Consider the following 56,828-nt stretch of genomic DNA (forward strand, 5'->3'; position numbering starts at 1 on the left):
CACCCAGTGGTACTTCCAGCGCTACGTCTCGCACCTGCCCGCCGCCGGTGAGCTGGTCCTGTTCGACCGCAGTTGGTACAACCGTGCCGGTGTCGAGCGGGTCATGGGGTTCTGCAGCGACAGCGCGCACGAGCGATTCATCCGCCAGGTCCCGCTCTTCGAGCAGATGCTCATCGACGACGGCATCCACCTCGTCAAGTTCTGGTTCTCGGTGACGGCACTCGAGCAGCGCACGCGTTTCGCGATCCGCCAGGTCGACCCGGTGCGGCAGTGGAAGCTGTCCCCGATGGATCTCGCCTCACTCGACAAGTGGGATCGCTACACCGCGGCGAAGGAGGAGATGTTCGCCGCCACCGACACCGACCTCGCGCCGTGGACCGTCGTGAAGAGCAACGACAAGAAGCGCGCCCGGGTCAACGCCATGCGGCACGTCCTCAGCCTCTTCGACTACGACGGCAAGGACGCCGAGATCGTCGGCGCCCCCGACCCGCTCGTCGTCGGACGCGCCCGCGACCTGCTGGGGGAGTAGCGCGTGAGCGTTCCGCGGAGCGCTCGCCTACCGTGGGCGCAGTGCGCACGCTCGTAGCCGGACTGGCCACCCTCGTCGCGATCGTCGCCATGGTGGTCGCGTTGCCCGCCCTCTGGACCCACGAGCGCATCGTGGACCGCAGCGGATTCGTGTCGTTCGTGGAGCCGATGGCCCGGGACCGGCAGATCCAGGACCTCATCGCCGACGAGCTGACCCGGCAGATCACCGACCAGACGCCTGCGCCCGAGATCCTCGTCGCGCCGGCCACCCGTCGGTACACGCAGAGCGACCTGTTCCCGCCGGACTTCGCCGACGTCCTGGGGCAACAGCACGACTTCCTCTTCACCGAGCCCACCACCGAGGCGGACCGGTCGAACGTGCTCGAACTCGACCTCACCGCGATGGTGAACCGTGTCGTCCAGCGTTTCGGGCTGCCGTCGTCGATCCGCGTCGACGGCCCGATCCGCATCCCGCTCGGGGAGTCGCAGCGCAGCGGGCTCGAGGCCGGTCGGTACGCGACCACCGGCGACCAGGTCACCCGGGCCGCCTGGCTCGCACTGGCTGTCGCGGTGATCGCCGGCCTGCTGGCGCTCGTCACCGCGCGTCGGCGAGGGTTCACCCTGGCGGTGCTGGGTGTGGGCGCGGTCGTCGCCGGTGCGATCAGTTGGGCGGCGACCGGCATCCTGCGTGACCGGGCGCTCGACGAGTTCTCCGGCGCGGACTCCTCACCCCGTCAGGTGGCCCGGATCATCCTCGATCGCGCCGGCGACGACCTCCAGCACACGGCGCTGATCACCGGTGGTGTCGGTGTCGCGGTGATCGCGGTGGGAGTCCTCGGCTCACTCGTGTTCGAACGCCGCCGCTAGACCGACCCGACGGTCTGCCACAGGAACTCGTACGCCAGGGCCGACTTGAACGCGGCCTGACGGTTGTCCGCGGCGCCGCCGTGGCCGCCCTCGATGTTCTCGTAGTACCGCACGGGATGACCGAGCTTTTCGAGGCGGGCCGTGAACTTGCGGGCATGGCCGGGGTGCACGCGGTCGTCGCGGGTCGACGTCGTCACCAGCAGCGCCGGGTAGTCGACGTCGGCCCTGACCCGCTGGTACGGCGAGTACTCGCGGATGAACGCCCACTCCTCGGGATCGTCGGGGTCGCCGTACTCGGCCACCCACGACGCGCCCGCCAGCAGCAGGTGGAAGCGGCGCATGTCGAGCAGCGGGACCTGACACACGATGGCGCCGAACAGCTCCGGGTAGCTCGTGGTCATGACACCCATCAGCAGTCCACCGTTCGACCCGCCCTGCGCGGCGACGCGTTCGTGGGTCGTGATGCCGCGGGCGACGAGATCGCGGGCGACGGCCGCGAAGTCCTCGAACGCGAGGTGGCGACCGGCCTTGAGTGCCTGTGTGTGCCACTCCGGCCCGTACTCGCCGCCGCCACGGATGTTGGCGACGACGTACACGCCTCCGCGGGTCACCCAGCTCCGGGCGGCGATGGCCGCGTACCCGGGGGTCTGCGAGATCTCGAAACCGCCGTAGCCGTACAGCAGCGCGGGACCCTGCTCGACGTCGTCGCGGCGGACGACGAAGTAGGGGATCGCGGTGCCGTCGTCCGACGGCGCGAAGAACTGGGAGGCCGAGATGCCGTCGGCGTCGAAGAACGCCGGTGTCTGCTTGAGCACCGACACCGGACCGTGGCTCGTCCCGTGCAGGAGGCTGGGCGGCGTTGTGTAGCTGCTCGCCGACAGGAAGATCTCGTCGGTCTCGTCGGGGTCGGTGTCGATCACTGAGATGGTCGCCAGCTCGGGCAGGCCGGCGATCTCGCCACGCTCCCACCTGCCGATGGTGAGCGTGTGCACCTCGGTCTGCACGTCGCGCAGTGCGACCAGCACGAGATGGGTTGTGGTGCAGCGCACGTCCTGCAGGCTCGTGTGCGGATCCGGCGCGAACAGCACGGTTCCGGTCGCGGTGCCGGCGAGGAACTCCTCGTAGTCGAAGGCGACCAGTGTCCCCGCAGGGTAGGAGGCATCCTCGCGCTCCCAGACCGAGCGGGTCAGGACCAGCAGCCAGTCCTTGCGGATGAGGGTGTGGCTGTCGTCGGGGACGTCGACGACCACCGGGCCGTCCGGGCGCAGCTCCACCGTCTCCTGGTGGAAGAAGTCCACGGCACGCACGGCGAAATCACGTTCGTGGCCGGGGGTGTGGTCATGACTGACCTGCACGGCGACGTCGGAGGTCTCGCCCGAGTAGACGACCTCGGCCTCGGCGAGCGGTGTCCCGCGGCGCCACCGCTTGACCACCCGCGGGTACCCGGAGTCGGTGAGCGACGAGGCGCCGTCGGTGTGGACGCCGAAGTCGGTCCCGACGAACACGGTGTCCCGGTCGACCCATCCGATGTCCGACTTCGCCTCGGACAGTGTGAAACCCGCGTCCGGCCCCTCGGGGTCGACCCACGTGCGGGACACGAGGTCGAACTCACGGACCACCGCGGCGTCGGCACCGCCGCGGGACAGCGAGATGAGCGCGCGGTCCCAGCTGTGCGGCAGCACGGCCGCGCTCTGCCACACCCAGTTCTCGCCGTCGCCGCGCGCGACCTCGTCGAGGTCGACCAGGACGTCCCACTCCGGGCTGTCGGTGCGGTAGGAGTCCATCGTCGTCCGGCGCCAGAGACCACGGACGTTCGTCGCATCGCGCCAGAAGTTGTAGAGGAACTCGCCGCGTCGCCGGACGTAGGGGATCCGCTCGTCGGTGTCGAGCACCTCCAACGCCCCCGCCTCCAGCTCGGCGAAGCGGTCGGAGCCGGTGAGCGCGTCGACCGTCGGCTGGTTGTGTCGACGGACCCAGTCGAGGGCGTCATCACCGGTCACGTCCTCCAGCCAGAGGTACGGGTCGTCCCCGTCGTCGCGGCCTGCGGTGTCGGTGGAGGAGGTGGTCGTCGCGTCGGTCACCTCGTCGATTGTGCTCGGTGCGCCGATCAGCGGCCGAAGCGACGCCGCAGTTCGGGGTCCGCCTCCCACCACAGGCCGCCGGCGGGAGCCGGGTCGGGGCCGTCGTCGCCGGACGGCGCGACTGCCGCACCGCGGTCACGGGCATCGCGGTCGGCGGCGTCGAGGGCCGCGTCGACCTCGACGGCGACCGACTCCTGTTCGGCACGGAACCTCCCGAACAGCGCGAGCAGGAACGGTAGGCCCACCACGTCACCGAGGACCCACAGCACGCCGGCGCCGATGATCTGGTCCGTGCGCAGCGACGGGCCCCAGCTGCGGCCGAGTGCGGCGTAATAGGCGTGGGCGATGTCGGGTCCCTGCCACAGCACCACGCCCAGCAGTCCGTCGCCGATCGTCTCGACCAGGGTGATCAGCAGCGACAACGACTGCGGCCGACGGTGCGGCACCGGGTCGACCTGAAGGCGGGTGACGAAGTAGCCGAGCCCGACGACGACGAACAGCAGCCGGGTGACGACGTCGAGGGCGTCGCCGCGCAGCACCGCGGTGTACCAGGGCGTCAGGTAGAACAGCCACGGCGTCACCAGGATGACGCCCGACGTGACCGCGGGGTGTGTCAGCGCGCGGGCGACCCGCGAGCCGAGGGCGCTGTCGAAGCGGGCGCGACCGCGCGCCGAACACGCTTCCCGCAGGACCGTCAGCGGCATGCCCAGCGCCAGCCCGAACGGCGCGACGAGCAGCAGCAGGACCACCTGGAGCGCGCGCACCCAGAACAGCGTGTCGGCGTAGGCGCCGACCGAACTCGCGGTCGCGACGAGCCACACCCCGACGCCGAGCAGGCTGAAGACGACCCCGCGGCCGAGAGTCACGTCGGACCGTCGCCATCCCCACCAGTACGCGGCGAGCGTGACGACGGCGACCACCGTGGTGACGAGGTCGAGATGGCCTGTCGTGAGGGCGGTCTCGACGGTCAGCGGGCGGATCACGGTCCCGAGTGTGCGCCGGGTCCGCGCGCCGTCGCCAACCGCGCGGGGCTTACGCGGTGATTGTCGCGTTCTCCTCCACGAGCGGCCCCGTCTCGGGCCGCAGCGGGCAGCGGGTGCGCGTGTAGATGGTCGGCATGCAGCGGTTGCAGTGGATGCATCTCGACGTCGTCGACGGGTCGGCTTCGATGCGCAGCGGCAGGTCCGGCTCGCGGAGCAGCGCGCGACCCATCGCGACGAAGTCGAAACCCTCCGCCAGGGCGAGGTCCATCGAGGCGCGGTCGGTGACGCCGCCGAGCAGGATCAGCGGCATCGACACCGCCTCGCGGAGCTGCTGCGCGAGCGGCAGCAGATAGGCGGGGCGGTAGGGGTACTTCTTGAGGAAGAACGGACCCGCGGCCGTGAGGCCCCAGCGCAGCACGCCGTGGAAGGTGGCGGCGAACTCGGCGCGGGGCGCATCGCCGTGGAACAGGTACATCGGGTTCAGCAGCGAACTGCCGGCCGTCGGCTCGATCGCGTCGAGATGCCCGTCGCGTTCGAGCAATTGCGCGACGGTGCAGGCGTCGTCGGGCATGAAGCCGCCCGGCACCCCGTCGTACATGTTCAGTTTCGCGAGGACCGCGACGGAGTCGCCGACCTCCTCGCGGACGGCCTGCGCCATCTCGCGTGCGAAGCGTGCCCGGGCGACCACGGATCCGCCGTAGGCGTCTTTCCGGCGGTTGAGCAGCGGGCTGAGGAAGCTGCTCGCGAGGTAGTTGTGGCCGAAGTGGATCTCGAGCGCGTCGAAGCCGCTGTCGACGGCGATGCGTGCCCCGTGCCTCGCGGTGCGCATCAGACCGGCGATCTCCTCGGTCGACGGGCGACGACACACCGCCATCGACGAGGGTGCGACGCCCATCGGGGCCGGGATGCGCGACGGCGCCAGAGCCCGCGCGCGGTTCGAGAGCGGGTTCGCGACCGGCCCGGCATGACCGATCTGCGCGGAGGCCAGGGCGCCCTCGGCGTGGATCGCGTCGGTGAGACGCCGCAGGCCCGGCGCGGCGTCCTGGCGCAGCCAGATCTGGTGGCGGTCGGTGCGGCCCTCGGGGCTGATCGCGAGGTAGGCGACCGTCGTCATCGCGACCCCGCCCGCTGCGATCTCCCGGTGGAACTCGACGAGATCGTCGGTGACGAGCGCGTCGGGGGTGCGACCCTCGAAGGTCGCGCACTTGATGAGGCGATTGCGCAGCGTCAGAGGTCCGAGCCGCGCCGGGCTGAAGGGGGAGACGGCCATCCCTGACGGTAACCCCAGAAACGAGAACATGTTCTAGAAACGCTCGTCGGGAGGCTGTTCGCCGTGCGCGATCCCGACTGCGTGTGGCAGGCGTCGCAACGTAGGCTGAGCGCGTGGCAGAACACTTCGACACAGTTGTCCTCGGCGCAGGTCCGGGTGGGTACGTCGCCGCGATCCGGTGCGCCCAGCTCGGCCAGAAGGTCGCCGTCATCGAGGAGAAGTACTGGGGAGGTGTCTGCCTGAACGTCGGGTGCATCCCGTCGAAGGCGCTGCTGCGCAACGCCGAGCTCGCGCACATCTTCCACACCCAGGCCAAGACCTTCGGGATGTCCGGTGAGGTCTCCTTCGACTTCGGCGCGGCCTTCGACCGCAGCCGCAAGGTGTCGGAGGGGATCGTCAAAGGCGTCCACTTCCTGATGAAGAAGAACAAGATCACCGAGATCGACGGGTACGGCGTGTTCACCGGCCCGAAGGCCATCACGGTCGGCGACGACCGTGAGCTCACGTTCGACAACGTCATCATCGACACCGGCTCGTACGTGAAGCTGCTGCCGGGGGTGGAGCTGTCGGACAACGTCGTAACCTACGAATCGCAGATCCTGACCCGCGAGCTGCCGAAGTCCATCGTGATCGTCGGTGCGGGCGCGATCGGCATGGAGTTCGGGTATGTGCTGGCCAACTACGGCGTCGACGTCACGATCATCGAGTTCCTCGACCGCGTCCTGCCCAACGAGGACGCGGACTCGTCGAAGGAGCTCGCCAAGCAGTACAAGAAGCTCGGCGTGAAGATCCTGACCTCGACCAAGGTGAACAAGGTCGACGACCAGGGGTCGCAGGTCGAGGTGTCCTACACCGACGCCAAGGGCAACGACGACTCGGTCACCGTCGACAAGGTGATGATGAGCGTCGGGTTCGCCCCGCGTGTGGAGGGCTTCGGTCTCGACAAGGCCGGCGTCGAGCTGACCGAGCGCGGCGCCATCGCGATCGACGAGTTCATGCGCACCAACGTCGACGGCATCTACGCGATCGGTGACGTCACCGCGAAGCTGATGCTCGCCCACGTCGCCGAGGCGCAGGGCGTCGTCGCCGCGGAGACCATCGCCGGCGTCGAGACGATGCCGCTCGGCGACTACCGGATGATGCCGCGCGCCACGTTCTGCCAGCCGCAGGTCGCCTCGTTCGGACTGACCGAGCAGCAGGCGAAGGACGAGGGTCACGAGGTCAAGGCGACCCAGTTCCCGTTCACCGCGAACGGCAAGGCGCAGGGCCTCGGTGAGCCCGGCGGGTTCGTCAAGCTCATCACCGACACGAAGAACGACGAGCTGCTCGGCGCGCACCTGGTGGGCGACAACGTCTCCGAGATGCTGCCGCAGCTGACGCTCGCGCAGAAGTGGGACCTGACGGCCAAGGAACTGGCGCGGAACGTGCACACGCACCCGACCATGTCCGAGGCCATGCAGGAGACCTTCCACGGCGCGATCGGCCACATGATCAACCTCTGACGCCGGTGATCGACGGGGCCGACCGCGTCCGCGAGTGGACGCCGTCGTTCCCGCTCGACATCCGTCGGACCCTCGCGCTGCACAAGCGCGGTGGGTCGGACCCGACGCACCGGATCCGCCCCGACGGTTCCGTGTGGCGGACCAGCCACACCCCCGACGGGCCGGGCACCCTCGCCATCACGCGCCACTCGGGTGTCGTCACCGGCCACGGCTGGGGTCCGGGCGCGGACTGGCTGCTCGACCACCTGCCGTCACTGCTCGGTGCCGACGACGACCCGTCGGCGCTCGTCGCGCGCGACCCCGTCGTGGCGGAACTGATGCGCCGCGGTGAGCACTCCGGCATCCGGCTCGGTCGCACCGACCGCGTCTGGGAGGCGTTCGTCCCGGCCGTGCTCGAACAGAAGGTGGTCGGCAAGGAGGCGTGGCGTGCCTGGCGACATCTGCTGCGGCGCTTCGGCGTACCGGCTCCCGGCGCCCCTGACATGCACGTGTGCCCGCCGCAGCGCGAGTGGGCGTCGATCCCATCGTGGGAATGGCATCTCGCCGGTGCGGAACCCGTCCGCATGCGAACCGTCCGCCGCGGCGTCGCGTTCGACGTCGAACGCCACCACGAACACCTGCGCACGCTGCACGGGGTCGGTCGCTGGACGGAGTCCGAGGTGCGGTGTCGCGCCCTCGGCGACCCCGATGTCGTGCCCGTCGGCGACTACCACGTCTGCAAGACGGTGGGGCAGACGCTGATCGGACGGCCCGTCGACGACGCGGGCATGTTGGAGCTCCTCGAGCCGTACCGCGGCCAGCGGTACCGCGTGGTCCGCCTCATCGAGCTCTACGGCACCCGGCCCGAACGCCACGGTGCCCGGATGTCGATGCGCGACTACCGCGGGTTCTGAGCCCGGCCGATCGGCGAGGCGCGGTGGTCGATTGCCCGATCGATGATCCTCGCGACCGAGAACCGCCGGGCGGCGGGATCCCAGGCTCGGTTGACAGGCAGCTTGGCCATCGTGAGTACGAAGGTCGCCGTGTCCATCAGCAATGACACGGCGAACATCCGCCACTGGTGGTGCAGCGCGTACGTGCGCGGCCCGCAGGCCGCGTACCGCACAAAGCTCCGCGGACCGGTCAGCAGACGACGTCCCGACACGACCGCCGACATCCCGGGGACCACGATCGCCGCGTGACCGTGCGCCCGGAGCAGCAACCACCGGTCGAGGTCCTCGAAGACGTCGCCGCGCACGCTCACCTCGTCGGCGATCTCCGTCCAGGCCGAACGGCGGATCACCGAGTTGGCCCCGCTCAGCCCGGGTGCGAGGACGGGACGGCCGGTGCCGAGACCGCGGCGAGCGGCCCTGTCGAGGCGCGCGTTGCGCCGGCGGTACCGCCCTTGGAACGGCAGGTCCCACAGGGGGATCGGCGCGGTGCCCGCCATGACCGACGGATGATCGCCGAATGTCTCGGCGATCGCCGACGCCCATCCGGTCCCGACGAGGGTGTCGCTGTCGACGCTGGCGATGAGGTCGCCGCGGGCCTCGGCGAAACCGCGATAGCGCGCGTGCGCGACACCCGGGGTGGGCTCGTGCAACAGCCGGATGCGGGGATCGTCGACCGCCGCGGCGCGGACGCGGTCCGCCGTGTCGTCGGTGCTGGCGTTGTCGACGACGACGATCTCGAGGACCTCGTCACCCTGACGGGACAGGTGCCGAAGGCACTCATCGATGCCCGACCCCTCGTCGAACGCCGGTATCACGACCGATATCGACACCCGCCCAGGATAGGGGCCGCAAGGTCGCGTCCGTGTCGGGTCAGGCCCGCGCGGCCACCGCGTCGTAGGCGAGGATCGCCGAGCGTGCCTGGGTGATGGCACGGGGCTGACTGAGGTCGAGGCCGATCGCCGCCGCCACCCGGGACATCCGGTTGTCAACGGTGTTCGGGTGGACCTCGAGGCGGCGGGCGGTCTCGCGGCGGTTCATCCCGCATGACATGTGGACCCGCAATGTCTCCAGCAGATCGGCGTGTGAGGTCAGCGGCGCGATGAGCGCGGCCAGTGCGTCGCGGGCCGGTCCCGGGCGGGTGATCTGGTACTCGATGACCAGGTCCTCCATCGAGTAGAGGCCGGGTTCACGGTCGATGGACCGGGCGAGGTCGAGCAGCTCGTCGGCCCGTGCCACGAGTTCCGGGAGGTTCTCGGCGTCGCCGACGACCGTCGTGCACAGCAGCGCCGACCCGATGGCGCGGGTGAGGGCGTCCGTCACCGAGGTGTCGAGCCGGTCGGCGTCGTCGGTGACCGGGAGGACGACGGTGCCGCCGGCCTCGCTGAGGATCGTCAGCGCCGAGGGACCGAGGACGTCGGCGACACCCCGCGACACGGTGGTCGCGGCCGGGCCCGCGCCGGCCTCGGCGTCGAGGACGGCGATGGACAACACCTGCCACCGATCGGAGACGGGCAGCCCGAAGTCACCGGCCCGACGGACGTCGACCTCCCCGCGGATGGCGGCGGTGACGAACTGTTCCCACGGCGAGGGGTCCGGTGCGGAGCGCTCCAGCGCGGACGCCTCGGCGAAGATGGCAGACGCGTCGGCGAGCAGCGACCTGCGGACGGCGACGATCGACGACATGGTCGCGACCACGAGAGCTGTGTCGTCGACGGAACGGGTCGCCGCGTCGGCCGCGGCGTCCACGGCGGCTCCGATGACCTGGATCGTCGCGGCGAGGGGGACGCCGGCCCGTGACCACTCGACGACGGCCGCACGGATGCGACGACACGACGAGGTGTCCACGAGGTGCGGTCGGCGGATCGAGACGTCGTCAAGGGTGCGCCGCACCGCGCCGTCGAACGTCGTCCGCGCCTGTCGTGTCTGGGCGAGCGCGGTGTCGCCGGAGCGGGGCGGCCCGCCCGCGACGGCTGCGGCGACGACCGACCGGATGACGGTGGCCAGCACCTCATCCCAGTCACCACGGTCACGACATGCGCGCGCGAGGGCGGTGAACTGCGACGAACCGCCTACGGCGGCCGCCGAAGTCTTGTCGAGCTGCATCGTGTGGACCCCCAACTGGACACACCCTCCCCGGTGTGTCCGACCAGGGCCCACGGTACATCTGTTGAGTGCCCGAATGGAAGGGCCGTTCTCGCCGATTCGTCTCAGGGCACGTCGGGGGCGGTCGCGATCACGTACTGACCCTGCCCGGTGATCTGCTGCCGGATGTCGCGCATCCCGGCGGCGCTGAGCCGGCCGGTGATCTCGTCCCGTCCGAAGATGCGGAAACCGCTGAGCCCGAGCGCCGGTCGGGCGCCCGGCAGCGACGACAACGTCGTCTGGACCGAGGTGAAGATCGCGATCTCGCCACCCGGCGCGACGACGCGGACCATCTCGTCGACCACCGTCAGCGGATCGCCGATCAGGTAGAGCGCGGCCAGGCAGCAGACGCTGTCGAAGGTGCCGTCGGGGAAAGGGATGTGGTGGGCGTCCCCGCGGACGTAGACCGCGCGGGGCGCGGCGTTGTCGACGACGGCGCGGGCGAGCATCGGTGTGGAGAAGTCGAGTCCGACGCAGAACCCGTCGCCGGTGAGGTCACGCGCGAATCGGTCGGTGTAGTTGCCCGGTCCACACGCCACGTCGAGGATCCGGCGGTCGCCGCGGCGGGCGAGGCGTTCGGTCAACCGCTCGCCGGCCACCAGCGTGGACGTCCCGCCCAGCGAGAACAGGCGGGTGAAGACGGGCCGCCACGCACGTTCGTACACCGCCGCGAACACCGGGTTCTCCATCAGCCGTTGGCTCGGCGATCGCCCCGACCGTTCCGGTTCCAGCAGGTCGAGGTAGCCGGCGGACTCGTCGCGGACGGGAACCGTCAAGAGGTCCCGCACGGCGGCGCGGGCGTCGGCGTCGGTCACCGGTCGCGGTCGATCCGCAGGGTGGAGATGGTCGTGGCGAGTGAGTCGTAGTTGCCCACGAGCAGCAGCAGCCCGATGCGTTCCCGCTCGGTGAGGTGGCGACTGAGCGCCTCCCACGTCGGGTCGGAGATGTCGCGGTCGGCGACGAGCTCGTCGACGGCGGTGAGCAGGACCCGGGACCGCTCGACGTGCAGGGCGGAGGGGTCGAGGGCGTCGGGGCCCCTCTGGATCTGCGCGGCGAGGGTGTCGTCGATACCGACCCGGCGCCCGATGCGCAGGTGGTGGTCGAGTTCGTAGTCGCACGCGCGCAGGGTCGCGACGCGGATGATCACCATCTCGGTGTCGACCCGGCTGAGCGGGCCGAACGGCATGAGCCGCGCGGACTGGTGCAGCCATCCGCGGAAGAGACCGCCGGTCCGACCGAGCGTCGAGAAGATGTGCATGTCGGGGACACCGACCACACGCGAGGCGATGCGGCAGAAGGCCCAGTTCACCGGGCCGAGCTCGCGGAGGTGACCGGGCGGTATGCGGGGGGTCATCGATGCCTTTCGGGCTCGCGGGAGCCGATCGGTGCTGCCGGGGTGGTGATCAGTCGACCAGATAGGGGGAGATGGTGCTGCGGTGCTCGGAGATCTGCAGGGGCGCCCCCAGCGCGGGGAATGCGCGCTGGGCACAGTTCGACCGCTCGCACACGCGGCAGCCGGCACCGATCGGCGTCACCCGCGCCTGGGGCCCGATCTCGAGGCCGTCGGCGTAGACGAGCCGACCGGCGTGCCGGAGCTCGCATCCGAGACCGATCGCGAAGGTCTTGCCGGGCTGCCCGTACCGCGCGGCGCGACGCTCGACGGTCCGCGCGACCCAGAGGTAGTCGCGTCCGTCCGGCATCTGGGCGATCTGCGTGAGGATCTTGCCCGGTGAGGCGAACGTCTCGTACACGTTCCACAGCGGGCACGTGCCGCCGGAGGACGAGAAGTGGAACCCGGTCGCGGACTGGCGCTTGGACATGTTCCCCGCGCGGTCGACGCGGACGAACGAGAACGGGACGCCGCGCAGGTCCGGACGCTGCAGCGTCGACAGCCGGTGGCAGATGGTCTCGTAGGAGACCTGATAGAACGCCGAGAGCCGCTCGATGTCGTACCGGAAGTCCTCGGCCGCGCCGTGGAACTGGCCGTAGGGCAGCACCATGGCGGCGGCGGCGTAGTTGGCGAGGCCGAGGCGCGCCAGACTGCGCGCCTCGTCGCTGGTGAAGTTGCCCTCGTCGGCGAGGCGGTCCATGAGGTCGCCGAACTCGAGATAGGCGAGTTCGGTGGCGAGTTTGAAGGTGCGCTGGCCCGCGGAGAGGTGACGCGAGATCTCGAGGCGTCGTCCCTCGGGGTCGTAACGGTGCAGCAGCGTGTCGCCCATGTCGACGCGGCGGACGATGTTGATGCCGTGCACCGTCTCGATGCGGTCGAAGATCTCTCGGCGGACGTCACCGGAGTGCATCCGCATGCGGGTGGTCATGTCCTCGGCCGCGGTGTCGAGCTCGTGGAGGTAGTTGTGGCGGCGGTAGAAGAAGTCGCGGACCTCCTCGTGCGGTGCGGTGATCGATCCCCGCATCGAGCCGTCGCCGCGGTCGTCGGTGACCGCGGCGAGCTGGTCGGTGGTCGTCCGGTACCGCCGGTGCAGGCTGACCATCGCCCGCGCGATCTCGGGATGGGTCCGCACCACGTCGGCGGCCGTCGCCCCGAGGTCCCCGGACGCCTCGACGTCGGGGTCCATGAGGACCTCACGCACCTCGGCCACCAGACGAACGTCGTCCTGGGAGTCGAAGAACTCGGCGTCGAGACCGAACGCCTCGCTGATCTTCACCAGCACCGGATCGGTCAGCGGGCGGGCGTCGTGCTCGATCTGGTTCAGGTACGAGGGCGAGATCCCGAGTGTCTGCGCCAGCGACACCTGCGAGAGCCCGCGGTCGGAGCGGAGCGCCCGTACCCGCGATCCGACATAGGTCCTGCCCACGGGAGCCAGGCTACGTCGCGCCGACCGCCCGGTTCGCCCGCTGTCCGACCGAGGGCGGATGTGACTGTGGCCACTTTCCGATGCGGCAGGAATGGACCTGGGGCCCCGACGACCGCCCGGGGTGTCTGCCGTGGGGTGCGCCGCGTCCGTGGGCATCGACGCAGTACGCGCGTACTTTTTGGCCCCTGGGCATGGATCTTTCACACGCCCATGTTCGCAAACTTTGCAAATGCGCGTCGGGATGTGGCCGAATGTGGCACCTGCAAGCAGTGGACCAGCACGTTTGGGGTGTGGCACTCTTTGTGCAGGCGCCGCGGACCCGACGTCGGACGGTTGCGAAACCACCGAACCGTTCACCGGGTCCGGGCACCGGGGACATCACCCGGGACCCGACCCGACGAGCCGCGGCCGCGCCTGTGAGAAGCCGCCGACACCGCGTCGGCAACGAGAAAACTGGAGTGCAGATGAGCAACGTCGGCAAGCCGAGGACGGCTGCGGAGATCCAGCAGGACTGGGACACCAACCCGCGCTGGAAGAACGTGACGCGTGACTACACCGCCGAGCAGGTCGCCGAGCTCCAGGGCTCGGTCGTCGAGGAGCACACCCTCGCCCGCCGCGGCGCGGAGATCCTGTGGGACGGCGTCACCCAGGGTGACGGCAGCTACATCAACGCCCTCGGCGCCCTCACCGGCAACCAGGCCGTGCAGCAGGTGCGCGCCGGCCTCAAGGCCGTCTACCTCTCGGGCTGGCAGGTCGCCGGTGACGCGAACCTGTCGGGGCACACCTACCCCGACCAGTCGCTCTACCCGGCCAACTCGGTGCCCAACGTGGTCCGTCGCATCAACAACGCTCTCCTGCGTGCCGACGAGATCTCGCGCGTCGAGGGTGACGACTCCATCGACAACTGGCTCGTGCCGATCGTCGCCGACGGCGAGGCCGGCTTCGGTGGCGCGCTGAACGTCTACGAGCTGCAGAAGGCCATGATCGCCGCGGGTGCCGCCGGTACCCACTGGGAGGACCAGCTCGCCTCGGAGAAGAAGTGCGGCCACCTCGGTGGCAAGGTGCTCATCCCGACCCAGCAGCACATCCGCACCCTGAACTCGGCCCGCCTGGCCGCCGACGTCGCCGGTGTCCCCACCGTCGTCATCGCGCGGACCGACGCCGAGGCCGCGACGCTGATCACCTCCGACGTCGACGACCGCGACAAGCAGTTCGTCACCGGTGATCGCACCGCCGAGGGCTACTACCACGTGAAGAACGGCATCGAGCCGTGCATCGAGCGTGCGAAGTCCTACGCGCCCTACGCCGACCTCATCTGGATGGAGACCGGCACCCCCGACCTGGAGCTCGCGCGCAAGTTCGCCGAGGCCGTCAAGGCGGAGTACCCGGACCAGCTGCTGTCCTACAACTGCAGCCCGTCCTTCAACTGGAGCAAGCACCTCGACGACTCGACGATCGCGAAGTTCCAGAACGAGCTCGGCGCGATGGGCTTCACCTTCCAGTTCATCACCCTGGCGGGCTTCCACTCGCTCAACTACGGCATGTTCGACCTGGCGTACGGCTACGCCCGCGAGCAGATGACCGCCTTCGTCGACCTGCAGAACCGCGAGTTCAAGGCCGCCGAGGAGCGTGGCTTCACCGCCGTGAAGCACCAGCGCGAGGTCGGTGCGGGCTACTTCGACTCGATCGCCACCACGGTCGACCCGACCAGCTCCACCACCGCCCTCAAGGGCTCCACCGAAGAGGGTCAGTTCCACTGATCCGGCGGTGACCTGAGACGGACCAGGGGTGGGTACGACACTCGTCGTGCCCACCCCGATCCGTATCGGGGTCTGATGTGACAGTCTTGTGTCGCGGCATGTCGCGGCACGGGTAAACCCCAGCAACACAACGATTCTTCGAGTCGAGGAGCCATCCATGGCAAGCGATAAGATCTCGCGGGTCGGCGTCATCGGTGCCGGTCAGATGGGGGCCGGGATCGCCGAGGTGTGCGCCCGTGCCCACACCGACGTCCTGGTCTACGAGTCCACCCGCGAGCTGGCCGCCGCCGGCCGGTCGCGCATCCTGCGGTCCCTCGACCGCGGCGTCAGCAGCGGCAAGCTGACCGAACGCGAGCGTGAGCAGGCGTCGTGGCGTCTGCGGTTCACCTCCGACCTGGGTGACTTCGCCGACCGCCAGATGGTGTGCGAGGCCGTCGTGGAGGACGAGGCGGTCAAGACCGGCATCTTCACCGAGCTCGACAAGGTCGTCACCGACCCGACCGCCGTGCTCGCGTCGAACACGTCGTCCATCCCGATCATGAAGCTGGGCATGGCGACGCAGAACGCGCACCGCGTGGTCGGCATGCACTTCTTCAACCCGGTCCCCGTGCTGCCGCTGGTCGAGCTCATCACCACCCTGATGACCTCGTCCGACGTCACCGCGCGCGCCGAGCAGTTCGCCGCCGACGTCCTGGGCAAGCAGGTGGTCCGCTCCACCGACCGCTCGGGCTTCGTCGTCAACGCGCTGCTGGTCCCGTACCTGCTCTCGGCGATCCGCATGGTCGAGAGCGGCTTCGCGACCGTCGAGGACATCGACAAGGCCATGGTGCTCGGCTGTGCCCACCCGATGGGCCCGCTGAAGCTGACCGACCTCGTCGGACTCGACACGGTGAAGGCGATCGCGGACAAGATGTACGAGGAGTTCAAGGAGCCGCTGTACTCGCCGCCGCCGCTGCTGCTGCGCATGGTCGAGGCCGGTCGCCTGGGCAAGAAGGCCGGACACGGGTTCTACCCCTACGCCGACGCCGCCGCGGCCGCACGCTGAGGTGACGGTGGCGGGTGTGAACCCGCCACCGTGCTCGGGCGGCCGTCGGGTGGAGCGAGAGCAGTTCGCGAGGAAGGTGTGTCGATGACCAGCGCGTCGGATGCGGTCGAGTACGGGTCGTCGATCCTGGGTTATCCCCGGATCGGTGCCCGACGGGAACTGAAGCGGGCGCTGGAGGACCACTGGCACCGCGGCGCCACCCTGGCCGAACTCGAGGCGGCCGGCCGTGAGCTGCAGGAGGACACCTGGCGCGAACTCGCGGCCATGGGGCTCGAGCAGGTGCCCGGCAACATCTTCTCGTTCTACGACCACGTGCTCGACGACGCGCTGCTCTTCGGGGCGTTCCCGGAGCGCTTCCGTCCGCTGCAGGACCAGTTGGAGCCGCTGGAGTTCTACTTCGCGATGGCGCGCGGCAAGCCCGACTTCCCGCCGCTGGAGCTGATCAAGTACTTCGGCACCAACTACCACTACCGCCAGCCCGAGATCAGTCCCGCGACGACGTTCACCCTGAACGCCGACGACCTGCTCGCCGAGCACGCCCGGGCGAAGGCGGAGGGCATCGAACTGCGTCCCGTCGTGCACGGACCACTGAGCCTGCTGATGCTGTCGAAGGCGGGACCCGACGCGCCCGAGGGGTTCGCCCCGCTCGATCGCATCGACGACCTCGTCGAGGTCTACCTGCAGCTCTTCGACGCGCTGTACAAGCAGGGCGCGAAGTGCGTCCAGCTCGACGAGCCCGCGTACACCCTCGACCGCACGGTCGAGGAGATCGAACTGCTCGCCCGCGTCTACGACCGCCTGTCCGGGGTGGGGACGCGTCCGCGTCTGCTCGTGACGGGCCAGTACGGCGATCTCGGTCCCGCATTGGCCGCGCTCGCCGCGACGAAGGTCGAGGCCATCGCGCTCGACCTGATCAGCGCCCCGATGAGCGCGGCGCAACTCGCCGCCATCCCCGGTCTCAAGCGCAAGCGTCTCTACGCGGGCGTCATCGACGGCCGGAACGTGTGGAAGGCCGCCAAGGGCGGCAAGCTCGACTACCTGCTCGAGATCAAGAAGGAGATCCCCGACGTCGTCGTCTCGACGTCGTGCTCCCTGATGCACGTGCCCGTCGACAAGCTCATCGAGCCCGACATCCCCGGTGACGTCGCCGACCGCCTCTCCTTCGCCAAGCAGAAGGTGGGCGAGGTGGTTGCGCTCGCGAAGGCCGTCACCCACGGCGCGCCCGAGCACTGGTACACACGTCCCACCTCGGTGCACTTCAAGCTCAAACACGATGTGCGACAGCGTGTCGCGGCGATCCGTCCGGATCAGCGCGAGCGCGCTCCCTATGCCGATCGCAAGGCGGCGCAGGACGCGGTGCTCGGGCTGCCGCCGGTGCCGACCTGCACGCTCGGCTCGTTCCCGCAGACCGCCGAGATGCGCAAGGCGCGCTACGACTACGGCCAGGGCCGGCTGTCGTGGGACGAGTACTCCGACCGGATCAAGGACGAGATCGCGTCGGTGATCGCGCTGCAGGAGGACATCGGCCTCGACGTCCTGGTGCACGGCGAGCCCGAGCGCAACGACATGATCCAGTACTTCGCCGAGCTGATGGACGGCTACGTGGCCACGCAGATGGGGTGGGTGCAGGTCTACGGATCCCGGTGTGTGCGACCACCGATCATGTACGGCGACATCAAGCGCACCGGCCCGATGACGGTCGAGTGGATCACGTACGCGCAGTCGCTCACCGACAAGCCGGTCAAGGGCATCCTCACCGGGCCGGTGACGATGCTGGCGCGGTCGTTCGTGCGCCAGGACCAGCCCCTGTACGAGTCGGCCGAGCAGCTCGCGCTGGCCATCCGCGACGAGGTCGCCGACCTCGAGCGTGCCGGGATCAGGATCATCCAGGTCGACGAGCCGTCGATCCGTGAGCTGCTGCCGCTCCGCGAGCGGCACCGCGAGGGCTACCTCGACTGGGCGGTCTCGGCGTTCAAGCTCGCCGTCGGCGGTGCCAAGCCGGAGACGCAGATCCACACGCATCTGGGCTACTCGAGCATCGGACAGGTCGTCGAGGCGTTCGACGCCCTCGACGCCGACGTCACCTCGATCGTCGCGACGCGCTCGATCGACTGGGTGCTCGACCAGCTGGTGAACGCGGGTACGCCGATCCAGCGCGGCGTGGGGCCCGGTGTCTACGAGAGCCGCAGTGCGGCCATCCCCGACATCGACGAGATCGACGAGCGGATCCAGCGCGCCGTACAGGCGATCGACCCGGAGCGCCTGTGGGTCAATCCCGACGGCGGCCTGAAGACACGCCACTACTGGCAGCTCGAGCCGTCCCTGCGCAACATGGTCGCCGCCGCCCGTCGTCAGCGCCGTCGCCTCGTGGCCGCCGCGGACGAGAACTGATCCGTAGTGATCCTTCCCGCTCAGCGGGAACAATCGCTACGGATCGCCTGAACAGGGCTCAGCTCTCGGCGAGGCGTTTCTTCTCCACCTCGACGTCGAAATCGGGTGCGGGCCAGCGCAGGTCGAGGTGGGACAGCGCCTCGATGAGGATCTCGGTGACGGCCAGCCGCGCGAACCACTTGTGGTCGGCGGGGACCACGTACCAGGGCGCCTCGTCGATGTCGGTGCGGTCGAGGACGGCCTGATACGCCTCCTGGTAGGCCGACCAGTACCGACGTTCGTCGACGTCGCCGGGGTTGTACTTCCAGTACTTGTCGGGCCGGTCGAGCCGGCGCGCGAGCCGGTCACGCTGCTCGTCGTGCGAGATGTGCAGGAACACCTTGACGACGGTGGTCTCGGTCCCGACCAACTCGTGTTCGAAGTCGGTGATCGTCTCGTACCGCGATCCCCACACGTCGGACGGGACGAGGTCGTGCACACGCACTACGAGGACGTCCTCGTAGTGGGAGCGGTCGAAGACGCCGATCTGCCCGGCCGGGGGCAGCTTCTTCCGGATGCGCCACAGGAAGTGGTGCGCGAGCTCCTCGTCGGTCGGTGTGCCGAACGTCGCGTGGCTGACGCCCTGCGGGTCGACCATCCCCATCACGTGCCGGACGATCCCGCCCTTGCCGGAGGTGTCCATCCCCTGCAGCACGAGCAGCACCGATCGCGGGTCGCCGCTGCGTCCGTGGGCGTAGAGCCGCTCCTGCAGGTCGGCGAGGATCTCGCCGCGCGCCTTGCGGATCTTCTTGCCCGCGGACTTGCCCCCGTCGAAACCCGGGGTGTCACCGGGGTCGACGTCGGCGATGGGACCGATCGCGGACGCGCGCAGGATGTCGACGGACAGGGGCGCGTCGTCGCTGGATGCCATCGGGTCACCCTACTGACGTGGCTGCTCCACCGGGCCCGAACAGCCCGCCGCCGCCGAACGCGTTGCGATGGGAGTCGGGCTGTGTCCCATCGTCGTTGGTGACGCCCCGCGCCCGACCCTCTTCGGCGCTGATCAGCGTCGCCCCGTTCGAGGCCGCGACGTCCGGGTCACGAGCGAGGGCGTCGATCACCCGCCCGACGAATGTCGGGTCCTCGGCGCGGTCGAGCGAGAACCCCGCGAACTCCGTCAGCCCCGACGCGAGCAGCATCCGGGTGCGGATGAGGCCGAGCCACAGGCTGATCGCGGTCACCCCGGTGCCGGCCAGTTCGACCGCCATGTCCGCGGCCATCTTGTCCAGACCGGTCTTGGCGACGCCGTAGAGCACGGAGTGCAGATGTCCCCGCGACCCGAAGGACGACACGTGCACGATCAGTCCGCTGCCGGCGTCCACCATCAGTCCCGCGGCGTGGACCGAGGCGACGTAGTGGGCGCGCAGACCGACGTCGACGAGCGGTCGCCAGTCGGACACCGGGCGTCGCCAGAACGGTTCGGCGAACCCGCCGAACCCCTCCGGCGCGGCCCACACCGCGTTGACGAGGAGATCCAGTCGGCCGCTCTCGACGGCGATCCGGCCGTACAGCGCGGCGACGGCGGCGTCGTCGGTGTGGTCACAGGTGACGGGGCGGGCGTCTCCACCGTCGGCGGCCACCCGCGCCGCGAGCCGCCCGAGGCGCTCGTCGGGGGAGGTGCCGCCGCGCCCGGTGAACCACACCGTCCACCCCGCGGCGGCGAGCGCGGTGACCACGCCGCGACCCACCCCGCCCGCACCTCCGGTCACCAGCGCGACCCGATGGTCGTCGTCGGCCACGGGCTCAGCGGTCCGCGTCGTCGGGCAGCTGGGCGAACGGTGGTGCCGACACCCCGGTGACGACGTGGCCGCCGAAGACGTCCTGCGCCGACAGCGTCCCGGTCCCGGTCCCGTGCGGGGTCGCGACGGACACCGGGGTGCCCGCGGTGATCGGGGGGTCGTCACCGATGGCGTCGACGAGGCCGCGGATGCGGCCCTGCCAGGTGAAGCGACCCGCGATCGGGTCGAACCGACCGACCAGCTGGACCGTCACCTGCACCGGTGACCGCCCCTCGACGGTCAGCGTTGCCGGACCCGTGTAACCGCCGTCGTCGTCACCGTCGCCCATCGCTGCACTGTAGCGACGTCGACAGGTCAGTCGGTCGGCGTCGTGACGTCGGACGGGAACAGCGGCAGCGGGTGCTCGCGGCGGGCGAACTCCGCGGCGGAACCGCCCACCTCCACGATGCCGACGAACGCCGTCCACACCAGCATCGTGAGCTGGTCGACCAGGGCCGCGCGGGGCAGCGCCTGATCCTGCATCCACCAGTGCGTGGCCAACTGCACCCCGCCGACGAGGGCGTACGCCCACGTCTGGAACCCGTCGGTGTCGAGGCCGCGGTCACCGAGGCGGGCGTGCATGGCGAACGCGACGACCTCGGCGACGAGCTTCTCCGAGTCGGCCAGGACGCTGGGGCTCGCCGACTTCGAACTGGTGACGAACTGGTAGATCTCGGGCTCGTCGGAGATGGTCTCGACGTACACCCAGATCACCGTGCGGGTGAGCGTGTACTCGTCGACGTCGTCGACGAGTACCTCGGTCAACCGCGGCAGCAGCACCGTCTCGATGAACCGCACCATCGCCGCGGTGTTCAGATCGTTCTTGTCGGTGAAGTAGCGGTACAGGACCGTCTTGGAGACACCGATGTGCGCGGCGATCTCGTCCATGCCGACGTCGGCGCCGTGCTCGCGGACGGCGGCGAGGGTCCCGTCCACCAACTCCGTGCGACGCTCCTCCTTGTGGCGCTGCCACCGCTGCTTGCGTCCGTCGACGAGCGCACCCTCGGCGGGATCGGCGGTGGCGCGGAGTGCGGCCTCGAGCCCCTTGGTCGCTGCGGCCGCCGCGGTGATCGCGGCACGGGCCGCCGCGGCGGTGGACTGGCGGCTCGGCATCACCTCAGCGTATCCGTCCTGCGCGGCGGCACCGGTGTGCGCCGTGGCGCCCGGCACACGGGGGAGTCCGTTCGCCGGATTCGGGTAAGACTGTGCGGGTGAACACGACCTCCCTGCAGGAGCGGCAGGCCACCCCGTCGGGGATCTCCGGATTGGGCGGCGATCCCTCCGGGGACGAGCAGCGGCGTCGCGACCTGCGGAAGATGAAGGTCGTGGCGACGGGCTTCCTGGCCTTCGCCGCGATCGTCTACCTGATCACCCGCTACCTCGAATCGCGCGACGGCACCGAGGTCGCCGGCTGGGTCGGCTACGTCCGTGCCGCCTCGGAGGCGGGGATGGTGGGTGCGCTCGCCGACTGGTTCGCCGTGACGGCGCTGTTCAAGCAGCCGCTCGGCCTGCCCATCCCGCACACCGCGCTGATCCGTCGGAAGAAGGACCAGATCGGCGATCAACTCGGTGACTTCATCGAGGAGAACTTCATGACCCCCTCGGTGATCGAGGGACAGGTCGAGAAACTGCAGCTGCCGCATCGTGTCTCGCGGTGGCTGGCCGACCCCGCCAACGCATCGCGCATCAGCGACGAGGCGTCGCGGGCGATCGGGCTCGCCGGGGAGATGCTCGCCGACGAGGACGTCGAGGCGTTCATCGTCGCCGGCATGCGCTGGATGGCCGAACCGCAGTGGGGTCCGCCCGCCGGCCGGGTGCTCGAACAGCTCATCTCCGAGGACCGTCTCGAACCGCTCATCCAGATGCTGTGCGAACGCGCCCGCGGGTGGGCCGAGGAGAGCCAGCCGCTCATCGACCGCGTCATCGACAAGGACGGCCCGGCCTGGGCGCCGAAGTTCGTCAACCTGCTCGTCGGGGAGCGCATCCACCGTGAGCTGGTGGAGTACACCGCCAAGATCGCCGCCGACCCCGAGCACGACATCCGCCGCGCGTTGCGCGAGCTCGCGGTCAACTTCGCCCACGACCTGCAGCACGACCCCGCGACGATGGCCAAGGTCGAGGAGATCAAGGACGAGTTCATCGGCCGCGACGAGGTCGCGGGCGCGGCGTCGACGGCGTGGAAGGCGGCGAAGGCCGTCCTCGAGCAGGCCCTCGACGACCCCGACAGCCGACTGCGCGCCGCGCTCGCCGACGGCGTCATCCGGGTGGCCACACGTATCAGCGGCGACGACGTCCTGCAGGACAAGATGAACATGTGGACGGTGCGGGTGGCCCGTCACGTGTCGCAGAACTACTCCCGCGAGATCATCTCGGTCATCACCGAGACCGTCCGCGGGTGGGACGCCGACGACACCAGCCGGAAGATCGAACTGCAGGTCGGCCGCGACCTGCAGTTCATCCGCATCAACGGCACCGTGGTCGGCTCACTCGCCGGGTTGGCGATCTACACCGTCTCGGTGCTGCTCTTCAGCTGACCCGTCAGCCGGGCGAGGTCGTCGAAGAGGCCGCGGCACACCGCGTCCGGTGCGCGGGTGCCGTCGGCGACCCACAGCGCGAACGCCGTCGTGAACACGGTGACGCCGCTGTGGGCGGCGAGTTCTGCGTCGGTCGGATCGACACCCCGCGCCGTGAGTCTGTCGGCGATGATCGTCGCCAGCCGCGCCATCTTGTCCCGTTCGCGTTCCCGCAGTTGCGGTGTCGCGTCGACGATCCGGTGACGGAGTGCGGCGAACTCCCGTCGCTCGGGCGTGAAGCCGGACGCACCGCCTTCGACCGCGGCCGCGACCACGGCCATCGCCGGCGCGTCGGAGGGCATCGCGTCCACGGCGTCGAGGAACGACTCCTCGAACTCGACGGATCCCCAGAAGAGGACCTCCCGCTTGTCGGCGAAGTACCGGTAGAAGGTGCGCTCGGTGAGGCCCACGGCGGCGGCGATGTCGGCGGCGGTGGTCGCGTCGTATCCGTGCTCGGCGAACAGGTGCAGCGCGGCGCCGCGCATCCGTTCCCCCGCGCCGGGTTGCCACCGTGCCATGCGCCCGAGTCTAGGTCGTCCGAGACAGTGATGACAGAAGCTGACATCGCGGCGTACGCTCAGTGATGTCAGGAACAGACATCACAAAGGGGTTCGTCATGAAGGTGCTCGTCACGGGGGCGTCGGGGTGGATCGGGTCGGCGGTCACGCGCGAGTTGGTCGCGACGGGGCACGAGGTGCTGGGACTCGCCCGGTCCGACGCGTCGATGCAGGCGGTACAAGGGAACGGCGCGACGCCCCTGCGCGGCGATCTCGACGACCTGTCGTCGCTGCGCACGGGTGCCGAGTCCGCCGACGCCGTCGTCCACCTCGGCATGAAGCACGACTGGGCGCACGTGGAGCGTGCGTTCGCGACGGAACGCGCCGCGGTCGATTGCTTCGGCGACGTGCTCGCGGGCTCCGGCCGGCGGCTGATCATCGCGGGCGGTCTGGCGGCACTCGCGGAGGGTCGGCCCGCCACCGAGGACGATCGGTCACCGTTCCACGGTGCGGACTCGCCGCGGGGCGGTGCGGAGAACTTCGTGCTCGACCTCGTCGACCGTGACGTGGCGGGCATCGTCGTGCGCTTCGCGCCCACCGTCCACGGGGTCGGCGACCACGGTTTCATCGCGACGATCACCGCCGCGGCGCGGCGGCACGGGGTCTCGGGCTACGCGGGCGCCGGAGACAACCGCTGGGCGGCCGTGCACCGCGACGACGCAGCCCGCCTCGTCGGGCTCGCAGTGACAGGTGGTGAGGCGGGCGCGATCCTGCACGCCGTCGGCGAGGAGGGCATCCGCACCCGGGACGTCGCGGAGGCGATCGGCGCCGCGGAAGGTGTTCCGGCGCAGTCGCTGTCGGCTGACGTGGTGGCCGACCAGATCGGCCCGTTCGTGGGCGGGTTCTTCGCGCACGGTGACATGGCGGCCACGAGCGATCGCACCCGATCGGCGCTCGGGTGGGAGCCCCGCGGCCGCGGCCTGCTCGCCGACATCGCCGCGGGAGCCTATGCCTGAGGTCGCCGCGACCGCGTTCGTGATGTGACGTCGGCAACGTGTTAGCAAGAGTGCTTGCATTTGCTAGCACCGCTGTTTACCGTGGTGGACGGAATCGAGAGGAGGAGCCGATGGGTTCGGAATCGCACGATCCCGACACGACGTCTGACGATGTCGATGCCGAGGAACTTGCCAGCCGCGCCGTCGAGGGTGTCGTGAACGCCGCCCAGGACATCGGTTCTTTCATCCGGTCCCAGCGGGAGGCCGCCGAGGTCTCGCTGCGCCAGCTGGCGGAGCGGGCCGGGGTGAGCAACCCGTACCTCAGTCAGATCGAACGAGGGCTGCGCAAGCCCTCCGCCGATGTGCTGGCGCAGATCGCGAAGGGTCTGCGTGTGTCGGCCGAAGTGCTGTACGTGCGGGCCGGCATCCTCGAGGAACGAGCCGCGAGTCCCGTGCGTGACGCACTGCTGGCGGACTCGCAGATCACCGAGCGGCAGAAGCAGATGCTGCTCGAGATCTACGAGTCGTTCCGCAAGGAGAACGGGTCCGTCGAGACCACAGCATGACGTCCACCGGCCTCGCCCTGGCCGGTCATCACGAGATCAATCGAGGAGAAGCATGAGCAAGAACGAGCGTGGCCTGGCCACCCCGATCTACGCCGCTGTCGGCGCCGGTGACCTGGCTCTGCAGCAGGTCGCCGAGGTGCTCGGGCAGCTGCGCGAGCGCGCCGAGTCGGCCACCGAGACCGCCCAGGCCCGCGTCGAGGAGACGCGTGGTCGCATCGAGGAGACCCGGGACCGCATCCAGTCGCTGCCCGAGGAGCTCCCCACCAACATCGAGGAGCTTCGCACGAACATCGACGAACTGCGCACCCGGTTCACCAGCGAGGAGCTGCGGAAGGTCGCCGAGGCGTACATCGAGGTCGCGACCGGCATCTACAACTCGCTCGCCGAGCGCGGCGAGGAGACCGTGGAGCGTCTGCGTCAGCAGCCGGAGTTCCAGGACAACGTCTCCCGTGCCGAGAAGGCATACAACGACGCCGTCGACATCACCGAGGACGCGCTGGGCACCATCTCGTCGCAGACCCGCGCCGTCGGTGAGCGCGCCGCCAAGCTCGCGAACCTGGCCTCCGGCAAGGTCTCCGGCGCGGCCGGCACCGTCGAGGCGAAGGCCCGCGGGTCGAAGGACTCGCCCGCGGCCAAGCTCGAGGAGCTGAAGGAGCCGGCGAAGAAGACCCCGGCCAAGAAGACCCCGGCCAAGAAGTCGCCGGCGAAGAAGGCGACGGCCAAGAAGTCGACGCCCGCGAAGAAGACCCCGGCGAAGAAGGCCCCGGCCAAGAAGTCGGCGAACTGACCGACATCTGACGGACCCGACCACCGCGCCCCCGGCATCATGCCGGGGGCGCGGTTCGTCGTGGGTGGGTCGGAGGTGTCCGATTACCCTGTCGGTCGTGAACCTCGTCCAGTTCCTCGCCTACGGGCAGAACATCCTCCTGCTCGTCCTCACCGTCGTCGGCGGCGCGGCGGCGCTGCTGGCCTTGGTCCACGCGGCCACGCAGCGGCCCGACGCGTTCCCCGCCGTCGATCGACAGTCCAAGGTCATCTGGGTGTCGATCCTCGTCGTCGGGGCGCTGTTCATCTGGTTCTTCGGGCTGCTCAGCTTCCTCGGGATCATCGGCATCGTCGCGGTGTTGATCTACCTCGTGGACGTGCGTCCGCGGGTCGACTCCATCCAGAACAAGCGCTGGTTCCGCAAGGTCTGAGCCCGCGCGGACGGCCTGTGGTGCTGTCCGCGATCGAGACAACATTCGTTGTCGCATTACCTTGACAACGGTCAGTGTCACAGTGCATCGTGGAAACAACGATGGCGCACGTCACACCGGGTGCGCCACACCGCGAAGGAGCGCCGACATGACCGTCGCCGTGGAGCATCCGAGCCCCCGCCAGAGGCTGAACGACCGCGAGGACATCGCCCGACGACTCCTGGCGTCGTCGGCGCGGAAGTCCTACGACCCGCTGATCGAGGTCGACTGGGACGCCCCCGTCGACCACTCGACGCTCTACGGGATGACGCCCGAGTGGTGCAGCCTCTACGGCACGCCGCTGTGGGAGTCGATGACGCCGGCGCAGCGCATCACGCTGACCGAGCACGAGGCCGCCAGCATCAGCGCGACCGGCATCTGGTTCGAGATCATCCTCATGCAGATGCTCATCCGTGACGCCTACAAGCAGGACCCGGCGTCACCGCACTTCCAGTTCGCCCTGACCGAGATCGCCGACGAGTGCCGACACTCGACGATGTTCGCGAAGGCCGCCGAGCACTTCGGCATCCCCAACTACGGCCCGCCGCTGTGGATCCGTACATTGGCCCGCCCCTTCAAGGCTCTCGCGTCGGGGTCGTTGGCGTTCGGTGGGACGCTCGCCGCCGAGGAGATCCTCGACATGATGCAGCGCGACTTCATGAAGGACGATCGCGTCCAGCCGGTCACGCGCACGGTGAGCAGGATCCACGTCCTCGAGGAGGCGCGCCACATCCGCTTCGCCCGCGAGGAGACCAAGCGGACCGTCGCCGGCATGGGCCGACTCCGCCGTGCGGTGACGCGACTGCATCTCGCGATCACCGTCTACATGGTCGTGTACTGCCTGGTGAACCCGAAGGTCTACGAGGCCGCCGGACTCGACCGCCGGGAGGCCGTCCGGGCCGCGCGTCACAACGCCTTCTACAACGACCGCAAGCGCAACGGTTGCGCGAAGACCGTCGAGTTCCTCGACGAGTGCGGTCTGATCGGTGGCCCCGGCGCGTGGCTGCTGCGCCGCGGTTCGATCATGTGACGTCGCCTCGCGACGCTGCCGGGTGTGGGACACCTGCCCCGATAGACTCGTCCGGTGGCCGAGTACCGGATCAACGAACTCGCGGAGGTGTCGGGCGTCAGCGTCCGCAACATCCGCGTGTACCAGGACCGTGGGCTGCTGCCACCACCCAAGATCAAGGGCCGCACCGGCTGGTACTCCACCGAGCACCTGGTCCGTCTGAACCTGATCTCGCGACTACTCGAACGCGGCTACACGTTCGCCACGATCAGCGAGCTGCTCCTCGCCGCGCACTACGGGATGAAGGTGGAGCACGTCCTGCACGGCGAGCCGAGGGGCGGCCGCTGGCGCACGTTCAAGCGCGCCGCGACGATCACGCTCACCGAGCTGCGCAAGACGCTGGGCGCCGACGAGAAGACCATCGCGATGAGTCAGAAGCTGGGTCTGCTCGCGAAGGAGGGTGCCCAGTACGCGGTGAAGAGCCCCGAACTGCTCGAGGGCGCGGAGGTGCTGGTGAAGGCCGGCATCGACCTGGAACCGTTGCTGCGCAAATGGGAACGGATCCAGAACGACATCGACGACATCGCCGACAACTTCGTCGCGATCATCACCGACAAGTACTTCGGCGACGACGGACGGCTGCTGGACCTCGAGGAGACCGAGATCGCGAAGGTCGCGCACCTCATCGGCACGGTCCGCCCCATGGCGCACGAGATCGTGGACACGCAGTTCCGACGCGCTCTCGACGCGAAGATCTCGTCGGCGATCGGGGAGGCCTCGGAGATCCTCGAGGCCGACACCCAGACCTGACCACACAGCACACCCCGACGATCGGGGATCCAGGAAGGCGGGGTGCGCGATGAGGCGATCCACGCGGCACGCGGTGGAAGGCATGGCGATCACCGGTGGTGTCGCCGCGGCGGCGAGCACGGCGGCGGTCGGGACGATCCTGGCCGCACTGCTGCGGACGGCGATGACGTCACCGCCGCCCGTCGAGGACGGACCCGACCCGCTGCTCGACACGCCGACGGTCGCGCCCGACATCATCCCGGTGCGGTCGGTGGCCGACGGCAACCCGATCCACGTCGAGGCGTACGGACCGCCCGACGGCGAGGTCCTCGTGTTCGCCCATGGGTGGACCTGCTCGACGAAGCACTGGTACGCGCAGATCAACACGTTCTCCGAGCACTACCGCGTCGTCGCGTACGACCAGCGCGGCCACGGACGGACGCCGCTGGGGAAGACCCGGCTGTCGACGGATCTCCTCGGCGCGGACCTCGAGTCGGTGGTGCGGGCCGTGACCGGTGACGGTCGGCGCGCGCTGGTGGCCGGGCACAGCATGGGCGGGATGTCGGTGATGGCCTGGGCCAAGGACTTTCCCGAGTCCGTCTCGTCGCGCGCCCGCGCGATCGTGCTCACCTCGACCGCCGCGGTCGAGATCATCCAGAACCTCGCCGTCGTCCCCGAGGGCCTCCCGCGGTACACCAAACCGTTCGAACGCGCCGTCGGCCGCATGGTCGCGACGGCCCCGATCCCGTTGCCGCACACCACCGCATCGCCGCGGGTCGCGCAGTACATCGCCCTGAACACGCAGTCGCGGCTCGCACACGTGGAGTTCTGCGACCACATGGTCAGCGAGTGCCCGGCCCGCGCCCGGGCCCGCTGGGGTGTGGCCATGCTCGACCTCGACGTGTGGCAGGGCGTGCTGAACATCGACGTCCCCACCGCCGTCGTCGTCGGCACCGACGACCGGCTGACGCCGCGCAAGCACTCCGACGCGATCGTCGCGCAGCTGGAGAAGCAGGATGTGCTGCTCGAGTACCTCGTGCTGCCGCACACCGGCCACATGGCCAACATCGAGGAACACGACGCCTACAACGACCTCCTCACCGACGTCCTCGACCGGACGAAGGACCGGGCCACCCGCGTCTGACCCCCGTCGGGGAGTGGTGGTCAGTCGTCGGGGAAGCCGGCGAGGACGTCGCGGCTGCGCGAGAGCCCGAGGCGGGTCGCCCCGGCCGCGATGAGATCGGCGGCGGCCTCGGCGGTGCGGATGCCGCCCGACGCCTTGACGCCGACGTGCGACGGGACGGCCGCGCGCATCAACTCGACCGCCTGCACACTGGCGCCGCCCGCGGGATGGAACCCGGTGGAGGTCTTCACCAGCGACGCACCCGCCTGTGCCGCACGGCGACTCGTCTCGGTGACCGCCTCGGGCCCGACCGCGGCGAGCAGCGCCGCGGACTCGATGATGACCTTGAGCACCACCTCGGCGCCGATGGCCTCGCGGACGGTCAGCACGTCGGCGAACACCTCGTCGTACAGGCCGGCGACGGCGGCGCCGACGTCGATCACCATGTCGATCTCCCGCGCACCGGAGTCCACGGCGAGCCGGGCCTCCGACGCCTTCACGAGTGAATGGTGTTTGCCCGAGGGGAATCCCGCGACGACACACGATCGCACGGAGCCGGTGTCGATCGGGAGCATCGACGGCGACAGGCACACCGCGAGCACACCGAGGTCCACGGCCTCGGCGACGCAGGCCAACGCGTCGTCACGCGTGGCCTCGGGGGCGAGCAGGGTGTGGTCGACCATCGCGGCGACCTGGCGGCGGGTGAGAGTCACCCCCCGAGGATGTCACGCGCCGACGGTCACCGGTTCCGGGTGTTCCACGGGTCGGCGCAGCGTCGCCTCCGGCTCGCCGGGACGCAGGAACGACGTCGCGACGGCCGAGATCGCACCTGTCGCCGCGAGATACGCAGCGGCCCGCCAGGGACTCCCGTCGCCCGCGTGGATCAGGGCGGTCAGGATCAGCGGGGTGAGCCCCGAGGCGTAGACGCCGGCGACGTTGTAGATGAAGGAGATGCCGGTGTACCGGACCTGTGTCGGGTAGAGCAGCGCGTACAGCGTGCCCTGGGCGCCGTAGAACCACCCGTGGACGAACCCGAAGACGATGATCAGCCCGACCCCGAACCAGACGATGTCTGCCGTCGAGAACAGGGCGAACACCGGGAACACGGCGAGCCCGTACAGCGCGACGCCGCTCGCGAAGATCCACTTCGGCGGGATGCGATCAGCCATGCGACCCGACAGCGGGATCACGGCGGCCATCACCGCGCACGCCAGGGTGACGGCCCACAGCACCGGCACCTTCGCCATGCCGAGAGTGCCGGTGGCGTAGGTGATCGCGAACACGCCCCACGTGTTGAACGCCGCGCCCTCGGCCCACCGGGACAGCAGACCCAGCACCGTCGGACGGCGCAGCGCGCGGTCGGTGACCAGGGCCTTGATCGGGGTGCGCACCGTCACCTCCGCGGCCTCGGCGGCGCGGAACGACGGCGTCTCCTCGACGGCGAGCCGCACGACGAAGCCGACGATCACCAGGACGAGACTCACCCCGAACGCGATGCGCCACCCCCAGGCCAGGAAGTCGGCCGCGTCCAGGGTGGTCTGCAGGATCGCGAACACCGCGGTGCCCAGGCCGAGCCCGAGGGGCAGGCCGATCTGCGGGATCGACCCGAAGAACCCGGTGCGACCGCGGGGCCCGTGCTCGACGGCCATCAGCACGGCACCCGCCCACTCGCCGCCGAGCGCGAACCCCTGCACGATGCGCAGCACCAGCAGCAGGATCGGCGCGAGAACCCCGACCTGGGCGGCGGTCGGCAGCACGGCCATCAGTGCGGTGGCCAGGCCCATCAGCAGCATGGTGACGGCCAGCGTGCGTTTGCGGCCGATGCGATCGCCGATGTGCCCGAACACGATCCCGCCGATCGGCCGGACGAGGAAGCCGACGGCGAACGTCGCGAGCGACAACATCGTGCCGACGTAGGAATCGGTGTCGGGGAAGAAGAGGGTGTTGAACACCAGCGACGCGGCGGTGGCGTAGAGGAAGAAGTCGTACCACTCGATGGTGGTGCCGAGAAGCGCTGATGCGATGACGAGGCGCAGGTGACGGGTGTCCGTCGGGGTGGGGGAGTCGGCGATCGCGTCGTCTGCAGGCACGACGATCGACGGTACGAGTGATCCGAGCGGGCGGTCCACCGTTGGGATCGCCCTGGGTCGAAGGCGTCAGGGTCGAGGGCGTCTGGGGCGACGCCGGCGGGTCAGATGCGACCGCGGTGCAGCGGGTTCTCGTAGAGCATCGTGTGCACGCCCGACAGCACGATGCCGACCACGACGGTGGCGGCACTGGTGGCGAGGATCCAGTGGTCGGCCGGGAACGACCACTGACCCACGTGACCGTCGACGGCGGAGGCGCCGAACAGTGTCACGACGAACACGGCGACCGCGGCGTAGACCACCCCCGCATAGCCGAGAATCGCCAGCGCAGTGGGGTTGTGTGTGTCGTTCCTCATCGTCTGCCACCTCGTGTCAGCGGTCGGGTCGGTCACGGTTGCGGGCCCCGTTTCGGGGCACCGGAGTGCCGAGCCTAACGCGACAACCTGAGCATCGGGTCAGAATTCGTCGCGGGCGCGTTCCTGTTCGAGGAGTTCGTCGAGGTCCTTCAGGCGGTTCATCGTGGCCACCGATCGCGCGGTGCGGTTGTTGGCCTTGAGCATCGCCTCGTGGCGATGCGTGAACGCCCAGTACCCCGCGGTGAAGGGACACGCGTTCTCCCCGACACGGACTTTCGGGTTGTACGCACAGTCGCCGCAGTAGTCCGACATCGTGTTGATGTAGGCGCCTCCCGACGTGTACGGCTTCGTCGCCATCCTGCCGCCGTCGGCGTGTTGGCTCATGCCGATCACGTTGACCGGCATCACCCAGTCGAACCCGTCGACGAAGTTCGCGCGGAACCACTCGGTCAGCTCGGCGGGGTCGTACCCGCGTTGCAGGGCGTGGCTGCCGAGGATCATCAACCGCGGGATGTGGTGGACCCACCCGCGGTCGCGGACGCCCGCGAGCACGTCGGAGAGGCAGCGGGCGGTCACGGCGTCGGCGTCGAGGTCGGTGAACCAGTCCGGGAGCCGGGTGTGCGCCTTCAGCTCGTTCTTCTTCGTGTACTCGGGACCGAAGTGCCAGTAGAGGTGCCAGATGAACTCGCGCCACCCGATGATCTGCCGGATGAACCCCTCGGCGGCCGCCATGTCGACGGAGCCGTCGCGGGCGGCGGACTCCGCGGCGTGCACGACATCGAGCGGATCGAGCAGGGACAGGTTCAGCGGCACCGACAGCAGCGAGTGCGACATCGTCCAGTCGGCGCCCATCATGGCGTCCTCCCACCGTCCGAACGTCGCGAGACGGTGGTCGAGGAACGTGTGCAGCGCCTTCTGTGCCTCGTCGCCGGTGACGGCGAACTGTCGCGGCCCGTCGACGCCGGTGAAGGCGACGTCGGGCCGGTCGTCGACGAGGGCGTCGAGGTCGGCGCGGACCTCCTCGTCGATCTCGTCCTCCTCCGGCCACCACGGCGGGTCGACACCGAGCGTCGTCCGCTTCGGCGGGCTGTCTCGGTTCTCCGCGTCGTAGTTCCACTTGCCGCCGGCCGGGGAGGTGCCGTCCATGAGGATGTCGAATCGGCGACGCTGGTCGCGGTAGAAGTTCTCCATCCGGAAGTTCTCGCCGTCACCGGCCCAGGTGGTGAAGTCCTCCCGGGACAGGGCGAAGGTCGGGTTGGGCAGGATCTCCGACACCAGCCCCTCGTCGTGCAGCGTGTGGACGAACCGCGACGCCGCCCGCGACGACGGCTCGTGCACGACGACGGGGCGTCCGAACTCGGTCAGCGCGTCTCGGTAGCCCTCGGCCTGCCAGAACTCGGCGCGGTCACCGAGTTCGGCGGCGAGGTGGCGCATCCCGGACAGGACGAGGTGCGCCTTCTGTCGGTGCCCGCCCCGCCGTGCGAGGGCCGCCGTCGACTCGATCAGCAGGATCTGGCGGTCCGTGTGGTCGTCGGAGGAGTGGATGTGCGGACCGAGCTGGTCGGCGAAGAGCCACAGCGGGTCGGGACCCGACGGCCCGGACTTCTTCTTCCCTGACTTCTTCTTCGCCGTCATAGAACAGAGCAAGTGCTCTGCTGCGACCCGCTGTTCCCGGTGGCGCCGAGGGAATTCTGATCCAGCACGACGTCCGAGCCGCGAACGGCGAAGTCGATGCCCTGCGAGGTCACCGACAGCTTCTCGAACTGCAGATCGTCGAACAGCGGCGGGAAGAGCGACTTGGACACGCCGTCGACGATGGTCTGGGCGAAACCGGAGGGCACACCGAAGACCAGTGCACTGGCCTTGACCACCTGGAACTCGATCTTGCCGTTGGAGACGACGGGCTTGATCTCGGTGCTCACCGGGATCGGGAAGATCGCCACGGTGACCGTAGCGTCGATGGTCATCGTGCCGGTGGCCTGGTTGCCGGTGACGTTCGACAGTGTGAAGCCGCCGAAGAGGCCCCCGAGTCCCGACGAGTCGCCGGAGGTGCCCGACTGGTCCTGACCGCCCGACTGGTCCTGCGAGTTCTGCGCGCCCTGCTTGCTGAGCGCGACGATCCGCGAGAACGGCACGGCGCCGGTGGCGGCGATCGACCCGAGGGTCGACCCGTCGGACCGGCCGGTGATGTCGTCGGCGCGACCGTGCAACTCGATGGCCTGTCCGTTGTCGCCGGACGAGTCGACCTGCACGTACGGGACCTTCTTGGTCGCGTACTGCAGGAGCATCGGTTCCTTGCTCAGCGACACCGACGTCGACGACCCCGTCACCGACGAGAACGACTTCTGCAGGCAGTCCTTCGTCGCGCTGCGCAGGTACAGCTCGCTGCCGACGCCGGCGATCACGAGCACCAGCAGCACCACGAGCGTGCTGATGCCGACGATCATGGCCACCCTCCGGCGCGGTCGTCGTGGCCGAGCGCCACCGCTGTCGGGAGCCCCGCCGTCCGGCACCCCGGGCTGGGGCTCGGAGTACGGATACGACGTGGTGTCGAAGGGGCGTGTCTGCGACCACGCCTGCGGTGACTGCTGCGGCTGGGGGATCCGCTCGGTGCTCGGTGCCGACGGATCGTCGGGATGCGAAGGATCACTGGGATGGGTCATCGGGGTCGATTGTGCCTGTCAGCTGGACAGCACGGGTGAGACTTCCATGAGGGTTCGGTGAGAGTCGGACGCTCAGCCGGTCAGGGAGGGCGCTCTCACAGACGCGCGTTGTCGAGGACGGCGATGTCCCGACGAGCCGTGTGCACGGGTTCGAGGTCGAGCTCGTGCACGGCGATCTGTTCGGCGTCATCGTATTCGACCAGCACACGGCCGTACGGGTCGGCGATCGTGGAGTGCCCCACACCGGTGGGTGCGGTGCTGTCGGCGACCGCGGGGTCGGTCGGCAGGGGCTGCCCGACCCCGACGACGACCGTCGAGCTGTCCAGCGCGCGGGCGCGGGTGAGGACCTGCCACTGCTCGACCTTGCCGGGCCCGGATCCCCACGACGTCGGGACGACGACGACCCGCGCGCCGTCGTGGGCCAGACGGGTGAACAGGGCCGGGAAGCGGATGTCGTAACAGGTCGCGAGTCCGACGGTCACGTCGCCGACGGTGATGGTGCGGGGTTCCTCGCCGGGTGCGACGGTGTCGGACTCGCGGAAGCCGAAGGCGTCGTAGAGGTGGATCTTGTCGTAGTGGGTGGACGAACCGTCGGGACCGGCCGCGATCAGGGTGTTGACCACCCGCCGTCGCCCGCCGTGGTCGTCGCCGGGGGTGAACATCCCCGCCACCACGGTGATGCCGGCCTCGCGAGCCGCGGCACGGACGCCGTCGGCCCACGGGCCGTCGAGCGGTTCGGCGACCGGCCCGAGCGGGACCCCGAAGCGGCACATCATGGCCTCCGGGAAGACGACGAGGTCCGCACCGCCCTCGGCGGCCTGCCGTGTCCGCGTGCGGACGGTCTCGAGGTTGGCCGACGGGTCGGTGCCCGCCGCGACCTGCGCCATCGCCACTCGCATCGCTCCAGCCTAGTTTCCTGCGGGATCGACCACGGACCACGGGACGGTCAGGGTGTTGTCGTGTTCGCGGCGACGGGGCTGCTCGCAGGGCACACCGGACTCCACGAGGGCCTCCCGAGCCCGCAGCCACCGGAACCGCGGTCCGTACGGGGCCCACGCCGCTGCGGCATCCCAGCACCGGTCGGCCGCGGCCAGCAACTCGCCGATGCCCGTCCCGGGGACGTTGTGGTGGATCAGTGCCTTGGGGAGGCGCTCGGCGACGTCGGAGGGGCGGTCGGTGTGCGCGGGATCCCACGCGAGAGTGAGGGTCCTCGGTTCCCTGCGGTCGAGGACGATCCACGTACACCGCCGACCGATCTCGTCGCATGTGCCCTCGACGATGAACCCGTCCGGCGCGAGTCCCGCCTGCATGCGCGCCCAGGAGGGGCGGACCTGCTCCTCGTCGTACTGGCGAAGCACGTTGAACGCCCGGATCAGGTGCGGGCGGAGGCCGGCGAGTTCGAAGCCGCCGCGGGCGAACCGCACACCGTCGCGGTCGGCGACGACGCGGGCGGGGTCGATCTCGAGTCCGACCGTCTCGACGTCGGGGACGACATCGGTGAGCCGTCGGTGCAGGTCGACGGCGGTGTCCGGACGATCGCCGTAGCCCAGGTCGACGACGAGAGGGGACGGGGCCGACCGCAGCGCCTCCACGATCTCGGCGCGCCCCGCGATCCACCGGTCGACGCGTCGCAGACGGCCGACGTTGGTGGTGCCCCGGGTGATCCGACCGTCGACGCCGCGACGATCACCCGGCTGCACGGCGGGCCTCAGGCGTTGGCGGCGATCCAGTCGGCCGTGAACTCGGCCTCGCCGCGGAACAGGTCGACGAGATTGACGAGGATCAGCTGCTCGAGCTTGCCGTTGACGAACGGCACGTACACCTTCACCTCGGTGGTCCGTCGCAGCGTCGAGCCGGTCTCGGTCGGGAAGAGCTCCTGCACGCCGGTGAGGTTGCCCGGGCCGGCAGGGATGCCCGCGGTGTAGGTGCCCTCGGTCTTCTCGGGGTGGAACGGGCCGAGCTTCTCGGTCCGCGTGATCACCATGTCCTTCTTGATCACCGCGCTCGCGATGGCGGGCAGGTCCGACCGAGGGAGGGTCTGGGTGAGCACCAGGTCGATGCCGTTCTCGTCGACGACGAACTTCGTGACGTCGGACTGCGGGGTGAGCTTGCGGAACTCGACCATCTGGTCGTACCAGAACTGCCGGGACGACAGAGCCTGGTAGACCGTCTCGGCCGGGTGCTCATACCGGGCCGAGTAGCTGAGACGACGCGCCATGGCGCTCACGCTACCCGGGGGGTGGTCAGCTCTTCTCGGCGTCCCACGCAACGGTGAAGTCGCGCTCGGCGTCGAACAGCGTCAGCATGTTCTGGCTGATGAGTTTCTCGATCTTGCCGCCGACCAACGGGATTCGGACAGTCACCGACCCGTCGAACTGCGCGACGGTGTCGGAACCCTCCTCGCGCAGCGAGAACGAGCCCTCGGTGGTGGCGGGCGTGCCCGGGACGGTCGCGTGGAACGTGCCCTGTGCGGCGGTGTCGGAGGAGAACGTCCAACTCATGGTGCGCTCGATCGACAGATCGCCGCTGACCAGGGACGTCACCACCGACGGCAGCTTGTCCGACGGGATGCGCTGGGTGAGTTCGACGGTCACGCGATCACCGCTGACCTCGACCGACTTCACCTCGCCGGGGGACTTCTTCACGCTGGTCGCCAGTGCCTCCCAGTACGCGGGGTCGCTGACCGCGGCGCGCACGCGGTCGAGCCCGAGCGGATAGGTGACCGGGTGCTGCAGCTTCGTCGCCATGATCTGCAGACGTTACCGTTGGCCCATGTCCGGGGTGCTGCTGTCGTCGCTCACGACGATGCGCGTCGGCGGCCCGGCCCGCGATCTCGTGACACCGTCGTCGGCCGACGACCTCGTCGCCACCATCACCCGCCTCGACGCCGCCGGTAAGCCCGTGCTGGTGATCGGGGGTGGCTCGAATCTGCTCGTCGGGGACGCCGGCGTCGACGCGACGGTCGTGAAGGTCACCCACGCCGACGTCGCGGTCGAGCCGCTGGGCGACGGCGGTGTGCGGATGGTGGTGGGGGCGGGTGCCGACTGGGACGCGATCGTCGCCGACTCGGTCGCCCGCGGGCTCGGGGGACTCGAATGTCTCTCGGGCATACCGGGATCCGTGGGGGCCACGCCCGTGCAGAACGTCGGCGCGTACGGCGTCGAGATCGCCGACGTGCTCGACGGCGTGGAACTCCTCGACCGCACCACCGGGACGCGTTCCTGGGTCGCGCCGTCGGCGCTGGGGTTGGGGTACCGGACCAGCGCCCTCAAACACCGCGACGAGCGCATCGTGCTCACCGTCGCCTTCCGTCTCACCGACGACGGGGTCAGCGCGCCGATCCGCTACCGCGAACTCGCCGGGGTCCTCGGCGTGGACATGGGGGAGCGGGCCGGCGTCGTCGAGGTGCGGGAGGCGGTGCTCGCGCTACGCCGGGGCAAGGGGATGGTGCTCGACGCCCGCGACCCCGACACGTGGAGTTCGGGGTCGTTCTTCACCAATCCCGTGGTCTCCGCGACCGATCTGCCGGCCGTCGAGGACGCGGTCCGCGCACGGCTCGGCTCCGCGGACATGCCGCGCTACCCGGCGCCCGACGGCGTGAAGCTCTCGGCGGGCTGGCTGATCGAGAAGGCGGGGTTCGGTCGGGGGTTCCCGGGCCCGGACGCGCCGGCACGGTTGTCGACCAAGCACACGCTGGCCCTCACCAACCGGGGGTCGGCCTCGGCGGAGGACATCGCGGCGCTCGCCCGGCGCGTCCGGGACGGTGTGCAGGATGCGTTCGGCGTCCGGTTGCACCCGGAACCGGTGCTCGTGGCCTGCACGGTGTGACCCGATCGCGCATGTGAGGCGTGTCTCCCACGGCCCGACCACCTGCGACGGCGGTCGGGGGCACCGTGATGGCCCGGTATCCTCGGCGAACATGACTGCCGCTTCCCGTGCACAGATGACCAGGCGCGGCGCACTCGCCGCGCTCGCCGTCGGCGCCGCGGGTGTCGCCGCCGCAGCCTGCTCGAACGGCGACAAGAGCTCGACGACCGGCGCCGCCGCGTCGAAGAGCGCCGAGCCGACCGCGACGCTCACCTTCACCCCGGCCCTGAACGCCCAGGACGCCCCGAGTCCCACCGCGGCGTTCTCCGTCAAGGTGGACAAGGGCCAGCTCAACCCGGACGTGAAGCTGACCAACGCCCGCGGGACCGTCGTGACGGGTGCGCTGTCCGAGGACCGCACGACGTACACGATCACCGAGCCGTTGGGCTACGGGAACACCTACACGTGGTCGGGTACGGCCATCGGTGAGGACCGCAAGACCGTCCCGGTGCAGGGCCAGTTCACGACGCTGAACCCGCAGCAGCAGATCAACGTCGTCATCAACATCGCCGACGGCCAGGAGGTGGGGATCGCGGCGCCGCTGATCCTCAAGTTCGACTCCACCGTCACCGACAAGAAGGCGGTCGAGAAGGCGCTGACGGTGAAGACCACCCCCGAGACCGAGGGCAGCTGGGCGTGGCTGCCGGAGGACAACGGGTCTCGTGCCCACTGGCGGTCGAAGGACTACTTCGCACCCGGCACCAAGGTGTCGATGGTCGGCAAGCTCTACGGCCTCGACCACGGAGACGGTGCCTACGGCGCCGCCGACGTCACCTCCGACTTCACGATCGGCCGGTCGCAGATCGTCAAGGCCGACGCCACGTCGTTCAAGATAGACGTCGTCCGTGACGGCGCCGTGCTGATGACCCTGCCCTGCAGTTACGGCAGCGGTGACCTCGACCGCAACGTGACCCGCTCGGGCATCCACGTGGTGAGCGAGAAGCACGAGGACTTCTACATGTCGAACCCGGCGGCCGGGTACTTCAACGTGCGCGAGCGGTTCGCCGTCCGGATCTCCAACAACGGCGAGTTCATCCACGCCAACCCGGAGACCACCGGTGTGCAGGGGTCGTCGAACGTCACCAACGGCTGCATCAACCTGTCGTTGGACAACGCGCAGCGGTACTTCGACACCGCGATCTACGGGGATCCGGTCGAGGTGACCAACACCCGCATCGAGCTGTCGCAGGCCGATGGTGACATCTACGACTGGACGTTCAGCTGGGACGACTGGAAGTCGATGTCGGCGCTGCAGGGCGAGGTCACCAGTTCGTCGGCCCCGGCGACTCCATCCGGCGCCCCGCAGCTGTCGGGGATCTCGACGACCACCCCGCAGCCCGCGACGCAGGGCCGCACGGGCTGAGCGCGCCCTAGCCGGTCTTGATGTTGCGGCGGGCACTGGCCTGATCGCGCGGCTTGAGCACGATCAGGTCCAGGTCGACGTGCGGCGGGCGTGACGCGACGAACCCGATGACCTCGGCGACGTCGTCCGCGGTCAGCGGCGTGAGCCCGTCGTACACGGCGTCGGCCTTCTCCTTGTCGCCGTCGAACCGGACGAGCGAGAACTCCGTCTCGACCATCCCCGGCGCGATCTCGGTGAGCCGGATGGGCTTTCCCAACAACTCGTAGCGCAGGGTGCGGTGCAGCACGCCCTGGGCGTGCTTGGCCGAGGTATAGCCGGCGCCGTTGTCGTAGGCCTCCAGCGCGGCGATCGAGGTGATCGTGACGACGAGCCCGTCGCCGGACGCCTCCAGCGCGGGCAGCAACGCTCGCGTCAGACGCAGTGTGCCGAGCACGTTGGTCTCGTACATCCAGCGCCAGTCGTCGAGGTCGGCCTCGGCGACGGGCGCCAGGCCCTTCGCCCCGCCGGCGTTGTTCACCAGCACGTCGACGCTGTCGAGGCCGTCGCAGAACGCGGCGACCGACGCGTCGTCGGTCACGTCGAGGGGGCGGGCGGTCGCGCCGATCTCCGCCGCCAGGCTCTCGAGACGGTCGGTGCGCCGGGCACCGATCACGACATGGAAACCCTGTGCGGCAAGCGTTCTGGCGGTCGCGGCTCCGATCCCGGAACTGGCGCCGGTGACGACGGCGACACGGCGGTCGGGGGACGAGGTCTCGGTGCTCACGTCGACCGAGTTTACGGACCGACGCGCGCGGCACTACGGTTGCGCTCAGGGTGGACACCGTGCAGCAGTCGGGGAGTCACCGGAACCGGCCCGTTCGCTCCCAGGAGGCATCCTTGCCCGACGTGACCACCCCGCCCCGCGAGGTCTCCGCGATGCTCGACATCGGGATCGAGGCCGCGACGGAACTCGAGTTCCAGATCGCCGTCGCGCGGCTCCCCGGACTCGAGATGGACGAGGCCCTCACCTTCACCGTCGACGGGACCCAGGTCTTCCCGACGGAGATCACCGCCGAATGCGGCACCCGGATCCACAAACTGTCCGTCGACTCCGGACGGGTGCTCGTGAACTACTCGGCCACCGTCCACACGCCCGCCGAGCCGTTGCGCGCGCAGGCCGGTGATCGCTCGGTCTACCTGCGCCCCAGCCGATATGCCGAGGCCGACAAGTTCTTCGGGTACGTCACCGGCGAGTTCGACCTCGACACCGACCCCGCCGACCTACTGGTGCAGGTCACCCAGTTCGTGTCCCGGAGGTTGAACTATCTGCCCGGCGCGAGCGACCCGATCGACGGCGCCGCCGACACCCTGCTCGCCGGCGCGGGTGTCTGTCGCGACTACGCCCACCTCGTCGTGGCGCTGCTGCGCGCCCTGAACATCCCCGCGCGGCTCGTCGCGGTGTACGCACCCGGCTGCGACCCGATGGACTTCCACGCCGTCGCCGAGGCCCTCGTCGACGACCGGTGGCTCGTCGTCGACGCCACCGGACTCGCCCCGCGACAGAGCCTGGTGCGCATCGCGACCGGGCGCGACGCCGCCGACACCGCGTTCCTCGACAACCACTCGGGCACCATCTCGCTCGACGCCTACCAGGTGATGGCCACCGTCTCCGGTTCGCTTCCCTTCGACGACATCTCGAAGCAGGTCGCGATCGGCTGATCCGCGCGGACCGAGCGTTCCCGCGCCGTCTTGCGTTTCCGCTTCGAGCACGCGTTCCCGCGCCATGCACGGCGCGGGAACGCGCGGACGACGCGGGTTCAGGCTCCGAGGAGGGCGGCGCAGCGGAGAAGACCGATGTGGCTGTAGGCCTGCGGGTGGTTGCCCAGCGAGCGTTCGGCGACGGGGTCGTACTCCTCCGACAGCAGGCCGGTCGGGCCGGCGGCCTTCACGAGCTGGTCGAAGAGCGCCTCGGCGTCCGACCGTCGACCGATCAGCAGGTACGCCTCGACGAGCCACGCCGCGCAGAGGTGGAACCCGCCCTCGCCGCCGGGCAGGCCGTCGTCGTGGTGGTAGCGGTAGACCGTTGCGCCGCTGCGCAGTTCGGCCTCGGTCGCCTCGACGGTCTGGGTGAAGCGCGGGTCGTCCGGCGAGATCAGCCCGGCCAGGCCGATGAACAGGGTGGCCGCGTCCAGGTCGGTGCCGTCGTAGGCGGCCGTGAAGGACTTGACCGTCGGGTTCCAGCCCTGAGTCAGCACCTGCTGTGCGATGACGTCCCGCAGCACCGGCCAGCCGGGTTCGATCTCGCGTCCGAACCGTTCCCCGATCGCGATGGCGCGGTCAACGGTCATCCAGCACATCACCTTCGAGTAGACGTGATGGCGCGGGTTGCCGCGGATCTCCCAGATGCCGTGGTCGGGTTCGAACCAGCGCCGTTCCACCGCCCACACCATGTTCGCGACGAGATCCCAGTCGGCGTCGGTCAGGGGCGTCTCGGTCCCGCCCGCGGCCCGCGCATCCGCGAGATGACCGATGAGGTCGACGATGGGCCCGAACACGTCGAGCTGGACCTGCTGGTTCGCGGCGTTGCCGACGCGGACCGGCCGCGACCCGGCGTATCCGGGAAGCGAGTCGATGATGGCCTCGGGCGGCAGGCCACCGCCGTGCAGCGTGTAGAGCGGGTGCAGCCACTCGGGCCCGCTGATGGTGCCGAGCACGCGGTAGAGCCACGTCAGGTAGCCCTCGGCCTCGTGCAGCGACCCGACCGACACCAGCGCGGACGCCGTCAGCGCGGCGTCGCGCAGCCAGCAGTAGCGGTAGTCCCAGTTGCGGACGCCACCGATCTCCTCGGGCAGCGACGTCGTCGCGGCGGCCATGATCGACCCGGAGTCGGCGTGGACGAGCCCCTTGAGGGTGAGCGCGGAGCGCTTCATGAGATCCGGTTTGCGGACGGGGAGTGACAGGTCGGCCGACCACGAACTCCAGTAGCTCTCGGCCAGCGCCCGACGCTGCTGCTCGGTGCGCTCCTCTTCACCGATGTAGTCAGTGCCACAGCGCAATTCGAGGACGACCGGACCCGCCGAGGGGTCGACGACGGCGGTCGCGCGCTGGTAGAAGCGGTCGGTGTCGACGCGCCACACGACGCCCGGCGCCCGCAGCACGATGGGGTCGTTGGAGCCGTAGACGCGGAGCCCGTCCTCGACCGGCTCGATCTGCACACTGGTCTGCCCGAACTCCGGCCGCGGCGCGAACTCGACGTGGGCCGGCACCGACCCGGTGATGACGCGGACCAGGTCGGTGCGGCCCGGTGCGACGTCGTGGGGGAGGTAGTCGACCACCTCGAGGCCCGCCCAGCGGGTCGCGACGGTCATGGTGCCGTCCACGTAGCGCTGACTCTGCGGCAGCGGCGCGCGACGGTCACCGTCGACGTGGGGGCGGACGCCGAACTCGCCGGCGTCGACCGTGCCGAGGAGGCTGGCGAACAGCGCGGCGGCGTCGGGCTCGGGGTGACACATCCAGCAGACCTTGGCGTCCGGTGTCACCAGCGCGACGGTCCGCGGGGAGGCCAGCATGGTCAGGCGCTCGATCGGGGCGGCGTTCTCGCCGCGCAGCCAGGCCCGCCGCTCCTCGTAGAGGAACGCCAACGCGGTCGCGACGTGGTCGGTGTCGGCGACGCGGTAGGTCGCGAGGGTGTCGCCGTCGCCGACCTTCACCCCGAAGTCGGGACCGTGCAGGCGCCGGAACGCCTTCTCGTCGGTGACGTCGTCGCCGAAGAAGACGGCCGCTCCCGCGCCGGCCTGATGACGCAGGATGTCGAGCGCCTGACCCTTGTCGGTGCGGATCACCGCGAGCTCGATCACCGCCTTGCCCTCGGTGACCTGCACGCCGTCCCATGTGGCGGGGCCGGTGCGGACGCGGTGCAGCGCCGCCTCGGCGTCGACCTCGTCGGCGTTGCGGACGTGCAGCGCCGTGCTGGCCGGCTTCGTCTCGACGGTGACGCCGTCGTAGTCGACGGCGATGGCCTGCAACTCGCCCACGACGGTGCTCAGCAGTTCCTGCGCGTCGGGCCCGATCTCGTGCACGAAGCCGATGTCGAACTCGCTGCCGTGGCTGCCCACCAGGTGGACCTCGGCGGGCAACCGCGACAGCGTCGCCAGGTCACGCAGGGCGCGACCGGAGATGACCGCCGCGGTGGTGGAGTCGAGGTCGGCGATGGCCCGCATCGCGCGGACCGAATCCGGGTTGGGCCGTGCGTCTTCGGGTCGCGAGACGATCGGCGCCATGCACCCGTCGTAGTCGGAGGCGACGAGCAGTCGCGGAGTGCGCGCGATGTCCTTGAGCGCTCGACGCAGCTCGGGTGCAAGATCCTGGGCACTCACCGGGAGAAGTCTAGGGCCGACATCGTGAACGGTCCCAATCAGACGCTCACACCTGCGGGATCGGCCTAGTAGTCGTCGCCCCCGGCGGTGTCCTCGGTCACCAGGTCGATGCCGCGGTTCTCGCTCGTGGTGGTCTCGTTGTCCGCGGCGAGGGTCTCCAGGAAGCTCTGCGCCCAGCGGCTGACGTCGTGCGCGAGGACCTGACGACGCAGCGCCCGCATGCGGCGGCGGCCCTCGTCGGGCGTCTGCGAGACGGCGCTGACGATCGCGTCCTTCACCCCGTCGAGGTCGTACGGGTTGGCCTGATACGCCGACCGCAGCTCGGCGGCGGCGCCGGTGAACTCGCTGAGCACCAGCGCGCCACCGAGATCGCTGCGGCAGGCGACGTACTCCTTGGCCACGAGGTTCATCCCGTCGCGCAGGGGGGTCACCAACATGACGTCGGCGGCGACGAAGAACGCGATCAGCTCGTCGCGGTCGACCGGTCGGTGCAGGTACTGCACCACCTGGTGCGCGACCTCGCCGTACATGCCGTTGATGTTGCCGACGAGCTGCTCGATGCCGGCGCGCATCTGGATGTAGCTGTCGACCCGTTCGCGGCTGGGGGTGGCCAGCTGGATCATCACCGTCTGACGCGGGTCGACACGTCCCTCGGCGAGCAGCTCCGAGAGCGCTCGGAGGCGGACGTCGATGCCCTTGGTGTAGTCGAGGCGGTCGACGCCCAGCATGACGGTGGTCGGGTTGCCGAGTTCCTGGCGCAGTTCGGCGGCGCGTGCGCGGATCTTCTTCGACTTCGACGTCGCGTCGAGCGCACCGGAGTCGATGGAGATGGGGAACGCCCCCACCCGCACGTGCCGGAAACCGACCTGCACCACGCCGAACTTCGCGCGCACGCCGACTGTGCCCTTCGACGTCGCCTGGCCGGCGAGTCGTCGGGCGAGGTAGAGGAAGTTCTGCGCGCCGCCCGGCAGGTGGAATCCGATGAGGTCGGCACCGAGGAGTCCCTCGACGATCTCGGTGCGCCAGGGCAGTTGCATGAACAGTTCGACGGGCGGGAACGGGATGTGCAGGAAGAAGCCGATCCGCAGGTCCGGCCGGAGCATCCGCAGCATCTTCGGGACCAGTTGCAGCTGGTAGTCCTGGATCCACACCATCGCGCCCTGCGAGGCGATCTCCGACGCCGCCTCGGCGAACCGCCGGTTGACCTCGACGTAGGAGTTCCACCACTCGCGGTGGTACTCCGGCTTCACCAGGACGTCGTGGTACAGCGGCCACAGGGTCGCGTTGGAGAAGCCCTCGTAGTACTCGTTGATCTCCTGCGCCGACAGCGGCACGGACACCAGCTGGAGACCGTCGACGACGGGGTTGTCGGCGGAGTCGGGGACACCCGACCACCCGACCCAGGCGCCCGTCCGCGACCGCAGGATGGGCTCCAACGCGGTCACCAGACCGCCGGGACTGCGCTTCCATCGGACGGTGCCGTCGGGAAGCGTCTCCTTGTCGACGGGGAGCCGGTTGGCGACGACGACGAAATCGGCCGTCTCGGCGATCTCCGCGGGGACGTCAGCGGTGCGGTCGGTCTGATCCTCGCCGGTCGCGGTCACAGATCAGTTGTCGTCGAGCGCGATACCGAGCATCGACAGGAGCATGCGGCACTCCTCGGCGTCGTTCGAGTAGGTGGCGACGACGCGGCGCGCGGCGTTCGCCGTCTCGTCGGCGACGGCCCCGAGGTCCTCCTCGCCGAGATCGGTCTTGTCGCTGGTCTTCGCAGGCATGGGAGTCACTTTACTCGGTCACGGGGCACGCCCGGCGACCGACGGTGCCGCTGCGACAGCGGCCTCGGCGAGGTCGCGCTGTAGGCGAGCGGGGTCGCGGCCTGCGGGGGCTGCGCCGGCGGCGGGGACTGCGCCGCCGACTCCGCCTCCAGCCGGTCGCGGACGCCGCTCAACGCGCCGGTGTGCACCTCGATGAGGTGGTCGGTGTCGACGACGCGGGCGCTCTCGTCCGGCAGCTGTGTCTCGGGGTCGAGGCGGGTGAACCGCTTCGGGCGCAACGCCGACCGGGCGCCGAAGAGGGCGCGCGTCGGACGGGTCGGGATGCGGGGTCGACGCAGCGTGCGGGCCATGAACTCACCGAAGGTGACGCCGGCGGCCAGCGCGGCACCCGTACCGAGCGCGGCGGCCAGCGCGGTGAAGCCGTCGAGCGTCTGGTCGTTGAGGACGCCGTAGAGACCGCGGTAGATCGCGAGACCCGGCAGCAACGGGGTGATGCCCGCGACCGCGACGACGAGAGGCGGCGTGAGCGCGCGGCGGGCGAGCAGACCACCGAGGAACCCGACGCCCACCGCGGCGACCCCCGAGGCGATGACGCTGCCGACGCCGATGATCGCGCCCGTGACCGCGACCGCGGTGCCCAGAACGCCGGCGAAGAACGCGACCGGCAGCGCCCGACGCTCGGCGTAGCTGGCGAGCGCGAACGCCATCGCCGCGATGCCGCCACCGGCGATCTGGGCGGGCGCGTCGAAGAACCCGACCGCGGTGGTGCTGGTGATCGTGGGCAGGGTGATCCCGGTCGCCTCGAGCAGCCGGATCGCGATGCTGACGCCGGTGATGATGCCGCCGGTCATGATCAACAGCTCGAAGAAGCGCGCGACGCCGGTGATGGGTGCGCCGGTGATGGCGTCCTGCACCGAGCCCACCAGCGACAACCCCGACAACAGCACGGTCACGCCGGCGGCGATGACCAGTGTCGGCGCCACGGACACGCCGAGACTCTCCGAGAACCGGAAGACCACCGCGGCCGGTATGACCGCGATGAAGCCGCCGGTGACCTGCTGGAAGAAGATCGGGGTGCCGTAGCTGTTCAGGACTCGGTTGACGCGGTCGATGACCGCGGTCGTCAGGAAGGCGACCACCGCAACCCATGCGCCACCACCGAAGGCGACGGCCAGCGACGCGGCCAGCATCGACCACGCGATCGTCGCGATCCACCGCTTGTACGGGTGCGGCGCGGCGACGATCTCGTCGATGACGGCGTGCGCCTCCGACGGCGTGACGGCGAGCCCACGGATCTTGCGGATGAGGCGATCGACTTGGGCCAGACGCGTGAAGTCGAGCGAGCGGTAGTGCACGGTGCGCATCGCGGTCACCGGCGGCAGCGCCGACCCGCGGCGGGCGCTCACGACGATCGTGTTGTACGTGACGTCGACCTCGCACCGCTCGACACCGAACATCCCTGCGACGAAACGGATCTGGGTCTGCGTGTCGATCGCGCCGGTTCCGGAGTCGAGGAGGACCGAGCCGACCTTGATGGCCAGGTCGAGCACCTCGGTGACCGCGGCGTCGTCGGTGAGATCGACGGGCTTGCGCGGAGACAGCGCAGAGGTGAGGGGCTCGATCGTGTCGATCGTGGCCCGGCGGGATCCGGCCAGGGGTCGCAGCATCCGGCCGATATACTCACGCACGCCTACCTCGCCTCCTTAGCTCAGTGGTAGAGCACTCGCCTTGTAAGCGAGCGGTCGTCGGTTCGATCCCGACAGGGGGCTCTCATCGCCGCCGTGTCGTCGTCTCGCGGACACCGTATGACTCACGGCGCCACGCGCGAAACCCTCCCGACCCCAACGGTTCGTCGTTCCCGGGGAGTTCCCGCAGGCCGATCTCGCCGGAGTGATCTCCTTCACGGCCGCCGGCGGGATCAGGCGTCGGAGTGGCGGCTGTCGCGTCGCTCCTCGGAGAGGAGTTCCTTGGTGCGGACCAGACGCAGAGCCGTCACCAGCACGACGCCACCGGCGATGTTGAGCAGCACCGTGTACCAGAACCACGAGATCCAGTCGCCGTAGCCCACATCCGCGCCGGACAGGATCGCCCCGAAGATCACCAACGAGTCCAGGATCGAGTGGAACAACTGCAGGCCGGCGAGCAGGAACGCGGCGCCGACGCAGGCGACGAGCCGGGCGACGGGGCTGTCGGTGCCCTGCTGCATCCGCGTCAGAAGCGTCATGGTGCTGCCACCCAGGATCGCCAGGCAGACCGACTGCCAGGCGATCGGCGCGTCGACGAAGTGGTGTGCGGACTCCGACAGCGTCGGCGACCACTCGGGGAACGCCTGCACCACGATGAGCATGAAGAGCCACCCGCCGACCAGGTTCGCGGCGAGGGTGCCGATCCACAGCTTGGCCAGATCGCGGACACGGCCGTCGCGGGCGACCACCGCGGCGATCGGCATGAGGAAGTCCTCGGTGAACAGCTCGCTGTGGGCGAGGTGGATCGCGATCAACCCGATCGAGAACGCGAGTCCCGCCAGGAGGTGGTTCCCCGTCTCGTGCAGGACCGCGAGGAACGCCATCACGCCGATGCCGACCTCGATGCCACCGAAGAGTCCGGTGATGAGGACGGTGCGAACCGTGCGGTGCAGACGCTCGGCACCCTCGGTCACGATGGTCGCGAAGCTGTCCTCGAGTTCGCTCTCGAGCGGTCCGTCGTTGCGCCCGATCTCGCGTCGGGTCTGGTCGTCGCTCATGGCTGCGTCACCCGTCGAGGTTACGGAGCGGGGGAGGGGGCTCGGCAAGAGCGGAGCGCTCCGACGGCGTCGGGGGCGCGTCGTAGGGTGAGCGCATGTCGCACATCCGTGTCGCAGCGTCCGGGTCCCTGTACGCCGGCGGGTGGTCGCACACCGCCACCGCCGCGCCGGGCTCGGTGATCTTCACCGCCGGTGCCTCGCCGATCGACACCGACGGCGAGACGGTCGCCCCAGGTGACGTCCAGGGCCAGGCGCAGCAGTGCATGGCCAACCTCGAGGTGGCCTTGCGCGACGCGGGTGCCGGCCTCACCGACGTCGCGAAGGTGACCGTCTACGTCGCCGAGCGGCTGCAGGCCGATCTCGTCGTGGCCTGGGACGCGGTGGTCGAGGCCTTCGGCGACCACAAGCCCGTCGGGACCCTGCTCGGCGTCACCGTCCTCGCCCACGACGAGCAGCTGGTCGAGATCGAGGCGATCGCGGCGCTCCCACCGGCCTGATGTCCGCGCGGCCCCGGGTCGACATCGCGCAGCGCCGCGCGCGGATGCTGCGCCGCCACCATCTGGTGAGCGGGACGCGACTGTCGGTGGTCGGGACGTCCGGGGCCACCGCTTCGGGTCCCGACGCGGTGGTGCAGCTCGCCTCCGACATGGTCGCGCTGCACGCGACCTGTCCGCCGACGGTCTTCCTCGCCGCGTGGGCCCGGATCGACGGGATCACGCCGGCCGACGTCGAGCACGCCCTGTACACCGACCGCACGCTGGTCCGGCACCTCTGCATGCGGCGGACCGCCTTCGTCCTCGACCACGACACGCTCGCCGACGCCGTGCACGCCGTCGGTCCCCGGGTGAGTGCCTCCGAGCGCACCAACATGCAGCGGGACCTGCGGCGCAGCCCCGACTTCGACGACCCCGAGGCCTGGATCGACACCGCCGCCGCGGCCGTTCGGGACCATCTGTCCGACGGGTCCGACGCGACGTCGACGGAGCTCCGCGCACGTCTCCAGCAACTCGACGGTCGGGTCTCGGTGGCCACGGACAAGAGTTGGGGCGGGTCGATCCCGATGGCGCCGCGGGTGCTGAACATGATGAGCGCGGCGGGACAGATCGTCCGCGGCGTCAACACGGGCGGCTGGCACGTGTCGCGACCGCGGTGGTCGTCGATGACCGCCTGGCTCGGCGGACCCCTGCCGGACGGGACCGTCGCGGACGGTCACGCCGCGCTGGTCCGCAAGTGGTTGCGTACCTTCGGTCCGGGTACCGAGACCGACATCGTGTGGTGGCTCGGCTCGACCAAAGCCGCTGTGCGCGAGGCACTCACGACGGTCGGCGCCGTCGAGGTCGACGTCGAGATCGGTGCGGGGGAGTGGGCGACCGGATACCTGCTGCCCGACGACCTCGACCCCGTCGACGCCGTCGACCACGAGGGGTTCCTCCTGCCCGAGCTCGACCCGACCACGATGGGGTGGAAGCAGCGCGACTGGTATCTCGCACCGCACGGCGAGCATCTCTTCGACCGCAACGGCAACGGTGGTCAGAGCGTGTGGTGGGACGGGCGCATCGTCGGCGGCTGGTACCGCGAGCCCGACGGCGGTGTCGGACTGCATCTGCTTGAGAAGCTCCCGCAGCGCACAGTCGCCCGGCTGCGCCGGCGCGCCGACGCGCTCGCCGACTGGCTCGGGCCGGTGAAGGCCACGCCCGGCTACCCGGCGCCGTTCATGAAGGTCGTGCCGCGGTGACGGACTCAGTCGGATGCCATGTGGTGGAGACCGTCCTCGGTCCGTGCGGGGTCGCCTGGGACGCGCAGGGGCGTGTCACCGCCGTGGCCCTGCCCGACCGGGACGCCGACGCCGTCGTCGCCCACCTCGATGCCCCGGTGGTCGATCCGCCGCCGGCCATCGTCGACGTCGCCGACCGGATGGCCGCCCTCCTCGCGGGTCGCGATGTCGACCTCACCGACGTCGCGCTCGCCGACGACGACCTGCCCGACTTCGACCGGCGCGTGTACGCGGTGCTCGCCGCCATTCCCCGCGGGGCGGTGCTCACCTACGGCGAGGTCGCGGCCCGGCTGGGTGCCCCGGGCGCGGCGCAGGCCGTGGGCCGCGCACTCGGGCGCAACCCGTTCCCGATCGTCGTGCCCTGCCACCGGGTGCTCGGCGCCGGCACCGAGATCGGCGGTTTCTCCGCGCCGGGAGGCGTCGCGACCAAGCGGTCGATCCTCGCCGCCGAGGGCGTCGCCGGGTTCGGCGAGCCGACGCTGTTCTGACCGGCGCCTGCGCGTGCGACGCTGGTGAGCGTTCACAGGGATCGCCCAGGTTCCTCGCAGTCTCGGCCCAGCACGGTGGCGGAAGGTGGCAGCATGTCTGATTCCGGTGCCCGGGTCCTCGTCGTCGACGACGAGCCCAACATCCTCGAGCTGCTGTCGGTGTCGCTGAAGTTCCAGAACTTCGATGTCGCGACCGCCGCGAACGGGCCCGCCGCCATCGACAAGGCGCGCTCGTTCCGCCCCGACGCGCTCGTACTCGACGTGATGATGCCCGGGATGGACGGCTTCGGCCTGCTGCGTCGGCTCCGCGCCGACGGCGTGGACGCGCCCGCGCTGTTCCTCACCGCGCGGGACTCGATGGAGGACAAGATCACCGGGCTCACGATCGGCGGTGACGACTACGTCACCAAGCCGTTCAGCCTCGAGGAGGTCGTCGCGCGACTGCGGGTGATCCTGCGTCGCAGCGGTTTCGGCGAGAAGGAACCGGAGCCGAGTCGGATCACGTTCGCCGACATCGAACTCGACGACGACACCCACGAGGTGTGGAAGAACGGTGAGCTGGTGGCGCTGTCGCCGACGGAGTTCACCCTGCTGCGCTACTTCATGATCAACGCCGGGACGGTGCTGTCGAAGCCACGCATCCTCGACCACGTGTGGAACTACGACTTCGGCGGCGAGGTCAACGTCGTCGAGTCCTACGTCTCCTACCTGCGTCGCAAGGTCGACACCGGCGAGAAGCGCCTGATCCACACCCTGCGGGGCGTGGGATACGTGATGCGCGAGCCGCGGTGACCGCTTCCGCACTCGTCCCGACGGACACCTCTGGCGGGACCCGACGTCGCCGCGGCATCCCGCTGCGGGTGTCGCTGGTCGCGCTGATGGTGGTGGTGCTCGCCGTCGGGCTGCTGGTGTCCGGGGTGTCGGTCACCTCGGCGATGAAGAACCGCCTCGTCGACCGCACCGACAACGGACTCGTCGCGGCGGCCGAGGGCTGGGCGCGCCCGCGCGGCGACTTCCGCATCGGACCGCCGCAGGACGAGCGACGACCACCGTCGCCCTACTGGGTCCGCGTCACCCGATCCGACGGTGACGCGTTCACCGTCAACGACGTCGGTGGTGAACCGGCCGTCGGCGACCTGTCCAGGATCGGTCCGAATCCACAGACCGTCGGATCTGCCGACGGCTCGTCCACGCAGTGGCGGGTGGTCAAGACAGTCAACGAGTACGGGACCTCGGTCGTCGCGGTGAAGCTGTCCGACGTCGCCGACACCGTCCAACGCCTCATCTGGCTGCAGCTCGGCATCGGGCTGGCGGTCATGGTGGTGGTCGGCGGCCTGGGCTACGTACTGGTCCGCACCAGTCTGCGGCCGCTGCGTCGGGTGGAGGAGACCGCGGAGAAGATCGCCGGCGGCGACCTCGACCACCGCGTCGCCGAGACGGCACCGAACACCGAGGTCGGCAGCCTGGCGATGTCGCTCAACGCCATGCTTCAGCAGATCCAGACGGCGTTCGCGAAGACGGCTGCCAGCGAGGAGCAGGCGCGCGCGTCGGAGGACCTGATGCGCCGGTTCGTCGCCGACGCCAGCCACGAACTGCGCACCCCGCTGACATCGATCCGCGGCTTCTCCGAGCTGTACCGCCAGGGCGCGATGACCGACACCGACCAGCTGATGTCGCGGATCGAGCACGAGGCGAGTCGCATGGGTCTTCTGGTCGAGGAGCTGCTCATGCTGGCGCGGCTCGACGCGCAGCGCCCGCTCGAGCGCGCGCCGGTCGACCTGTTGTCGCTCGCGTCGGACGCCGTGCACAGCGCCCGCGCGACCGCGCCGCGGCGGGAGATCTCGGTCGAGGTGATCGACGGACCCGGGGTGCCCATGGTCCTCGGTGACGCGCCACGCCTGACCCAGGTGCTGAGCAACCTGCTGTCCAACGCCATCCGCCACACCCCCGACGAGGCGTCGATCGTGACGCGGGTCGGCACCGAGGAGTCGTGGGCGGTGATCGAGGTCGTCGACACCGGACCCGGTTTGAGCGCCGAGGACCGGGCGCGTGTCTTCGAACGCTTCTACCGCGGCGACTCGTCGCGCTTCCGCGGAGGTGCACCCGGTGGCAGCGGTCTCGGGCTGTCGATCGTCGCGGCGATCGTCGACGCCCACGGTGGACGAGTGGGCGTCGAGGACACCCCCGGCGGCGGCGCGACCTTCCGCATCCGCATCCCACGCACCGACTGAACCCACCGCGTCGAGTGGGCGGTCGGAGACGTCGAGTGGGCGTCCGGCGGCCCCGGCCTACGATCAGCGCATGGCATCGGTGTTCAGCATGATCATCAACGGCGACATCCCCGGACGGTTCGTGTGGAAGGACGACACCGCCGTCGCCTTCCTCACCATCAACCCCGTCACCCCCGGTCACGTGCTGGTGGTGCCGCGCGAGGAGATCGACCACTGGGAGCAGGTCGATCCCGGCACGTTCGCGCACCTGACCACGGTCGCGCAGACCATCGGCCGGGCCACCCGCGACGCCTTCGACGCACCGCGGATGGGTCTGCTCATCGCGGGCCTCGAGGTGCCGCACCTGCACATCCACGTCTTCCCGGCGCACTCGCTGGAGACCTTCGACCTCGCGCAGGCCGAGAAGGACCCCGATCCCGCCGCCCTCGACGACGCCGCCGCGAAGATCCGTGAGGCGCTACGCGCGGCGGGCGAGGGCGCGCACACCGCGGACTGAGGACGACGATGACGCACAGGATCGACGCGTGGCCATCGCGACCGCGCGGAGCGGGCTGGGTGTGGGTGGTGCTGGCGCTCGTCGGCGCCGTCGGATTCGTCGTCGCACCGACGGTGGTCGCCGGTGACCCCTACGGCGCAGGCATCGGCGACGGACGAGCTCTCGGGGACGCGGCGCACGTCGCGGTCGTCGACTTCCTCGGTCGCCACTCGGCCGCGGTGACCGGCACCTTCGGGGATCTGACGCACTACTGGGCGCAGTACCACGGGGTGAAGGTCGTGTTCGCACTCGTCGCGGCGGTCGCGCTGGCGCTGTTCGGTGGTCGGCTGTCCCGAACTGCGCGCATCGCATCCACTCGGCTCGACCGTGTGCGGTGGGCTGCTGCGGGCGGCATCCTCGCAGCGGCAGCGGTCGCTGCGATGGTGCTCGCGGTCGCGAACGTCCAGGGCGCGCTGGCCCCGGTGTCGTCGGCGCTGAGCCTGCTCCCCGCATCCGGTGGCGCCGACCTCGCCACCGCGCGTGCCTCGGTGAGCACGGGGATCGCCGACGGCGCACACGATCCCGCGGTCGCCGTCCTCGTCCACGACTTCGGGCGCTACCACGCCGTACTCGCGATCTGCCTCGGCGTCGTCGTCGTGCTTCTCGCCGCGCTCGCCGTCGTGGTCGGACGGAGAGCCCGCACCGCAGAGCGCGGAACCGCTCTGAGGCCTCTCGCGGCGGCGGCGACCGGCGTGTTCGCGGCCGCCGCGGCCGGGCTGGCCGTCATCGTCGTCGCCAACGTCGGGACCGCCCTGGACCCGGCGCCGGCGCTGCGATTGTTCTTCGCCGGCAGCGCCTGACCGCCGGGCGTCTCACCTGCACGGACGCGCTCACAGGAACCTGACAGTCTGCCCGTAGAGGTACGCCAGCGGCGGGGACCAGAGTCTGCGCCATGACAGCAGACACCATCGACCGGTCCCGGGGCGCAGGACGCCCGGAAGGGACCGGCGACCCCGAGATGACGGTCGTGTTCGACCGCACCCCGAGGACCCCGGCGCTCGACGTCGTGGTGCCGGTCTACAACGAGGAGGCGGACCTCGCGTCGTGTGTCGAGAGGCTCGCCGAGCACCTGCGGACCCGTGTCCCGTACTCGGCGCGAATCACCATCGCCGACAACGCGAGCACCGACACGACGCTCGCTGTGGCCGTGGAGCTCGCCCAGACGATGGACTGCGTCCGCGTCGTGCACCTCGCGGAGAAGGGTCGGGGACGCGCACTCAACGCGACGTGGCGCGCCAGCGATGCGACCGTCGTCGCCTACTGCGACGTCGACCTGTCCACCGACCTCAACGCCCTCATGCCGTTGGTGGCCCCGTTGCTGTCGGGGCACTCCGACGTCGCGATCGGGTCGCGTCTGTCGCGGTCGTCGCGGGTGGTCCGGGGAGCCAAGCGGGAGTTCATCTCCCGCAGCTACAACCTGATCCTGCGCACCACCATGGGTGCGAAGTTCTCCGACGCCCAATGCGGCTTCAAGGCCATGCGCACCGAGGTCGCGAAGGCGTTGCTGCCGTACGTCTCCGACACCGGGTGGTTCTTCGACACCGAGCTGCTGGTGCTGGCCGAGCGTGTGGGCCTGCGCATCGCCGAGGTCCCGGTCGACTGGGTCGACGACCCGAACTCAAAGGTCGACATCGTCGACACCGCGATGAAGGACCTGCAGGGCTGCTGGCGCGTGGGCCGCGCCCTCGCGAAGGGCGATCTCCCCGTGGCCGACCTGCGACGCACACTGGGACGCAACCGCATCGACGACCCGCAGGTCGCCGGCGTCCCGCGCGGGATGGTGGGTCAGCTCGTCCGCTTCGCCGTGATCGGCGTCATCTCCACCGTCGCGTTCGCGGTGCTCTACCTGCTGCTCCACCCGATGATGGGGGCGCAGGCCGCCAACTTCGTCGCGCTGCTCGTCACGGCCGTGTTCAACACGGCGGCCAACCGTGCCTTCACCTTCGGTGTGAAGGGGCGCGACGGCGCCGCGCGTCACCACATGCAGGGCTTCGTGGTGTTCGTCTTCGGCTGGGCACTGACCTCCGGATCGCTGTGGATCCTCGAGACGACGGCGCCCGGTGCGTCGAAGCACGTGCAGCTCGCAGTCCTCATCATCGCCAACCTCGTCGCCACGCTCACACGGTTCATCGCCCTGCGGTGGGTGTTCCGCGGTGAGCAGGACGGCCACGACGTCACCGCAGGGGCCACACCGTGACCGACACCCTCGACACCACGCGCACCGACGTCCCGCAGCCCGCACCGGCGGCGGGACGCCGCATCGCCAGACCGGACCGGTGGGGCCTCGGCGTGCTGCTCACGGGCACGGCGATCCTCTACCTGTGGAATCTGTCCGCGAACGGCTGGGGCAACTCGTTCTACGCCGCCGCGATCCAGGCCGGTTCGGTCTCGTGGAAGGCGTGGTTCTTCGGCTCGTCCGACGCCGCGAACTCCATCACCGTCGACAAACCACCGATGTCTCTGTGGATCCCGGGCATCGCGGTGAGGATCTTCGGATTGAACTCGTGGTCGGTCCTCGTCCCGCAGGCGTTGATGGGCGTCGCCTCGGTCGCCCTCCTGTACGTCATCGTCCGTCGGTATGTGGGCTGGCAGGCCGGTCTGCTGGCCGGGCTGGCCCTTGCGCTGACTCCGGTGGCGGCGTTGATGTTCCGCTTCGACAACCCCGACGCGCTGCTCGTCCTGCTGATGCTCGGAGCGGTGTGGGCGACGCTGCGCGGCATCGAGGACGGTCGCATCCGGTGGATGCTGCTCACCGGTGTGTTCGTCGGGTTCGGGTTCCTCACCAAGCAACTGCAGGTGTTCCTGGTGATCCCGCCGCTCGCGCTGACGTATCTCGCGTTCGGACAGCACACCTGGGTCAAGCGGATCGGTCACCTCCTCGCGGCGGGTGCAGCGCTTGTCGTCGCGGCCGGGTGGTGGGTGCTGGCGGTCACGCTGTGGCCGAAGGACTCACGCCCCTACATCGGTGGATCGCAGCACAACTCGATCCTGGAACTGACGTTCGGCTACAACGGCTTCGGACGGCTGACGGGTAACGAGACCGGCAGCACCATGCCCGGTGGTGGCCGCAACAACGCTGCGTTCGCCGAGTTCGCCCGCGCCGCCGGCTTCCCCGCCGGTGGACCGGGCGGAGGACGCGGCGGTGGCATGTGGGGCGAGACCGGCTTCTGGCGCATGTTCCAGCCCGAGCAGGGTGGCCAGATCGCCTGGCTCATCCCGGCCGCGGTGATCCTCGGAGTCGCCGCCCTGGTGGTGTGCGGCCGCGCCGCACGAACCGACCTCCGGCGGGCGCTGCTCGTCGTGATGCTGCTCTGGCTGGCCGTCACCTACCTGACGTTCAGCTTCATGTCGGGGATCTTCCACGCGTACTACACGGTGGCGCTGGCGCCGGCGATCGCCGGTGTCGTCGGTGCGGCCGGATGGATGTGCTGGACGCAGCGCCGGCGCATCTGGGTGCGTGTCGTGTTCGCAGCCTCGGTTGTCGCGACAGGGATCATGGCGTACGTCCTGCTCGACCGGTCCGCGGATTTCGTGCCGTGGTTGCGCTGGGTGGTCCTGGTCGGCTCGATCGTCGCCGCTGTGGCGCTGCTGCTGACCCGCATCCCGCGGATCGCGACGATCGGTGCCGCCCTCGCGGTGATCATGGGCCTCGCCGGGCCGACGGCCTACG

At 69.9% G+C, this 56,828-nt stretch carries 55 protein-coding genes and 1 tRNA gene (2 of these 56 cut by a window edge); 28 read left to right on the forward strand and 28 right to left on the reverse strand.

All coding sequences use genetic code 11. The annotated features are described in order from the left end of the window. A protein-coding gene (gene ppk2, locus Q1A98_RS11440; RefSeq protein ID WP_299573820.1) for a polyphosphate kinase 2 crosses the window boundary here: on the forward strand, nucleotides 1-529 show its 3' portion. Its footprint begins 413 nt before the window's first position; the window shows 529 of its 942 coding nt (coding positions 414-942); its start codon lies off the left edge, out of view; it ends in the stop codon at nucleotides 527-529. Between the two features lie 41 nt (nucleotides 530-570). Continuing rightward, entirely contained in the window at nucleotides 571-1,395 is an 825-nt protein-coding gene (locus tag Q1A98_RS11445; protein ID WP_299573379.1) for a hypothetical protein, read from the forward strand. On the opposite strand, the gene Q1A98_RS11450 is transcribed toward Q1A98_RS11445, so the two are convergent. From Q1A98_RS11450 to Q1A98_RS11460, 3 genes are read right to left on the reverse strand one after another with little or no spacing between them, the layout of a single operon-like run. Continuing rightward, a complete protein-coding gene (locus Q1A98_RS11450; protein WP_299573381.1) occupies nucleotides 1,392-3,476 on the reverse strand; it encodes a prolyl oligopeptidase family serine peptidase in 2,085 nt (694 codons plus the stop codon). The genes Q1A98_RS11445 and Q1A98_RS11450 overlap by 4 nt on opposite strands. A 26-nt stretch (nucleotides 3,477-3,502) precedes the next feature. After that, nucleotides 3,503-4,459, reverse strand: coding sequence for a cytochrome c oxidase assembly protein (locus Q1A98_RS11455; RefSeq protein WP_299573383.1), 957 nt, complete (start codon nucleotides 4,457-4,459; stop codon nucleotides 3,503-3,505). Between the two features lie 49 nt (nucleotides 4,460-4,508). Further along, nucleotides 4,509-5,729, reverse strand: coding sequence for an NADH:flavin oxidoreductase (locus tag Q1A98_RS11460; RefSeq protein WP_299573385.1), 1,221 nt, complete (start codon nucleotides 5,727-5,729; stop codon nucleotides 4,509-4,511). A gap of 113 nt (nucleotides 5,730-5,842) precedes the next feature. Between Q1A98_RS11460 and lpdA the strand changes: the two genes are divergently transcribed. Further along, nucleotides 5,843-7,231 (forward strand): dihydrolipoyl dehydrogenase, encoded by a 1,389-nt coding sequence (gene lpdA / locus Q1A98_RS11465; RefSeq protein WP_299573388.1) that lies wholly within the window; start codon nucleotides 5,843-5,845, stop codon nucleotides 7,229-7,231. 8 nt (nucleotides 7,232-7,239) lie between these two features. Then, nucleotides 7,240-8,124 (forward strand): 3-methyladenine DNA glycosylase, encoded by an 885-nt coding sequence (locus Q1A98_RS11470; protein ID WP_299573823.1) that lies wholly within the window; start codon nucleotides 7,240-7,242, stop codon nucleotides 8,122-8,124. On the opposite strand, the gene Q1A98_RS11475 is transcribed toward Q1A98_RS11470, so the two are convergent. From Q1A98_RS11475 to ramB, 5 genes are all read right to left on the reverse strand, one after another. Then, nucleotides 8,109-8,993: a glycosyltransferase family 2 protein gene (locus tag Q1A98_RS11475; protein WP_299573390.1), complete on the reverse strand. Its 885-nt coding sequence runs from the start codon at nucleotides 8,991-8,993 to the stop codon at nucleotides 8,109-8,111. The genes Q1A98_RS11470 and Q1A98_RS11475 overlap by 16 nt on opposite strands. A 40-nt stretch (nucleotides 8,994-9,033) precedes the next feature. Then, complete coding sequence (locus Q1A98_RS11480) at nucleotides 9,034-10,266, reverse strand: CdaR family transcriptional regulator (protein WP_299573391.1); 1,233 nt, start codon at nucleotides 10,264-10,266, stop codon at nucleotides 9,034-9,036. A 104-nt stretch (nucleotides 10,267-10,370) separates the two neighbouring features. Next, on the reverse strand, nucleotides 10,371-10,994 hold the full coding sequence (locus tag Q1A98_RS11485; protein ID WP_299573826.1) for a class I SAM-dependent methyltransferase: 624 nt from the start codon (nucleotides 10,992-10,994) through the stop codon (nucleotides 10,371-10,373). Between the two features lie 122 nt (nucleotides 10,995-11,116). Further along, nucleotides 11,117-11,659 (reverse strand): carboxymuconolactone decarboxylase family protein, encoded by a 543-nt coding sequence (locus Q1A98_RS11490; RefSeq protein ID WP_299573392.1) that lies wholly within the window; start codon nucleotides 11,657-11,659, stop codon nucleotides 11,117-11,119. Nucleotides 11,660-11,708: 49 nt separating this feature from the next. After that, nucleotides 11,709-13,121, reverse strand: coding sequence for an acetate metabolism transcriptional regulator RamB (ramB, locus tag Q1A98_RS11495; protein ID WP_299573393.1), 1,413 nt, complete (start codon nucleotides 13,119-13,121; stop codon nucleotides 11,709-11,711). Nucleotides 13,122-13,585: 464 nt separating this feature from the next. Between ramB and aceA the strand changes: the two genes are divergently transcribed. The 3 genes from aceA (at nucleotide 13,586) to metE (ending at nucleotide 18,317) form a co-directional block, all read left to right on the forward strand. Further along, nucleotides 13,586-14,881, forward strand: a complete 1,296-nt coding sequence (aceA, locus tag Q1A98_RS11500; protein WP_299573395.1) for an isocitrate lyase — start codon at nucleotides 13,586-13,588, stop codon at nucleotides 14,879-14,881. 157 nt (nucleotides 14,882-15,038) lie between these two features. Further along, the gene (locus tag Q1A98_RS11505) at nucleotides 15,039-15,926 is read left to right on the forward strand and encodes a 3-hydroxybutyryl-CoA dehydrogenase (protein WP_299573397.1); all 888 of its coding nucleotides are present in this window, start codon (nucleotides 15,039-15,041) and stop codon (nucleotides 15,924-15,926) included. Nucleotides 15,927-16,010: 84 nt separating this feature from the next. After that, entirely contained in the window at nucleotides 16,011-18,317 is a 2,307-nt protein-coding gene (gene metE, locus Q1A98_RS11510; RefSeq protein ID WP_299573398.1) for a 5-methyltetrahydropteroyltriglutamate--homocysteine S-methyltransferase, read from the forward strand. Between the two features lie 58 nt (nucleotides 18,318-18,375). On the opposite strand, the gene Q1A98_RS11515 is transcribed toward metE, so the two are convergent. From Q1A98_RS11515 to Q1A98_RS11530, 4 genes are read right to left on the reverse strand one after another with little or no spacing between them, the layout of a single operon-like run. Further along, a complete protein-coding gene (locus tag Q1A98_RS11515; protein WP_299573400.1) occupies nucleotides 18,376-19,227 on the reverse strand; it encodes a PPK2 family polyphosphate kinase in 852 nt (283 codons plus the stop codon). 4 nt (nucleotides 19,228-19,231) lie between these two features. Then, on the reverse strand, nucleotides 19,232-20,095 hold the full coding sequence (locus tag Q1A98_RS11520) for an SDR family NAD(P)-dependent oxidoreductase (RefSeq protein ID WP_299573401.1): 864 nt from the start codon (nucleotides 20,093-20,095) through the stop codon (nucleotides 19,232-19,234). A 4-nt stretch (nucleotides 20,096-20,099) separates the two neighbouring features. Continuing rightward, a complete protein-coding gene (locus Q1A98_RS11525; protein WP_299573402.1) occupies nucleotides 20,100-20,423 on the reverse strand; it encodes a DUF4873 domain-containing protein in 324 nt (107 codons plus the stop codon). A 26-nt stretch (nucleotides 20,424-20,449) separates the two neighbouring features. Further along, the gene (locus tag Q1A98_RS11530; protein WP_299573403.1) at nucleotides 20,450-21,247 is read right to left on the reverse strand and encodes a TetR/AcrR family transcriptional regulator; all 798 of its coding nucleotides are present in this window, start codon (nucleotides 21,245-21,247) and stop codon (nucleotides 20,450-20,452) included. Between the two features lie 203 nt (nucleotides 21,248-21,450). Between Q1A98_RS11530 and Q1A98_RS11535 the strand changes: the two genes are divergently transcribed. Beyond that, nucleotides 21,451-22,668, forward strand: coding sequence for a DUF445 family protein (locus Q1A98_RS11535; protein WP_299573829.1), 1,218 nt, complete (start codon nucleotides 21,451-21,453; stop codon nucleotides 22,666-22,668). Here the strand turns inward: Q1A98_RS11535 and Q1A98_RS11540 are convergent. Next, entirely contained in the window at nucleotides 22,638-23,225 is a 588-nt protein-coding gene (locus Q1A98_RS11540; RefSeq protein WP_299573404.1) for a TetR/AcrR family transcriptional regulator, read from the reverse strand. The genes Q1A98_RS11535 and Q1A98_RS11540 overlap by 31 nt on opposite strands. 98 nt (nucleotides 23,226-23,323) lie before the next feature. Here Q1A98_RS11540 and Q1A98_RS11545 point away from each other — a divergent pair, with 98 nt between their 5' ends. From Q1A98_RS11545 to Q1A98_RS11575, 7 genes are all read left to right on the forward strand, one after another. Continuing rightward, entirely contained in the window at nucleotides 23,324-24,220 is an 897-nt protein-coding gene (locus tag Q1A98_RS11545; protein WP_299573406.1) for an NAD-dependent epimerase/dehydratase family protein, read from the forward strand. A 110-nt stretch (nucleotides 24,221-24,330) separates the two neighbouring features. Next, entirely contained in the window at nucleotides 24,331-24,765 is a 435-nt protein-coding gene (locus tag Q1A98_RS11550; protein WP_299573409.1) for a helix-turn-helix transcriptional regulator, read from the forward strand. A gap of 52 nt (nucleotides 24,766-24,817) precedes the next feature. Beyond that, nucleotides 24,818-25,552: a heparin-binding hemagglutinin gene (locus Q1A98_RS11555; protein ID WP_299573411.1), complete on the forward strand. Its 735-nt coding sequence runs from the start codon at nucleotides 24,818-24,820 to the stop codon at nucleotides 25,550-25,552. 97 nt (nucleotides 25,553-25,649) lie between these two features. Next, nucleotides 25,650-25,961, forward strand: a complete 312-nt coding sequence (locus Q1A98_RS11560; protein WP_299573413.1) for a DUF2516 family protein — start codon at nucleotides 25,650-25,652, stop codon at nucleotides 25,959-25,961. Nucleotides 25,962-26,109: 148 nt separating this feature from the next. Continuing rightward, on the forward strand, nucleotides 26,110-27,030 hold the full coding sequence (locus Q1A98_RS11565) for a diiron oxygenase (protein ID WP_299573415.1): 921 nt from the start codon (nucleotides 26,110-26,112) through the stop codon (nucleotides 27,028-27,030). 54 nt (nucleotides 27,031-27,084) lie between these two features. Beyond that, nucleotides 27,085-27,819 (forward strand): MerR family transcriptional regulator, encoded by a 735-nt coding sequence (locus Q1A98_RS11570; RefSeq protein ID WP_299573417.1) that lies wholly within the window; start codon nucleotides 27,085-27,087, stop codon nucleotides 27,817-27,819. An 82-nt stretch (nucleotides 27,820-27,901) separates the two neighbouring features. Next, nucleotides 27,902-28,942 (forward strand): alpha/beta hydrolase, encoded by a 1,041-nt coding sequence (locus Q1A98_RS11575; protein ID WP_299573419.1) that lies wholly within the window; start codon nucleotides 27,902-27,904, stop codon nucleotides 28,940-28,942. Between the two features lie 20 nt (nucleotides 28,943-28,962). On the opposite strand, the gene deoC is transcribed toward Q1A98_RS11575, so the two are convergent. The 9 genes from deoC to Q1A98_RS11620 all read right to left on the reverse strand — a co-directional run bounded on the left by deoC (nucleotide 28,963) and on the right by Q1A98_RS11620 (nucleotide 36,774). Beyond that, entirely contained in the window at nucleotides 28,963-29,604 is a 642-nt protein-coding gene (gene deoC, locus Q1A98_RS11580) for a deoxyribose-phosphate aldolase (protein ID WP_299573831.1), read from the reverse strand. Between the two features lie 42 nt (nucleotides 29,605-29,646). After that, nucleotides 29,647-31,011, reverse strand: coding sequence for an MFS transporter (locus Q1A98_RS11585; RefSeq protein ID WP_299573420.1), 1,365 nt, complete (start codon nucleotides 31,009-31,011; stop codon nucleotides 29,647-29,649). Nucleotides 31,012-31,112: 101 nt separating this feature from the next. After that, complete coding sequence (locus Q1A98_RS11590) at nucleotides 31,113-31,364, reverse strand: hypothetical protein (protein ID WP_299573422.1); 252 nt, start codon at nucleotides 31,362-31,364, stop codon at nucleotides 31,113-31,115. A gap of 99 nt (nucleotides 31,365-31,463) precedes the next feature. Further along, the gene (locus Q1A98_RS11595; protein WP_299573424.1) at nucleotides 31,464-32,999 is read right to left on the reverse strand and encodes a cryptochrome/photolyase family protein; all 1,536 of its coding nucleotides are present in this window, start codon (nucleotides 32,997-32,999) and stop codon (nucleotides 31,464-31,466) included. Further along, on the reverse strand, nucleotides 32,996-34,027 hold the full coding sequence (locus tag Q1A98_RS11600; protein ID WP_299573427.1) for a DUF2993 domain-containing protein: 1,032 nt from the start codon (nucleotides 34,025-34,027) through the stop codon (nucleotides 32,996-32,998). The genes Q1A98_RS11595 and Q1A98_RS11600 overlap by 4 nt, the downstream gene beginning before the upstream one ends. A gap of 95 nt (nucleotides 34,028-34,122) precedes the next feature. Then, entirely contained in the window at nucleotides 34,123-34,926 is an 804-nt protein-coding gene (locus Q1A98_RS11605) for a carbon-nitrogen hydrolase family protein (protein ID WP_299573430.1), read from the reverse strand. Nucleotides 34,927-34,935: 9 nt separating this feature from the next. After that, entirely contained in the window at nucleotides 34,936-35,727 is a 792-nt protein-coding gene (locus Q1A98_RS11610) for a class I SAM-dependent methyltransferase (protein ID WP_299573433.1), read from the reverse strand. Nucleotides 35,728-35,735: 8 nt separating this feature from the next. Beyond that, nucleotides 35,736-36,245 carry a DUF2505 domain-containing protein gene (locus Q1A98_RS11615; RefSeq protein WP_299573435.1) on the reverse strand — a complete coding sequence of 170 codons (510 nt, stop codon included), beginning with the start codon at nucleotides 36,243-36,245 and terminating at the stop codon, nucleotides 35,736-35,738. Between the two features lie 25 nt (nucleotides 36,246-36,270). After that, nucleotides 36,271-36,774, reverse strand: a complete 504-nt coding sequence (locus Q1A98_RS11620) for a DUF2505 domain-containing protein (RefSeq protein ID WP_299573437.1) — start codon at nucleotides 36,772-36,774, stop codon at nucleotides 36,271-36,273. A gap of 25 nt (nucleotides 36,775-36,799) precedes the next feature. Here Q1A98_RS11620 and Q1A98_RS11625 point away from each other — a divergent pair, with 25 nt between their 5' ends. Beyond that, nucleotides 36,800-37,855 carry a UDP-N-acetylmuramate dehydrogenase gene (locus Q1A98_RS11625; RefSeq protein ID WP_299573438.1) on the forward strand — a complete coding sequence of 352 codons (1,056 nt, stop codon included), beginning with the start codon at nucleotides 36,800-36,802 and terminating at the stop codon, nucleotides 37,853-37,855. Between the two features lie 115 nt (nucleotides 37,856-37,970). Beyond that, nucleotides 37,971-39,257 (forward strand): Ig-like domain-containing protein, encoded by a 1,287-nt coding sequence (locus Q1A98_RS11630; RefSeq protein ID WP_299573439.1) that lies wholly within the window; start codon nucleotides 37,971-37,973, stop codon nucleotides 39,255-39,257. A 7-nt stretch (nucleotides 39,258-39,264) separates the two neighbouring features. On the opposite strand, the gene Q1A98_RS11635 is transcribed toward Q1A98_RS11630, so the two are convergent. After that, nucleotides 39,265-40,020: an SDR family NAD(P)-dependent oxidoreductase gene (locus Q1A98_RS11635; protein ID WP_299573440.1), complete on the reverse strand. Its 756-nt coding sequence runs from the start codon at nucleotides 40,018-40,020 to the stop codon at nucleotides 39,265-39,267. Between the two features lie 152 nt (nucleotides 40,021-40,172). Here Q1A98_RS11635 and Q1A98_RS11640 point away from each other — a divergent pair, with 152 nt between their 5' ends. Beyond that, nucleotides 40,173-40,955: a transglutaminase family protein gene (locus tag Q1A98_RS11640; protein ID WP_299573833.1), complete on the forward strand. Its 783-nt coding sequence runs from the start codon at nucleotides 40,173-40,175 to the stop codon at nucleotides 40,953-40,955. 98 nt (nucleotides 40,956-41,053) lie between these two features. Here Q1A98_RS11640 and otsB read toward each other — a convergent pair whose 3' ends face one another. From otsB to Q1A98_RS11660, 4 genes are all read right to left on the reverse strand, one after another. After that, nucleotides 41,054-43,612, reverse strand: coding sequence for a trehalose-phosphatase (otsB, locus tag Q1A98_RS11645; RefSeq protein ID WP_299573442.1), 2,559 nt, complete (start codon nucleotides 43,610-43,612; stop codon nucleotides 41,054-41,056). 65 nt (nucleotides 43,613-43,677) lie between these two features. Further along, nucleotides 43,678-45,162, reverse strand: coding sequence for a trehalose-6-phosphate synthase (locus tag Q1A98_RS11650; protein WP_299573835.1), 1,485 nt, complete (start codon nucleotides 45,160-45,162; stop codon nucleotides 43,678-43,680). A gap of 57 nt (nucleotides 45,163-45,219) precedes the next feature. Next, nucleotides 45,220-45,387: a hypothetical protein gene (locus tag Q1A98_RS11655; protein WP_299573444.1), complete on the reverse strand. Its 168-nt coding sequence runs from the start codon at nucleotides 45,385-45,387 to the stop codon at nucleotides 45,220-45,222. Between the two features lie 5 nt (nucleotides 45,388-45,392). Further along, a complete protein-coding gene (locus tag Q1A98_RS11660; protein ID WP_299573447.1) occupies nucleotides 45,393-47,075 on the reverse strand; it encodes a threonine/serine exporter ThrE family protein in 1,683 nt (560 codons plus the stop codon). A 9-nt stretch (nucleotides 47,076-47,084) separates the two neighbouring features. Here Q1A98_RS11660 and Q1A98_RS11665 point away from each other — a divergent pair. Continuing rightward, nucleotides 47,085-47,156: transfer RNA gene (locus Q1A98_RS11665), tRNA-Thr, on the forward strand. 149 nt (nucleotides 47,157-47,305) lie between these two features. On the opposite strand, the gene Q1A98_RS11670 is transcribed toward Q1A98_RS11665, so the two are convergent. Further along, entirely contained in the window at nucleotides 47,306-48,130 is an 825-nt protein-coding gene (locus tag Q1A98_RS11670) for a formate/nitrite transporter family protein (protein ID WP_299573448.1), read from the reverse strand. 95 nt (nucleotides 48,131-48,225) lie between these two features. Here Q1A98_RS11670 and Q1A98_RS11675 point away from each other — a divergent pair, with 95 nt between their 5' ends. The 9 genes from Q1A98_RS11675 to Q1A98_RS11715 form a co-directional block, all read left to right on the forward strand. Then, a complete protein-coding gene (locus Q1A98_RS11675; RefSeq protein ID WP_299573450.1) occupies nucleotides 48,226-48,627 on the forward strand; it encodes a Rid family hydrolase in 402 nt (133 codons plus the stop codon). Continuing rightward, nucleotides 48,627-49,865: a winged helix DNA-binding domain-containing protein gene (locus Q1A98_RS11680; protein ID WP_299573453.1), complete on the forward strand. Its 1,239-nt coding sequence runs from the start codon at nucleotides 48,627-48,629 to the stop codon at nucleotides 49,863-49,865. The genes Q1A98_RS11675 and Q1A98_RS11680 overlap by 1 nt, the downstream gene beginning before the upstream one ends. After that, nucleotides 49,862-50,392 carry a methylated-DNA--[protein]-cysteine S-methyltransferase gene (locus Q1A98_RS11685; RefSeq protein ID WP_299573456.1) on the forward strand — a complete coding sequence of 177 codons (531 nt, stop codon included), beginning with the start codon at nucleotides 49,862-49,864 and terminating at the stop codon, nucleotides 50,390-50,392. The genes Q1A98_RS11680 and Q1A98_RS11685 overlap by 4 nt, the downstream gene beginning before the upstream one ends. Nucleotides 50,393-50,485: 93 nt before the next feature. Further along, complete coding sequence (locus Q1A98_RS11690) at nucleotides 50,486-51,184, forward strand: response regulator transcription factor (protein ID WP_253655590.1); 699 nt, start codon at nucleotides 50,486-50,488, stop codon at nucleotides 51,182-51,184. 86 nt (nucleotides 51,185-51,270) lie between these two features. Next, nucleotides 51,271-52,623, forward strand: coding sequence for a HAMP domain-containing sensor histidine kinase (locus Q1A98_RS11695; RefSeq protein WP_299573837.1), 1,353 nt, complete (start codon nucleotides 51,271-51,273; stop codon nucleotides 52,621-52,623). A gap of 70 nt (nucleotides 52,624-52,693) precedes the next feature. After that, nucleotides 52,694-53,119, forward strand: a complete 426-nt coding sequence (locus Q1A98_RS11700; protein ID WP_299573458.1) for an HIT family protein — start codon at nucleotides 52,694-52,696, stop codon at nucleotides 53,117-53,119. An 8-nt stretch (nucleotides 53,120-53,127) separates the two neighbouring features. Further along, nucleotides 53,128-53,958: a hypothetical protein gene (locus Q1A98_RS11705; RefSeq protein ID WP_299573461.1), complete on the forward strand. Its 831-nt coding sequence runs from the start codon at nucleotides 53,128-53,130 to the stop codon at nucleotides 53,956-53,958. A 92-nt stretch (nucleotides 53,959-54,050) separates the two neighbouring features. Beyond that, nucleotides 54,051-55,355, forward strand: coding sequence for a bifunctional glycosyltransferase family 2/GtrA family protein (locus tag Q1A98_RS11710; protein WP_299573464.1), 1,305 nt, complete (start codon nucleotides 54,051-54,053; stop codon nucleotides 55,353-55,355). A 62-nt stretch (nucleotides 55,356-55,417) separates the two neighbouring features. After that, a protein-coding gene (locus Q1A98_RS11715) for a glycosyltransferase family 39 protein (protein ID WP_299573839.1) crosses the window boundary here: on the forward strand, nucleotides 55,418-56,828 show its 5' portion. 647 nt of this gene lie beyond the right edge of the window; 1,411 of the gene's 2,058 nt are visible here — the first part of the coding sequence; the start codon lies at nucleotides 55,418-55,420; its stop codon lies beyond the right edge, outside the window.

This window comes from uncultured Williamsia sp. (assembly GCF_947494875.1).
GTDB lineage: Bacteria > Actinomycetota > Actinomycetes > Mycobacteriales > Mycobacteriaceae > Williamsia_A.

Bases quoted from the DNA above. Each gene is read 5' to 3' on its own strand.
- Q1A98_RS11460 (WP_299573385.1), bottom strand. From the start codon at position 5,729: ATGGCCGTCTCCCCCTTCAGCCCGGCGCGGCTCGGACCTCTGACGCTG.
- Q1A98_RS11480 (WP_299573391.1), bottom strand. From the start codon at position 10,266: ATGCAGCTCGACAAGACTTCGGCGGCCGCCGTAGGCGGTTCGTCGCAG.
- Q1A98_RS11485 (WP_299573826.1), bottom strand. From the start codon at position 10,994: ATGGAGAACCCGGTGTTCGCGGCGGTGTACGAACGTGCGTGGCGGCCC.
- Q1A98_RS11490 (WP_299573392.1), bottom strand. From the start codon at position 11,659: ATGACCCCCCGCATACCGCCCGGTCACCTCCGCGAGCTCGGCCCGGTG.
- aceA (WP_299573395.1), top strand. From the start codon at position 13,586: ATGAGCAACGTCGGCAAGCCGAGGACGGCTGCGGAGATCCAGCAGGAC.
- Q1A98_RS11505 (WP_299573397.1), top strand. From the start codon at position 15,039: ATGGCAAGCGATAAGATCTCGCGGGTCGGCGTCATCGGTGCCGGTCAG.
- metE (WP_299573398.1), top strand. From the start codon at position 16,011: ATGACCAGCGCGTCGGATGCGGTCGAGTACGGGTCGTCGATCCTGGGT.
- Q1A98_RS11515 (WP_299573400.1), bottom strand. From the start codon at position 19,227: ATGGCATCCAGCGACGACGCGCCCCTGTCCGTCGACATCCTGCGCGCG.
- Q1A98_RS11525 (WP_299573402.1), bottom strand. From the start codon at position 20,423: ATGGGCGACGGTGACGACGACGGCGGTTACACGGGTCCGGCAACGCTG.
- Q1A98_RS11530 (WP_299573403.1), bottom strand. From the start codon at position 21,247: ATGCCGAGCCGCCAGTCCACCGCCGCGGCGGCCCGTGCCGCGATCACC.
- Q1A98_RS11535 (WP_299573829.1), top strand. From the start codon at position 21,451: ATGAAGGTCGTGGCGACGGGCTTCCTGGCCTTCGCCGCGATCGTCTAC.
- Q1A98_RS11540 (WP_299573404.1), bottom strand. From the start codon at position 23,225: ATGGCACGGTGGCAACCCGGCGCGGGGGAACGGATGCGCGGCGCCGCG.
- Q1A98_RS11545 (WP_299573406.1), top strand. From the start codon at position 23,324: ATGAAGGTGCTCGTCACGGGGGCGTCGGGGTGGATCGGGTCGGCGGTC.
- Q1A98_RS11550 (WP_299573409.1), top strand. From the start codon at position 24,331: ATGGGTTCGGAATCGCACGATCCCGACACGACGTCTGACGATGTCGAT.
- Q1A98_RS11555 (WP_299573411.1), top strand. From the start codon at position 24,818: ATGAGCAAGAACGAGCGTGGCCTGGCCACCCCGATCTACGCCGCTGTC.
- Q1A98_RS11565 (WP_299573415.1), top strand. From the start codon at position 26,110: ATGACCGTCGCCGTGGAGCATCCGAGCCCCCGCCAGAGGCTGAACGAC.
- Q1A98_RS11575 (WP_299573419.1), top strand. From the start codon at position 27,902: ATGGCGATCACCGGTGGTGTCGCCGCGGCGGCGAGCACGGCGGCGGTC.
- deoC (WP_299573831.1), bottom strand. From the start codon at position 29,604: ATGGTCGACCACACCCTGCTCGCCCCCGAGGCCACGCGTGACGACGCG.
- Q1A98_RS11590 (WP_299573422.1), bottom strand. From the start codon at position 31,364: ATGAGGAACGACACACACAACCCCACTGCGCTGGCGATTCTCGGCTAT.
- Q1A98_RS11595 (WP_299573424.1), bottom strand. From the start codon at position 32,999: ATGACGGCGAAGAAGAAGTCAGGGAAGAAGAAGTCCGGGCCGTCGGGT.
- Q1A98_RS11600 (WP_299573427.1), bottom strand. From the start codon at position 34,027: ATGACCCATCCCAGTGATCCTTCGCATCCCGACGATCCGTCGGCACCG.
- Q1A98_RS11605 (WP_299573430.1), bottom strand. From the start codon at position 34,926: ATGCGAGTGGCGATGGCGCAGGTCGCGGCGGGCACCGACCCGTCGGCC.
- Q1A98_RS11615 (WP_299573435.1), bottom strand. From the start codon at position 36,245: ATGGCGCGTCGTCTCAGCTACTCGGCCCGGTATGAGCACCCGGCCGAG.
- Q1A98_RS11620 (WP_299573437.1), bottom strand. From the start codon at position 36,774: ATGGCGACGAAGCTGCAGCACCCGGTCACCTATCCGCTCGGGCTCGAC.
- Q1A98_RS11625 (WP_299573438.1), top strand. From the start codon at position 36,800: ATGTCCGGGGTGCTGCTGTCGTCGCTCACGACGATGCGCGTCGGCGGC.
- Q1A98_RS11630 (WP_299573439.1), top strand. From the start codon at position 37,971: ATGACCAGGCGCGGCGCACTCGCCGCGCTCGCCGTCGGCGCCGCGGGT.
- Q1A98_RS11640 (WP_299573833.1), top strand. From the start codon at position 40,173: ATGCTCGACATCGGGATCGAGGCCGCGACGGAACTCGAGTTCCAGATC.
- Q1A98_RS11655 (WP_299573444.1), bottom strand. From the start codon at position 45,387: ATGCCTGCGAAGACCAGCGACAAGACCGATCTCGGCGAGGAGGACCTC.
- Q1A98_RS11670 (WP_299573448.1), bottom strand. From the start codon at position 48,130: ATGAGCGACGACCAGACCCGACGCGAGATCGGGCGCAACGACGGACCG.
- Q1A98_RS11675 (WP_299573450.1), top strand. From the start codon at position 48,226: ATGTCGCACATCCGTGTCGCAGCGTCCGGGTCCCTGTACGCCGGCGGG.
- Q1A98_RS11680 (WP_299573453.1), top strand. From the start codon at position 48,627: ATGTCCGCGCGGCCCCGGGTCGACATCGCGCAGCGCCGCGCGCGGATG.
- Q1A98_RS11690 (WP_253655590.1), top strand. From the start codon at position 50,486: ATGTCTGATTCCGGTGCCCGGGTCCTCGTCGTCGACGACGAGCCCAAC.
- Q1A98_RS11695 (WP_299573837.1), top strand. From the start codon at position 51,271: ATGGTGGTGGTGCTCGCCGTCGGGCTGCTGGTGTCCGGGGTGTCGGTC.
- Q1A98_RS11700 (WP_299573458.1), top strand. From the start codon at position 52,694: ATGGCATCGGTGTTCAGCATGATCATCAACGGCGACATCCCCGGACGG.
- Q1A98_RS11705 (WP_299573461.1), top strand. From the start codon at position 53,128: ATGACGCACAGGATCGACGCGTGGCCATCGCGACCGCGCGGAGCGGGC.
- Q1A98_RS11710 (WP_299573464.1), top strand. From the start codon at position 54,051: ATGACAGCAGACACCATCGACCGGTCCCGGGGCGCAGGACGCCCGGAA.